General features: G+C 64.6%; 29 protein-coding genes. 18 read left to right on the top strand and 11 right to left on the bottom strand.

All coding sequences use genetic code 11. The features are described from left to right. The first annotated feature begins 656 nt into the window (after window positions 1-656). On the top strand, window positions 657-950 hold the full coding sequence (locus tag Q1W26_RS13700) for a DUF3579 domain-containing protein (RefSeq protein WP_300441160.1): 294 nt from the start codon (window positions 657-659) through the stop codon (window positions 948-950). Window positions 951-1053: 103 nt separating this feature from the next. Here the strand turns inward: Q1W26_RS13700 and Q1W26_RS13695 are convergent, their stop codons facing one another. Beyond that, a complete protein-coding gene (locus tag Q1W26_RS13695; RefSeq protein ID WP_300441157.1) occupies window positions 1054-2298 on the bottom strand; it encodes a pyridoxal-dependent decarboxylase, exosortase A system-associated in 1245 nt (414 codons plus the stop codon). Next, window positions 2295-3899, bottom strand: a complete 1605-nt coding sequence (locus Q1W26_RS13690) for an acyl-CoA ligase (AMP-forming), exosortase A system-associated (RefSeq protein WP_300441154.1) — start codon at window positions 3897-3899, stop codon at window positions 2295-2297. Before Q1W26_RS13690 ends, Q1W26_RS13695 begins: the two co-directional genes overlap by 4 nt. Before the next feature lie 400 nt (window positions 3900-4299). Between Q1W26_RS13690 and Q1W26_RS13685 the strand changes: the two genes are divergently transcribed. After that, complete coding sequence (locus Q1W26_RS13685; protein ID WP_300441151.1) at window positions 4300-4548, top strand: acyl carrier protein; 249 nt, start codon at window positions 4300-4302, stop codon at window positions 4546-4548. A 233-nt stretch (window positions 4549-4781) separates the two neighbouring features. Here Q1W26_RS13685 and Q1W26_RS13680 read toward each other — a convergent pair whose 3' ends face one another. The 3 genes from Q1W26_RS13680 to ybiB form a co-directional block, all read right to left on the bottom strand. Beyond that, complete coding sequence (locus Q1W26_RS13680; RefSeq protein ID WP_300441148.1) at window positions 4782-7514, bottom strand: nitrate reductase; 2733 nt, start codon at window positions 7512-7514, stop codon at window positions 4782-4784. Window positions 7515-7747: 233 nt separating this feature from the next. After that, window positions 7748-8545, bottom strand: a complete 798-nt coding sequence (locus tag Q1W26_RS13675) for a caspase family protein (protein WP_300441145.1) — start codon at window positions 8543-8545, stop codon at window positions 7748-7750. A gap of 177 nt (window positions 8546-8722) precedes the next feature. Next, a complete protein-coding gene (gene ybiB, locus Q1W26_RS13670; RefSeq protein WP_300441140.1) occupies window positions 8723-9649 on the bottom strand; it encodes a DNA-binding protein YbiB in 927 nt (308 codons plus the stop codon). A 190-nt stretch (window positions 9650-9839) separates the two neighbouring features. Here ybiB and Q1W26_RS13665 point away from each other — a divergent pair, with 190 nt between their 5' ends. The 6 genes from Q1W26_RS13665 to Q1W26_RS13640 all read left to right on the top strand — a co-directional run bounded on the left by Q1W26_RS13665 (window position 9840) and on the right by Q1W26_RS13640 (window position 14237). Continuing rightward, window positions 9840-10736, top strand: coding sequence for a hypothetical protein (locus Q1W26_RS13665; protein ID WP_300441137.1), 897 nt, complete (start codon window positions 9840-9842; stop codon window positions 10734-10736). A 111-nt stretch (window positions 10737-10847) separates the two neighbouring features. Then, entirely contained in the window at window positions 10848-11720 is an 873-nt protein-coding gene (locus tag Q1W26_RS13660) for an NAD(P)-dependent oxidoreductase (protein WP_300441134.1), read from the top strand. Window positions 11721-11722: 2 nt separating this feature from the next. Beyond that, a complete protein-coding gene (locus Q1W26_RS13655; protein ID WP_300441131.1) occupies window positions 11723-12601 on the top strand; it encodes an NAD(P)-dependent oxidoreductase in 879 nt (292 codons plus the stop codon). Further along, window positions 12598-13122 carry an LEA type 2 family protein gene (locus Q1W26_RS13650; RefSeq protein ID WP_300441128.1) on the top strand — a complete coding sequence of 175 codons (525 nt, stop codon included), beginning with the start codon at window positions 12598-12600 and terminating at the stop codon, window positions 13120-13122. Before Q1W26_RS13655 ends, Q1W26_RS13650 begins: the two co-directional genes overlap by 4 nt. 87 nt (window positions 13123-13209) lie before the next feature. Beyond that, window positions 13210-13917 carry an AzlC family ABC transporter permease gene (locus Q1W26_RS13645; protein ID WP_300441125.1) on the top strand — a complete coding sequence of 236 codons (708 nt, stop codon included), beginning with the start codon at window positions 13210-13212 and terminating at the stop codon, window positions 13915-13917. Further along, window positions 13914-14237: an AzlD domain-containing protein gene (locus Q1W26_RS13640; protein WP_300441122.1), complete on the top strand. Its 324-nt coding sequence runs from the start codon at window positions 13914-13916 to the stop codon at window positions 14235-14237. The genes Q1W26_RS13645 and Q1W26_RS13640 overlap by 4 nt, the downstream gene beginning before the upstream one ends. A 19-nt stretch (window positions 14238-14256) precedes the next feature. On the opposite strand, the gene Q1W26_RS13635 is transcribed toward Q1W26_RS13640, so the two are convergent. The 5 genes from Q1W26_RS13635 to mtnA form a co-directional block, all read right to left on the bottom strand. Continuing rightward, complete coding sequence (locus tag Q1W26_RS13635; protein ID WP_300441119.1) at window positions 14257-17037, bottom strand: EAL domain-containing protein; 2781 nt, start codon at window positions 17035-17037, stop codon at window positions 14257-14259. A 116-nt stretch (window positions 17038-17153) separates the two neighbouring features. Beyond that, complete coding sequence (locus Q1W26_RS13630) at window positions 17154-18305, bottom strand: two-component system response regulator (RefSeq protein ID WP_300441117.1); 1152 nt, start codon at window positions 18303-18305, stop codon at window positions 17154-17156. Continuing rightward, window positions 18305-22726, bottom strand: coding sequence for a response regulator (locus Q1W26_RS13625; protein WP_300441115.1), 4422 nt, complete (start codon window positions 22724-22726; stop codon window positions 18305-18307). Before Q1W26_RS13625 ends, Q1W26_RS13630 begins: the two co-directional genes overlap by 1 nt. Window positions 22727-22737: 11 nt before the next feature. Then, entirely contained in the window at window positions 22738-23421 is a 684-nt protein-coding gene (locus tag Q1W26_RS13620; protein WP_300441112.1) for a class II aldolase/adducin family protein, read from the bottom strand. A 12-nt stretch (window positions 23422-23433) separates the two neighbouring features. After that, window positions 23434-24495: an S-methyl-5-thioribose-1-phosphate isomerase gene (gene mtnA, locus Q1W26_RS13615; RefSeq protein ID WP_300441109.1), complete on the bottom strand. Its 1062-nt coding sequence runs from the start codon at window positions 24493-24495 to the stop codon at window positions 23434-23436. A gap of 119 nt (window positions 24496-24614) precedes the next feature. Between mtnA and Q1W26_RS13610 the strand changes: the two genes are divergently transcribed. From Q1W26_RS13610 to Q1W26_RS13595, 4 genes are read left to right on the top strand one after another with little or no spacing between them, the layout of a single operon-like run. Continuing rightward, complete coding sequence (locus Q1W26_RS13610) at window positions 24615-25775, top strand: pyridoxal phosphate-dependent aminotransferase (RefSeq protein WP_300441107.1); 1161 nt, start codon at window positions 24615-24617, stop codon at window positions 25773-25775. Window positions 25776-25805: 30 nt separating this feature from the next. Beyond that, entirely contained in the window at window positions 25806-26078 is a 273-nt protein-coding gene (locus tag Q1W26_RS13605; protein WP_300441104.1) for a PP0621 family protein, read from the top strand. Beyond that, complete coding sequence (locus tag Q1W26_RS13600; protein ID WP_300441102.1) at window positions 26075-27685, top strand: ATP-binding protein; 1611 nt, start codon at window positions 26075-26077, stop codon at window positions 27683-27685. The genes Q1W26_RS13605 and Q1W26_RS13600 overlap by 4 nt, the downstream gene beginning before the upstream one ends. Continuing rightward, a complete protein-coding gene (locus Q1W26_RS13595; protein WP_300441099.1) occupies window positions 27682-29055 on the top strand; it encodes a sigma-54 dependent transcriptional regulator in 1374 nt (457 codons plus the stop codon). Before Q1W26_RS13600 ends, Q1W26_RS13595 begins: the two co-directional genes overlap by 4 nt. Before the next feature lie 13 nt (window positions 29056-29068). On the opposite strand, the gene Q1W26_RS13590 is transcribed toward Q1W26_RS13595, so the two are convergent. Beyond that, entirely contained in the window at window positions 29069-32374 is a 3306-nt protein-coding gene (locus Q1W26_RS13590) for an EAL domain-containing protein (protein ID WP_300441096.1), read from the bottom strand. A gap of 311 nt (window positions 32375-32685) precedes the next feature. On the opposite strand from Q1W26_RS13590, the gene Q1W26_RS13585 reads away from it, so the two are divergent. From Q1W26_RS13585 to Q1W26_RS13560, 6 genes are all read left to right on the top strand, one after another. After that, window positions 32686-34581 carry a potassium transporter Kup gene (locus Q1W26_RS13585; protein WP_300441093.1) on the top strand — a complete coding sequence of 632 codons (1896 nt, stop codon included), beginning with the start codon at window positions 32686-32688 and terminating at the stop codon, window positions 34579-34581. A gap of 449 nt (window positions 34582-35030) precedes the next feature. Beyond that, on the top strand, window positions 35031-36416 hold the full coding sequence (locus tag Q1W26_RS13580; protein ID WP_300441090.1) for a TIGR03013 family XrtA/PEP-CTERM system glycosyltransferase: 1386 nt from the start codon (window positions 35031-35033) through the stop codon (window positions 36414-36416). 81 nt (window positions 36417-36497) lie between these two features. After that, entirely contained in the window at window positions 36498-38597 is a 2100-nt protein-coding gene (prsK, locus tag Q1W26_RS13575) for an XrtA/PEP-CTERM system histidine kinase PrsK (protein ID WP_300441087.1), read from the top strand. A 5-nt stretch (window positions 38598-38602) separates the two neighbouring features. Next, window positions 38603-39970, top strand: coding sequence for a PEP-CTERM-box response regulator transcription factor (gene prsR, locus Q1W26_RS13570; RefSeq protein ID WP_300441085.1), 1368 nt, complete (start codon window positions 38603-38605; stop codon window positions 39968-39970). A gap of 17 nt (window positions 39971-39987) precedes the next feature. Beyond that, window positions 39988-42771, top strand: coding sequence for an XrtA/PEP-CTERM system TPR-repeat protein PrsT (prsT, locus tag Q1W26_RS13565; protein ID WP_300441082.1), 2784 nt, complete (start codon window positions 39988-39990; stop codon window positions 42769-42771). A gap of 38 nt (window positions 42772-42809) precedes the next feature. Beyond that, window positions 42810-43449 (top strand): nucleotide sugar dehydrogenase (locus Q1W26_RS13560; protein ID WP_300441079.1); only part of this gene is annotated, 640 nt, incomplete at its 3' end.

The following is a 43449-nucleotide window of genomic DNA, read 5'->3' as shown; positions in this document are numbered from 1 at the left end:
TGGTCGGGATGCGCGGGCGACTGGTCAGCGACGAGAGGTCATGGCCACCGGGCAGACGGCGGAAGGCGGCGAATTGAATATTTCAGGACCGACTAGATAGTTGTCGCCTCGATGGCGTTGCAAACTTTAAGGCGATGATGAGAGAAAGACGTGCTGCGATACGGACAGGACTTCAAGGATTGGGAGATTGCTGCCGCTTTGGAGTGCGGCAGTGGGAACTGTTGCGTGTGAGATGGGGGGGGGCGTGGCGACGCTGGAGCGCTGGACAGCGGAGCCCGGTTTGAGGCGGTTCTCACCACGAAGGCACTGGATGAAGCGGGCATAAATGCCGGGTGCTGGAAGCAAGGCGTTTAGCCGCCGGATCTGGTCCAATGGCGTCAGGCTGCAACCCAGGCATTGGCGCCCTTGGAGGAGGCCTGTGCCAGTCCGCTTCGGGTTCGCCAGAACGGAGTTTCCAGAGTCGCCCACCCGGGATAGGCGAACCCCGCTCAGCTACCGCTTGCTTTGCGCTGGCCGTAGTTGCCTCGTGGCGGTGCAAGCTTTGGGGGTTCTTACTTGGTTTCCTGATAGAATTGAACTGCTGGCGCCATAAGTAAAGTTTTCAGGTGCTTCAGGTTCAAGTTGGTTGATCTGTTTCTTATTTCCCGTCATCGCACATGATTCAAAAAGTTCAAAACTTCGTGATTGTTGGGCGTACCAGTGATGGCCGGACTTTTCGGCCAAGTGACTGGGCTGATCGGTTATGTGGAGTAATGTCGGCCTTTGGCGCTGACAACAGAATGACTTATTCACCGCATGTGCGACCCGCATGTAACCTGAAGGGCGATAAGACGGTTTTGGTGGACGCACGGATTCACGACATCGAGCCTCTGGCCTACAATTTTCTAAAGAATTTCGCCAAAGACAATGACTTGCAAATTGAGTTGTTGCCGGACGACTATTTTTTCTGAAAATAATTGTATTGGCTTTTATGAGTGCTTTTCCAAGCGCCGATTAGGCATCCAGGCCTTTGACGCTTGAATGCCCGCAGGAAAGCTTCCTGCGAGCTGCTCGTCAGACGAGTACTTCCAACAGATCCGGTTGGCTCAGGAAGCCTCTTGGGCTTGCTGTTGCGCCATATGCGCCTGACTGGAAAATCACAACGAGGTTGCCGGGCTCTGCATTCGGTAGCTGCATTTTGTCAGCCAGTATGTCGAGGGGCGTGCACAGCGGCCCGACTACCGATACAGGTTCGCCCATTGGTTCGCCCATGCGATCCCCGATTGCGACAGGGTAATTCTTGCGAATCACCTGACCGAAGTTTCCCGACGCTGACAGGTGGTGATGGAGTCCGCCATCGGCGACAAGGAACGTGTGCCCACGGGATTCCTTTTTGTCGAGAATACTGCATACGTAAACGCCAGCTTCACCAACAAGGTAGCGACCGAGTTCAATGACGATTTCCGCTTCGGGTAGTCGATCACGTGCTTCCCCGGCGAGTATTTCCAGATTGGTAGCGATGCTGCTTAAATCAAGCCTGGATTCGCCCGGAAAATAGGGGATGCCGAATCCGCCTCCGAGGTTAAGGAATTTGACTGGCGATGGTGCAAATTCGGCAAGGCGCACGGCGAGATCGAAACATTTCCGTTGTGCTTCGACGATGGCTTCGGGACGGAGGTTCTGGGAGCCTGCGAAGAGGTGGAAACCTTCAAAGGACAGGCCCGCTTCGCCTATTTTTCCGAGCAGAGCCGGCACCTGTTCTGCGTCAACGCCGAACTGCTTTGGGCCGCCGCCCATCTTCATTCCGGAGCTCTTGAGTTCGAAGTCCGGATTGACCCGCACCGCTACGCGGACTGTCGATCCCGTCGTGCGGCGGATGGTGGCGAGTTCGGAGACTTCGCGGAATGATTCGATATTGATCAGGATGCCGGAGGCGACGGCCTGACGCAGTTCTTCCACCCGTTTTCCGGGGCCGGCGAAGCTGATTTCCTGAGGGTTTGCGCCGCTGTCCAGCGCGACCTTCAATTCGTTTGCCGATGCCACGTCGATCCCGTCGACCAGCTTTGCCATGTGGTCGACAACCGCGGGCATCGGGTTTGCCTTCATCGCGTAGTGGATTTTGATTCCTGCCGGAAGGCTGGCTCTCAGTTCGGCTACGCGGCGCGTCAGCAGGGCGCGGTCGTAGGCGTAAAAGGGTGTCTGGCCGACCCGGGCTGCAAGGCGTCGCAGGGGTATTCCGCCGACGAGCAATTCACCGGCTTCGGATCGGAACTGATCCATCGGTGCATGGGCCGGTTTTTGGCGCGTGACTTCGCTCATTGCTGTGCCTTGTTTGCGGTGTCGAATTCGGTGGACAGGGTCTTGCGGTCGATTTTGCCGTTTGGATTGCGGGGCAGGGGGCCTTCACGGACTTCGATCGCTGCCGGGATCATGTATGCGGGCATGCGTTGGCGGCATTCTGTCAGGAGGATGGCAGGGTCGAGCTGTGTTCCATCCTTGCCTGTTGCGATCACGCAGATTGCCTGTCCGAGGGTTGCATGAGGAATGCCAAAGGCCACGCATTCGCCGACTTTTCCGGTGGCGTAAAGGATCTCTTCCACTTCGGTCGGACTCACCCGGTAGCCGGATGTTTTCATCATTTCATCGCGACGTCCGATGAAATAAAGGTAGCCCTCTTCATCGCGGCGGACCGTATCGCCGGAGAAGACGGCGATTTCGGGCAGTACCAGGCCCGCCTGGCGGCCCGGGGCCGAGGCGGGAAGCGGCTTGAAGCGCTCAGCCGTTTTTTCCGGATCGTTCCAGTAGCCCATCGCGACGTGTGCGCCGCGCTGGACGAGTTCGCCAGGTTCGTTGGGGGCGCACTCGCTGCCGTCGTCACGCAAGACAAGCACTTCGGCGTCCGGAATGGCCTTGCCGATCGAGTCCGGGCGAATGTCGGCCTGCTCGGGGGGCAGGTAGGTGGCGCGGAAAGCTTCGGTGAGTCCGTACATCAGGAACGGCTTGGTCTGCGGCAACTGGGCGCGCAGGGTCTTGAGTGTTTCGAGCGGCATGCGCCCGCCGGTGTTCGCGAAATAGCGCAGGTGGCTGGTGGCGGTTTCAGGCCAGTTGAGCTGGGCAAGCTGAATGTAGAGCGGTGGCACGGCGGTCAGGCCGGTGATCTTTTCACGGACCACGGCCTTCAGCACGTCTTGCGGGAGAAGGTAGTTGAGCAGGACGACCCGTGCGCCGCTGTGAAATGCGGTGGTGAGCTGGGAGAAGCCCGCATCGAAGGACAGGGGCAGCGCGGCCAGTAGCGAATCATCCGGGTTGTTGCCCAGATAACTTGCGACGCTCTTTGCGCCCGCCACCATGTTGCGGTGAGACAGTACGACGCCTTTTGGACGACCGGTGCTGCCAGAAGTGTAGAGAATGGACAGCAGGTCGGTGTCGATGATCCGGTTGCCGGCACGGCGCGGGGTGGCCAGCAGGTCTGACCAGAGCGCGATGCTGACACCGGGCAGATTGACCGGCTTGGCGGACGGCGCGGTAAGAATCACGTGGCGAAGGTCGTGACAGTGCTCAAGGGCGCCTGTAATGAGGGGCAGTCGTTCCGGCGAGGTGATGAGCACTCGCGCATTGCAGTCACGCAGGATGTGGCCGATCTGCTCTGATTTCAGGATGGGGTTGACCGGTACGAAAGCGGCGCCTGCCCGCGCCGCGGCGAACGAGGCCACAACGGTTTCGATCCGTTTGTCGAGGAAGATGCCGACGCGCTCTCCGCGCTCGATGCCGAGTTCGATGAGCCCGCTTGCAAGGCCCGCCACTTGGTTGTCGAGTTCGTGGTAGCTCAGGGTGTCCCGGCCAGAGGTGAGTGCCGGCGAACTCGGCGCCCGTTCGGCCGATGCGCTGATGAGTTCGTGGAGGAGAGAGGTCTTGGGCATCGATCTTGAAACTGTTCGTTGATCCTGTTGGGACGCAGAGGGTTGATGCGTGGATGTTTAACGCGTTTTGGCTATGCATGAGTCTATCGCAGGTCCGTGACGTGCCACGCAAAAAAGCTCACGCCTGCAGCCCTGGAGTAGGCTGGAGGCCGGGGCAGACTGCAGGGTTGCCGGGGTTTTTTGAAGAAAGCCGGGCCAAGATGCAAAACAATGAAAAATGTTCTTTCCGCTCGATCCGGCTTGCTTCTGGGCCTGCAACTTAGATCACGGTGCCGAACGCGGCCTTGTCGCTTATAATGATGGAGGCGTGCCGTTTCGAGGCTTCACAGGGCAGGGAATGCGGCAGGGAATGCTGTTGCTTCCAGGTTTTTGTGTTTGGTTTTTCCGATTGGAGTGAGTTTTGGATACGAAGAAGGAAGTGCTGTCGATTCTCGACGAGGTTTTGAATCTGGATGGTGCTGCGGCCCAGTTCGATCTCGACACGCCCCTGTTGGGCGCCCTGCCAGATCTGGATTCGATGGCAGTCGTTGGTTTGATCAACATTTTCGAAGAGCGCTTCGGTTTTGTCATCGAAGATGACGAGATCGATGGTTCTACCTTCGCGTCCGTGGGCTCGCTGGTTGAATTCGTGAATGCAAAACTGGGCTGAAAGGCCCGTTTGAAAACCTCGGGGGGGCAGGTTTGTTCCTGCGGGGTTCTGGAGACTGGCAGTGCCTGCCGTCTCGTTTTGAAAGCCGGGTCTTTTAGGCCCGGCTTTTCTATTTGTGCGCCTGGCTTGGGGGCACGAATGCAAGACGCCCGATAGGGCTTATCGGGCGTCTTCTACCTTGTCAACCTGACCGGCGTAGCGGCAGGCCGGCGGATGTTTCCGCCGCCAGAGCTTCAGTGGTTCACACTTTGCCGAAGCCGCTTCAGCTCGGGGACGCAGGAGCCGCAGTTGGTGCCGCACCGGGTGCGGGCCTGCAGGCCGTCAAGGGATTCTCCTGCCCGGAATGCCTCGACAATCTCGTCCTCGGCCACGTCGAAGCAGTTGCAGATGACCTTGCCGCGTGCCGACTGGCCGGCTGGCGGCTGCGTGAGCGGTGCCAGCAGCCACGGCCGCACCGCGGTGGCAGAGTGACCCTGCACCATCAGGTCGGCCAGCCATTCGGCGGCCTTTGTTTCGCCTGCCAGGCGCACGGCCGAGAGCGAATCGCCGTCCACGCGCGCCCGTTTGGCGATGTCCCGTCGGCTGTCCTGGTAGGAAAGTACCTGGGTCGGGTCGTCGAGGGAGAGGTCGCGGTCGAGGGCTTCGATCAGCTCCGGGGCGAGATCGTCACCGCGGGCTTTCAGCACGACCACGGGTGCGCTGCGTCCGGCCAGGGTCAGGCTGGCGTAGGGGAAGCGGGGCAGCCATTGGCGTAGGCGAGCCATGACTTCATGCGGATTGGGCTGGAGTTTTCCATCGGCGTCGGCCTCGCTACGGCGCATGGCCACCAGCGATTTCCCGGCGCTGTATTTTTCAACCTGCACCGCTGCGTGCTTGAGCTCCGGCTGTTTTGAGTAGGGGTCGAAGTCGCCCGGCAGCAGCACGTTGATACCCAGCCCACCCATCGCGTTGCCGCCCCAGTGCATCGGCAGAAAGCATTGGCCCGGGCGCAGGCTGGTGGATTGCTGGGCTTTCACAACCACGCTGCCACGCTTGCTCTTCACCTTGACCAGGTCGCCGTCGCCAAGCTTGCGCCGCTCCATGTCGTCCTTGTGCATGTGAAGCAGGGGCTCGGCTTCGTGGCTGTAAAGGCGGGCCACGAGACCGGTGCGGCTCATGCCGTGCCACTGGTCGCGCAGGCGGCCGGTGTTGAGGTGGAGGGGGTAACGGGCGCTGGGGGATTCTGCGGTGATCCGGTGTTCGGTAACGACGAAGCGGGCGCGGCCCGATGGCGTCGGAAAGAGGCCGTCTTCGTAGAGCCTGACCTTGCCGTGGCCGGCTCCTTCCGGGAAGGGCCATTGTTGCGGGCCGGTGTTTTCGAGCAGGGCGTAGCTGAGGCCGGTGATGTCCAGGTCGCGGCCGCGTGTGGATTCCCGGTGTTCGTTCCAGATTTCCTCGGGGCTGGCGTAGGGAAACATCCGCGCGGCAAGCTCGCGTTTGCCGAGGTGGGCGCCCAGACGCCGGGCGAAGTCCACCACGATCGCCCAATCGTGGCGGGCTTCGCCCGGCGCGGGCACGGCTGAACGCACGCGGCTGATGGCGCGCTCCGAATTGGTGACGGTGCCGTCCTTTTCGCCCCAGGTGCTGGCGGGCAGGAGGAGGTCGGCGTAGCGGCAGGTTTCGGTGTGACCGAAGGCTTCCTGCACGATGACGAATTCAGCGGTTTTGAGGGCTTCGTCGATCAGGGTCTGGTCCGGCATCGACTGGGCCGGGTTGGTGCAGGCGATCCACACCGCCTTGACCTCGCCGGACTTGAGCGCCTGAAAAAGTTCGACGGCGCTCTTGCCGGGGGCTTCAGGCACGCTGTCGATGCCCCACAGGGCGGCGACTTCGGCGCGATGGGCCGGGTTGGCCATGTCCCGGTGGGCGGAGAGCAGGTTTGCGAGGCCACCCACTTCGCGGCCGCCCATGGCGTTGGGCTGGCCGGTAAGGGAGAAGGGGCCGGCACCAGGCTTGCCGATTTGGCCGGTGGCCAGGTGCAGGTTTATGAGTGCCGAGTTGTTGTGGGTGCCGAAGGAGAACTGGTTGAGCCCCTGGCAGTACATCGACATCGTTGCCGGTGAGGTGGCGAAGAGCTGTGCCGCCTGTTCGATGGCTTTTTTGTCGAGCCCGCAGATCGTGGCGGCCATGGCCGGCGAGTATTCGCGGACGATTTTCTTGAGCGCATCGAAGCCTTCGGTGTGAGCTTCGACGTAATCACGGTTGATCCAGCCTTCCCACAGCATCACGTGGAGCATCGCGTTGTAGAGGGCGATGTCGGTGCCGGGCAGGAGGGCGAGGTGGAGATCGGCGGCTTCGGCGGTGTCGGTGCGGCGGGGGTCGATGACCACCAGCTTCATGTCCGGGTTGGCCTTCCTGGCGTCCTCGACGCGGCGGAAGGCGATCGGGTGCGCGAAGGCAGTGTTGCTGCCGGTGATGAAAAGGGCTTTGGTGTGGGCGATGTCCTCGTAGCTGCACGGCGGGGCGTCGGCGCCCAGGCTGAGTTTGTAGCCGGCCACCGCGCTGGACATGCACAGACGCGAGTTGGTGTCGAGGTTGTTGCTGCCGATGAGGCCTTTCATCAGCTTGTTGAAGACGTAGTAATCCTCGGTGAGGAGCTGGCCGGCGCCGTAGATCGCGACGGCGTCCGGGCCGTGTTCCTTGATGATTGCGGCGAATTTTTCGGCGGCGGTATCGAGCGCCGTGTCCCAGCTCACGCGCTGGAGGGGCTCGTCGCGGCTGGCGCGCTGCTCGGGGTAAAGAGCGCGGGTGGCCAGGGTTTCGGGGGCGGCAGAAAGGTGCAGGGTGGCGCCCTTGGTGCAGAGGCGGCCGAAGTTGGCAGGGTGATCGGGATCGCCCTTCACGCTGGTGATGCGGCCTGCTTCGTGTTCGATCACAACACCGCAGCCAACGCCGCAGTAACAACAGGTGGATTTTGTTTCGGCCATGTCTGCTCCTTTGATGCCAGATTCAAGCAAAGGGCGTGCCATGTTGGAATGGGTGGCAATATTGTCTTTGGTGTCACCACGCTGGGGCATGACTGATCCAGCGCGGTGCGTTATTGCCTTTTTGATTATTGCTCCGCACCAGTTTTGGGCATGGCGGGCGCAAGCAAGAAGCGCTTCACCCGGCCTGCTGTTGTTTCAGCAGGCCGGGTGAAGCGGTGCTCGGGCGGGGGTGATCAGGCGAAGACTTTCCAGGCGCGGGCCGTGCGGCTGCCGAAGATTTGCGGGTTTTGCGGCAGCTGGTTGGTGGGCAGGAAGGTCGGGCTGATCTTCTTGAACCAGTCGGCGTAGCTGGCGGTGGCCGGCAGGGTGGCGAGGGCCTTGAGCGCGTAGTAGGTGAAGGCGCCGTTCGGCCGGCCCTTGAAGCTGGTGTCCCAGCTGTACTGGGTGTCGGTGCAGCCGGCCATCAGGAGGTCACCACCGCTGCGCGTCAGGCCGCTGATCAGCGGCAGCCGGGCTGTCTTGGGGGCGGGCACGTCCTCGGCTTTCATCCAGACGCTGGGGGGCAGGAAGCGGGCGCGCGGCATGCCGGGGTCGAGATCGCTGTCGTCGCCCCGGGTGACGCTGCCGGAGTGGCAGCTGTCGGAGATCAGCAGCACCCGCACGCCGGTGACGTGGTTGGCGAAGATCACGGCGATCTCGTCGTCGAGCAGCACCTTGCCGGAGCCGATATCCCACGGGCACAGGGCTTCGTCGCGGCCGTCGGGTTCGTCGCCGTTCTTGTCGGGCGCCCAGGTGCCGTGGCCGGAATACGTGATGATCACCGTATCGCCCTTGGCTGCGCCCGAGATGAGGCCGCTCATGGCGGCGACCATCGCAGCCTTGGTGGCCTGGGCGTCGATCAGCTTGGTGACGGCGAAGCCGCGCGCGGCGAGGGCTGCCGCCCAGTCGTTGGCGTCATTGACGCAGCCGGAGAGATCGTTCTGGGTGCCGGGGTAGTCGTTGATGCCGATGCACAGTGCCTTCTTGCTCATGATCCATCTCCCTCGTTGTGTTAGGGGCGGGCCGGGCATAACGGATGACCCGCTGCGAAATGACCTTTCAATGACAGTTAAGCAGAGCGCATTGAAAGGTCAACGGCTACCTGAGCAAGGCTTGAGGAGCACCGGGTACGTGACGGGCGATGCCGCGCGCCGCCCGCTGAAGGGTTTTCAGGCGCGCGGGGTGAGGCTGAGTTCGCGCAGGGCCTGGACCTGGTCGAGGATGGGCTGCGGAATGGCGGTGTTGCCGGCCAGCATGCTGCGGATGAGCTCGGCATTGCTGGACACTTCCGGATTGTCGGGCAGGCCCTCGACAGGCGGTGCGCCGCCTTCTTCGGCCGGGTAGGCCACGCGTGCCTCGCCATTGGCGAAGGCCTGCAGCTGGGGGCGGCGGCGCGGGTTGGCAAAGGCTTCGCCCTCGGTGCCGCGCAACAGCAGGGCCACGCCGCCCTGGGCGACGAGGTGGGTATGCAGGCGTTCGAGGTATTCGGGGTGGGTTACCGAAACGACCCGCACGCTGTGGCCGGGGGCCGGATCAAGGAGCTTGGCGAGGGTGTGGGCGCTGTTGCGCACGCCGAGCCGCGGGCGCAGGGCCAGAAGGGGATCGAGGCCGGGGGCGAGGGCGTCGAGGGGCAGGCAGGCCAGGTGGTGTTCGGCGAGCCGGGCTTCTGCGTCGGCAATGCTGGTGGCGGGCGTGATGCCGAGGGCTTCGAGGAGTTCGAAGGGGCTCACCCGGCTTTCAAAATCATGGCGACCCTGGATCAGCACCGGCACGCCCTCCCGCGCCAGCAGCAGGGCGAGGAGCGGCATCAGGTTGGCCTGGCGGCGGGCTCCGTTGTAGGTGGGCAGCACCACGAGGCGCGGGCCCGGCGGAACCGCGATGCGCGCGGTGCGGGTGTCGAGGGCGCGCTGAAAGCCAAGCAGCTCCTCGCGGGATTCGGCCTTGATGCGCATCGACAGGATGACGGCGCCAAGCTCCAGGTCGGGCACGCGGCCATCCATCATGTCGCCGAAAAGGGATTCGGCCTGTTCGACCGTGAGGGGCTTGGAGCCTTTCGGCCCGCGGCCGATTTCCTTGATGAAGGGAGCGTAGGACATGGCGGGGATCGATGCAGGATTGGAAACCCGCCGAGTGTAGCGGATGCGGCGACGGGGCGCGGGCCTTGCCTCGGGGCTTTGGCCCTGGGCGCCTGACGCGTCCCTTTGTCTTTCGCTGCTGCGCGAACTATGTTGGGTCAGGGGCCTTGCGTTCGCGGATGGCCATTGATCATCGACAAGGAGAACGACAATGCCGAAGAAAGCCCTTGCTACCGCCCAGGCGGGCGCCATTTACCTCGAACTGGGCGGGCAGCTGTTTCCGCTTGTCACGTGCACGCTGCCCGATATCGCCTGGGAGATCGTCGAGCAGCCGAGCGGGGCTGCTGGGGGGTTGGTCCGGCCGGGGGCGCTGAAGCTCGGGGATCTGGCCATCGGATTTGCGCCCGGCCAGATGCCGGCGCTGGCAGGCTGGGTCGACGAGATCATGGTCGGCAAGGTGATGCGGCTCGACATGAGCGTTGTCCGGACCGACATGAACGGCAAATCCAGGGAGCGCATCGAGCTGAAAGGGTGTTTTCCGGTCGAGCTGCGTTTTCCGCAGTGTGACGCGGCCGGCAAAAATGCCTACCTGGTCGAGGCGATATTCCGGCCGGAATCCATCGCGGGAGGCCCTGCGGGCGAGTCGGTCAAGCCGGGTGTGTCGGGCAAGCAGAAGAAAATGCTGGCGTCCAATTTTGTCGTCAGCGTCGGTGATCTTCCGACCGGCAGGGTCGTTCGCGTTGCCGCGTTTACCTTGCGGCGCAATCCGGGCAGCGAGGTGGCGGGCGAACTGCGCCGGCCGTCCATCGCGGGAGGCCTTGGCCGGTGCAGCCCCTTGAGCCTGGTCGTCGGCGGCGCCGATTATCAAGCGTGGCGTGATTTTGCGCTCCAGCAGGTGGCGCGTGGGCCCGTCGGCAAACAGATGGAAGGGCGCCTCGAATTGCGCGACACGAGCCTGAAAAAGGTGCTGGCGAGCTTCGATTTCCGGCTCGCGGGCCTTTCCGGGTTCCGCTTCGAGCCGATCGCTCAGGGTATTGAAGCGGCCATGGAGACCGCCACGGCGAGCTTCAGCGTCGATGCCGTGGCTTTGAAGCTGGCGGGGGGATAGCCCGCGGGTTCCGTTTTACGGGCACCTCGGGCGCCGGCCTTTGCGGCGTGCCACTTCCCACTTCTGCCGGCCCCCGCTAACCTCCGTGCTTTTGCACGCGGGGGGCTTCACATGAAAGTCGGTTTCATCGGTCTGGGCATCATGGGGCGCCCGATGGCGCTCAATCTGCTGAAGGGTGGTTTCGATCTCACCGTGTGGGCGCGGCGCGATGCGTCGATGGCGCCCCTGCTGGAAGCGGGCGCAAAGGGGGCTACCGGCCCGGCTGAGGTGGCTGCCGGGTGTGACGTGGTGTTCTCGATGGTTTCCGATGCGGCCGACGTGGAGCAGGTGGCGCTGGGCGCCGGCGGCGTGGCCGACGGCGCCAGGCCGGGGCTGATCTACGTGGACATGAGCACGATTGCGCCGGCGGCGGCCCAGGGCATCGCCGAGAGGCTCGCCGCGCGGGGGGTGACCATGCTCGACGCGCCGGTGTCCGGTGGCGAGGTGGGTGCGATCAACGCCGGGCTGACCATCATGGTGGGCGGCGACGAGGCGGCCTTCGGGAAGGTCAAGCCGATGTTCGCCAGCATGGGCAAGTCCGTCACGCTCATCGGCGGGTCCGGGGCCGGGCAGGTCACCAAGGCCTGTAACCAGATTCTGACCGGCGTCACCGTGGTGGCGGTGGCCGAGGCCTTCAACTTTGCGCGCAAGAGCGGCGTGGATGCGGGCAAGGTGCGCGAGGCGCTGCTGGGCGGTTTTGCCTACAGCCGGATCCTTGAAAACCACGGTCAGCGCATGCTGGACCGCAATTTCAAGCCGGGCTTCAAGGCCTGGATGCACCAGAAGGACATGAACATCGTGATGCAGGAGGCGCATCGCCTCGGGCTGATGCTGCCCAACAGCGCGGCCACGGCCCAGCTTTTCAACGCCATGGTTGGCAGCGGCCTGGGCGAGGAGGATTCCGTCGCCGCGCTCAAGCTCTTCGAACAGCTCTCGGGAGACTGACGGTGCGGGTCGGTTTTGTCGGGCTGGGTGTGATGGGCCTGCCGATGGCGGGTCACCTGCTGGCAGCGGGGCACGACGTGGCGGTGTGGGCGCGGCGGCCCGAATCGGCAGCGCCCATCGTGGCCGCCGGGGCGATGGCGTGCGGGAGTCCGGCCGAACTGGCGGCGCGCAGCGAAGTGGTGATTTCGATCGTCACCGCCAGCGCCGACGTGGAGCAGCTGGCCTTCGGGCCCGGCGGGCTCATCGAGGGTTTTGCGCCGGGCAGCATCCACGTGGATATGAGCACCATTGCGCCTGGCACGGCCCGCCGGCTGGCGGCGCGTTACGCCGGGCGCAGCATTGCCTGGCTGGATGCGCCGGTCTCGGGCGGCGGGCAGGGCGCCATCGACGTCACGCTGGCGCTGATGGTCGGTGGCCGCGCCGAGGTGCTGGAGCGGGTGCGTCCGCTGTTCGCCTGCCTGGGCAAAACGGTGGTCCACATGGGCGAGGCCGGCGCCGGTCAGGTGGCCAAGGCCTGCAACCAGATGATCATGGTCAGCGTTATACAGGCCGTGGCCGAGGCGATGCGCCTGGCCGGGGCCCATGGGCTCGACCTGGCCAAGGTGCTGGAAGCGCTGCAAGGCGGCTCGGCGGCCTCCCGGGTGCTCGACGTGATGGGCGGGCGCATGGTCCGGCGGGATTTCGTGGCGGGCATCCAGGCGCGCCTCCATCACAAGGATTTTGCGATCCTGATGGACGAAGCCCGGCAACGGGGGGCGCCGCTGCCGCTGGCGGCACAAACCTGGCAACAACTCAACGCGCTGATGGCCCTGGGCGGCGGGCGGCTGGATACCGCCAGCCTGCTGAAGGTGCTGGAAGCGCCGGTGGAGAAAATGCAGTGATCAAACTTGAAGGTCGTCGTCGATTTGTCTGGCTGGCCGCGGCCGGGCTGGGGCTCGGCATTGTGGGCGGGTGCGCCGGCCTGCAGTTCGGCATGAAGAAGCCGGAAGTCTCGGTGGTCAGCATCCGCCTCCTGGACGGCAACCTGCTGGAACAGCGCTTTTTGCTGACCCTGCGCGTGACCAACCCCAACACCAGCGATATTTCGGTCGAGGGGCTCAGCTTTACGCTGGACATCAACGGCCAGCATTTTGCCCGGGGCGTCGGGAACCAGCCGGTGGTGATTCCGCGCCTTGGCGAGGCGACCCTGGATGTGACCGCGACCACCGGCCTTGCCGGTTTCCTGCGCCAGTTCAAGGAGCTTATGAAGGGGCGCGACAAGCTGGAATACCGCATCAAGGGCCGTTTGGTGACCGGCAACTTCGGGGGTATCGACTTCGACCAGACCGGTGATGTCGGGATGCCCAAGGGCCCGGGCGAGCCGGCAGGCGGCAGCCGGACGCCGCCCACCGAGAAGTTCTAGCCGGGCCGGGCCCTGTCTGCCCGGTCACCGTCAAGCTCCACACTCAAACGCGTGAATGGCTCGCGGGCCATTCCGCCTCATTTTTCCATGCATCCCAAACTTGTTGAATTTCTGGCCGGCTGCCGCGATGAGGCACCGCTGCAGCTTGGCGTCGTGCCTTTCGGCATGCTTTACGGTATCGGGGCGATCCAGGCCGGCATGCCGGCATGGCTCGCCCAGCTGGCCTCGGCGGTGGTGTTTGCCGGCGCGGCGCAGCTGGTCATCGTGCAGATGCTGGCGGTGGGCGCGGGTGCGCTGCCGATCGGCCTGACATCCGGCCTGCTCAATCTGCGACACATGCTCTACAGCATGTCGATCGCCGAGCACGTGCGCCACCTGCCGCGGCGCTGGCGCCTGTTGCTGGCCTACCTGCTGACCGACGAGGCCTACGCGGTGGCGATCCTGCGCTATCAGGTAACGCCCCCGCCGGACGACCGCCCGGATCTGCGCCACTGGTATTTTCTGGGTTGCGGTTTCACGCTGTGGCTCACCTGGCAGCTGTCGACGGCGGCGGGGCTGCTGTTCGGGGCGAGCGTTCCGGCGGGCTGGGATATCGATTTCGCGGTGCCGCTCACCTTTATCGCGCTGCTGGCCATGCTGATGAAGGAGCGTGCCGGCCAGGCGGCGGCGCTGGTGGCCGCGCTTGCGGCACTGGCTTTTGCCGCGCTGCCCTACAAGCTGGGGCTGGTGGTGGCGATTGTGCTGGGGCTGGTGGCCGGGGTGTGGGCCTCAAGGCGCCGGGAGGTGGCGCGATGAGCACGGCAGCATTGCTGGCACTGCTCGTCGTCATCGGCCTCGTCACCTTTGTGTACCGCTACGCGATGATCGGGCTGTTTGCCAATCGCAGCCTGCCGGGCTGGCTGCATGCGCTGTGCCGTCACATCGCACCGGCCAGCTTTGCGGCGCTGACGGCTGGCGAGCTGTTCATTCACGGCGGAGAGGTGGTGCTGGCGCTGGCGGCGCCCAAGCCCTGGGCGGCGCTGGTGGCTGCGCTGGTGGCGTGGCGCACGGGCAATGTGCTGGCGACCATTGGTGCCGGCATGGCCGCGCTGTACGTGTTCAAGTGGCTGTTTTAGCCGTACGCGGGTGGCCGGCTCAAAGAGTGGCCAGTGAAACGGCCCGCGTGGCGCGCAGGGTGCGCAGCATGCGGGTCATGTCCACCGCCGAGAGCGGACGGCTGCACAGGTAGCCCTGGTAGGCGTCGCAGCGCCAGCGGCGCAGCAGCGCGAGCTGGGCTTCGGTTTCGACGCCTTCGGCGATCACTTCGAGGCGCAGGGTGTGAGCCATCGCGACGATGGTCTGGGCGATGGCGGCGTCGTCGGGCTCGGTGACGATATCGCTGATGAAGGAGCGGTCGATCTTGAGGCGGTCGATGGGGAAGCGCTTGAGGTTGGAGAGGCTGGAGTAGCCGGTGCCAAAGTCATCCACCGAGAGCTGCAGGCCGAGTTTCTTGCATTCGGCCAGCAGGCTGCGGGTGTGTTCGGGGTTGCGCATCACCAGGCTTTCGGTGAGTTCCAGATCCAGGTAGGCCGCCGGAAGGCCGCTCTCGAGAAGGGCCGACTGGATGGTGGCGAGCAGCCCCGCGTCGTCGAACTGGCGGGCCGACAGATTCACCCCCACGGGTACCCGGCAGATGCCTTCCTGTTGCCAGGCCTGGTTCTGGCGGCAGGCTTCGTGCAGCACCCAGGCGCCGATCTGCACGATGAGGCCGGATTCCTCGGCGATGGGGATGAACTTGTCGGGCGGCACCATGGTGCCGTCGGGATGGCGCCAGCGGATCAGGGCTTCCATGCCGATGAGTTCGCCCGACAGGGTGTCCACCTGGGGCTGGTAGAAGAGCGCGAGCTGGTTCTCGTCGAGGGCGTGGCGCAGGTGGTTTTCGAGTTCGAGACGTTCGCTGTAGCGCTCGGAGAGGCCGTGGTCGAAGAACTGGAAATTGTTCCGGCCGCGTTCCTTGGCGAGGTACATGGCGGCGTCGGCGTTCTTGATGAGCGCGGCGCCGTCGTGGCCGTCGTTGGGGTAGAGGGCGATGCCGATGCTGAGGGTGACGGTGAGCTGCCGGCCGCACAGTTCGAAGGGGCGGGCGAGGCTGGCGAGAATGCGCTCGGCCAGATCTTCGGGCACCGAGCCTTCGTCCAGGTTGCCAAGCACCACGACGAACTCGTCGCCGCCGGTGCGCGCCACGAGGTCGCCATCCCGCACGCAGGCGCGCAGGCGCTGGGCGACGGCGAGCAGGAGTTCGTCGCCGGCCTGGTGGCCCAGGGTGTCGTTGACGTACTTGAAACGGTCGAGATCGGTGAACAGCACGGCTACGCCGCGTTGGCGCGCGCGCGCGCCCTGGATGACTTCGAGCAGATGCTCGTTGAGCAGGGTGCGGTTGGGCAGCGAGGTGAGGCTGTCGTAGTGGGCGAGGTGGCGGATGCGGTGCTCGGCGTCGCGGCGCTGGGTGATGTCGGCGACGATGCCCAGGTAGCCACGCACCTGCCGCACTCCGTTGCGTACCACCGAAATGCTGATGGTGGCCGGAAAGCTGCTGCCGTCGTTGCGGCGCATGATGAGTTCGTGGGGTTCGGCGAGCCGGGTGCCGGCTTCTGCGGCGAGGGCGGCAAAGCCGCCGGACTTGTGGGCGAGGGTCCAGCCGGCGATGTCTTCGGCGGTGTGGAAGATCAGCGGAGTCTGATGGCCGATGAGTTCGTCGGCACGGTAGCCGAACATGCGCTCGGCGGCGGGGTTCATCACCCGGATGATGCCGCTGGCGTCGGTGTAGATGATGGCGTATTCGGCGCAGTCGAGGATGGCCCTTTGCAGCGTGGTGGTTTCGCGCAGCAGGTTTTCGGCGTGGGCGTGTTTTTCGACTTCGCTTTCGAGGAGCCGGTTGGTTTCGCCAAGGGCCTTTACGTACTGTTCGAGGGATGTGTTGGCCTCGCCGAGGGCGAGGGTCTTTTCATGCACCTGGCGGCGGATGGCGTCGGCGCGGGTTTGCAGCACGTAGAGGATGAAGGCGGCCAGCGCGCCGAGGGACAACCCGGAGAACAGCTGGGCGCCGGCGTCCGCGCTGGGCAGCTGCGGGTGCAGGCTGTTGCTTGCGGCGATGATGAGCCAGTGGCGGTCGGCGAAATCAAATCCATCGGCGTAAGAGCTTGCGCCAATGTGGAAGTCTGGCGTACGGGCGAGTGGGCGGCCGGGGATCACGGTGTCGATAAGCTCGAACTCGAAGCGCTGGCGTGTGTCGGTGCGCTCGCGCCAGGTGTCCGAACCGAGCGTCTCACGGAGCACTTCGTCGATGGAGATTTCGATGTAGAGCAGGTCACGGACGGGGGCCGCCGGGGTGTCGCTGCGGACGATGGGGCTGAGGGTCAGGACGGCGTTGCGGTGGCTGCCGTTGCCTGCCGGGAGTGGGTAGGGCGCGGTGGCGACGCTGGTGCTGGCGCCGATTGCCGCGCGGATTCCGTCCTGGATGGCGACGGTGTCGGCGGGGGTCGGCAGCGGGCTGCCTTGCGGGTTGCCGGCGCTGATGACGGGCCGGGCGTTTCCGTTTTCGACCCGGAGCAGGCCAAGGCGCAGGATTTCCGGGTGGCGCTGCAGGACGGGGGCGACGATTTCGGCGAAATGAGCCTGGGTTTCGGCCGGGGCAAAGGCCATCTGGCGGCGCAGGATGTCGGCCTGGCGGACGAGACCGTCGGTGCGGTCGCGCAGATGGGCAATCTGTTCCCGGGCGGTCGTCTGAAAACGGTTGCGGGCGGCGTCTTCTTCTTCGCGGATGGTGCTGCGATAGTTGTCGAGTGTCAGCAGAAAGATGACGACGAAGACAGTCAGGGGCACCCCGAAGCGGCGAAAAAAATCGACAACCGTTGAGGGTGTCGGGCTGCGGGTCATCAGGTCTCCTGTCGAACTGGAATCGGGTGTTGCCGGATCCTGTCCGACGGCCCATTAACGGATGCCGCTGGCTATTCTTGAGAGGGCGGGCTGGGCGGAGCCCTGCCCTGGGGGGCTCAGTAGCCGAAAACCTGGCGCATGCGCTCGGTTTCGCGCTCCTCGTCGATTTCGGCGTCGGCGAAGCGCTGGGCGATGGCCTGAAAATCGTTCTGGAGGGCGAGGAAGGCGTCGATGATGTCCGGGTCGAAATCGGTGCCCCGACCGGCACGCAGGATGTCGACGGCCTGGGTGTGGCTGTGGGCGGTTTTGTAGATTCGCCGGGTGATCAGTGAGTCGTACATGTCGGCGACGGCCATCAGGCGCGCGGCAACCGGAATGCGCTCGCCCGACAGGCCGAGAGGGTAGCCGGTGCCGTCCCATTTTTCCTGGTGGGAATAGGCGATTTCCTTGGCGAAGCGCAGGAAGCTGGAGACGCCGCCGAACAGGGCTTCGGCCCGGCTGATGGCCTCGCGTCCGAGGGTGGTGTGGGTTTTCATGATCTCGAACTCGGCGGGCGTGAGTTCGCCGGGCTTGAGCAGGATGCGGTCGGGGATGGCAACCTTGCCGATGTCGTGGAGCGGGGCCGACTTGTACATCAGGTCGATGTTCTCGTCGGTGAGTTCGGCGGCGAAGCGCGGGTGCGACTGCAGGTGCCGGGCGAGGGCGCGCAGGTACATCTGGGTGCGGCGGATGTGGTTGCCGGTTTCGTTGTCGCGGGTTTCGGCGAGGGACGCCATGGCGACGATGGTGGCGTTCTGGATCAGCGAGAGTTCGCGGGTGCGGCGCCGGACTTCCTGTTCGAGGTAACTGTTGCGGTCACGCAGGAAATCGCTGGCGGCCTTCAGGTTGAGGTGGTTGCGGATGCGGGTCAGGACAAGGGGCGGACTGATCGGCTTGGTGATGTAGTCGATGGCGCCGGCGTCGAAGCCGAGCTGCTCGTCCAGCTCTTCGTTGCGGATGGTCAGGAAAATCACCGGGATGCCGGCGGTGACCGGGTTGTTCATGAGCTGCCGGCAGACTTCGTAGCCGTCCATGTCGGGCATGGTGACGTCGAGCAGGATGAGGTCGGGCACGGGCGTGCTGGCGGCGAGCCGCAGTGCGCGTTCGCCGCGGGTGGCGATGCGGGTGCGGAAGTCCGCCTGGTGCAGGCAGGTGACGATGGGCTCGATGGAGTCGGGTGCGTCATCGACGACGAGGATGAGCGGGCGGTGGCTGTCGATCGATTGCATCAGGCGTTGTCTCCGGTGTTCGCTGGGTGCCCGGGATCGAGGGCCGCATGCAGGCAGTCTAGCGCGTGATCATAATCGTAGCGCTGCAGGGATTCGGCGATGCGTGCGGTTTTTCCGGTGCCGATGCGCGCGGCGAGGTCGGGGCGGAGCTGGAGGAAAAGCGCCGGTGCAGCGCCGTCGGAAATCTGCATGAGCTGGAGGAGGGTGGTGACGGCGGCGTCGAATTCGGCCTGGCCAAGAACCGCCGGGCCTTCGTCAACGGCCGGTGGGGCGGGGGGGAGTGCGCCTTCGAGCATCGTGATGAGCGCGGCCAGTTCGGCGCCGAGCCGGGTGGCCAGAGGCTGAGCCGCCGTCGGGGTAGCGCCCTGGCGTAGCGTGGTTTCGAGCGCGCACGCCGCGTCGCGCAGGGCATCGGCGCCGAGATTGGCGGCCGTTCCGCGCAGCGTGTGGGCAAGCCGTTCGGCCTCCTTGAGCTGGCCGGCGGCGAGGGCGGTGTCGATGTGCCCGGCGCAGTCGGCATGGGAGGCGACGAAACGGCGGAGCAGCGAGAGGTAGGTGTCGGGCTTGTCGTTCATGCGGCGCAGCGCGCTGGCAACGTCGAGTCCGGGCAGATCGGGCAGGGCGTCGGCGGGGCTGGCGGCGGGTTTGCGCCGTGTGTGGCGGAGGATGGCATAGAAAAGGACTTCGGGGACGATGGGCTTGGCCACGTGGTCGTTCATGCCGGACTCGATGCATTGCCGGCGCTGCTCGGGGAGGGCGTGGGCGGTCATGGCGATGATGGGCAGCGCGGCGAAGCGCGGATCCTGGCGGATCTGGAGGGTGGCTTCGAGGCCGTCCATTTCGGGCATCTGGAGATCCATCAGCACGGCGTCGAAGGCTTCGGGCCCGGCCCGCTGCAGCGCTTCGACGCCGAGGCGGCCGTTTTCGGCCATGCTGACGATGGCGCCGCGTTTTTCGAGGAGGCTGCGGGCGATCTGGCGATTGATGTCATTGTCTTCGACGACGAGGATGCGGAGGCCCTGTAGCGGGCGGGTGGCGCTGGGCGGGGCCGGCTGCGGGCTCGCGGCCGGGCCGAAGGCTCCGACGATGGCATCCAGAAGGGTGGAGGCGGTGGCGGGTTTGTGGAGGTAGCCGGCCTGCCCGGCGGTGTGCTCGTCGCCGTAGGCGGTCAGCAGGATGACCACCGGCGGGTTTGCGAGACCGCTCGCCTCCTTGAGCTTGCGGGTGGCTTCGATGTCGTCATCGTCCGGCGTGCGCAGGTCCATCAGCACGAGCCGGAAGGGGGCGGTGCTGTCGGCCTGCTGCACAGCGTTGAAGGCTTCGGTGGCCGAGCCGACCGCTTCGCTCCGGCAGGGGAAGCTGCCGAGCAGGCCAAGCAGGGCCTCGCGGGCGGCGGGGTGGTCGTCGACCACCAGCACGCGCAGGCCTTTGAGCATGTCGGGAAAGACCCGCGGCGTGGCGGCGGTGGCCAGCTTGAAGGGGGCGCTGAACCCGAAGCGGCTGCCGGAGCCGGGGCTGCTGTCCACCTTGATGGGACTGCCGCCCATCAGCCCGACCAGGTGGCGGGCGATGGACAGGCCGAGGCCGGTGCCGCCGAAGCGGCGCGTCATGGAGCTGTCGGCCTGGGAAAAGGCTTCGAAAAGACCTTCGATCTGGCCGCTGCTGAGGCCGATGCCGGTGTCGCTGACCTCGAAGCGCAGGGTGACACGCCGGGGGCCGGAGCCGGCCGCCGTGATCCTTAGCCGGATGTCGCCCCGGGGGGTGAATTTGACGGCGTTGCCAAGCAGATTGGTGAGCACCTGGCCGAGACGCAGCGGATCGCCGATGAGGTTCTGGGGAACGTCCGGCCCGATGTCGACGAGCAGTTCGAGGCCTTTTTCGTGGGCCTTCTGGGCGACGAAGGTGATGACGTTGCCGAGCACCCGGTCGAGGGTGAAGGGGGTTTGCTCGAGTTCGAACTTGCCGGACTCGATTTTCGAGAAATCGAGGATGTCGTTCACGACGCTCAGCAGGGTGGCGCCGGCAGCCTTGATCTTTGCCACGTAGTCGTGCTGCCGGGCTTCGAGGCCGGTGGCCAGGCACAGGTCGGCAAGGCCGATGATGGCGTTCAGCGGGGTGCGGATTTCGTGGCTCATGTTGGCCATGAAACGGGTCTTGGATTCGGTGGCTTCCTCGGCGAGGCGCTTGGTGTCGCGCAGGGTCTGGAGTGCCTGGCGATGCATGGAGAGGTCTTCGAGCACCCAGATGCAGTGGGTGATCTCGTTGCTGTGCCCGCCCTGGTTTTCGGCCAGGCCGCTGACCGAGATGCCGATCCACAGCGGGTCGCCGTGCCGGCGCCGGAGCTGGCATTCGCGTCGCCATACGCTGGCTGCGTTGTCGGCCAGCCATTCGCCGATGTGGAATTCGAAGGGCTCGCCGGCGGCATCGAGGAGATCGGGCCGGGTGCCGGCGAGCTCGGCCGCATTGAGGCCGGTTTCCTGGCAGAAGCGCGGGTTGGCGTACTGGATTGCGCCGTCGGGAAGGGTGATGACGAGCATCGAAGGGCTTTGCTCGACGGCCAGCGAGAGCTTGCGCAGCTCCTGCTCGGCCACCTTGCGGCGGGTGATGTCGTAGATCCAGCCGATCAGCGCCGGGCTGCCGAGAAACTCGATGGGCTCGAGGGTGACGAGGGTCCACAGGCTGCTGCCGTCCACCGGCCGGAATTCGATTTCCTGGTCGCGCACCGGACAGCCGCTGGCCACCTGGGCGACGATGGACTCGGCCACCTCGCGTTTGCTGAACCAGTTTGTGGCGGGTTGCTGCATGAAGGTGGCGATGTCGGTGCCGGCCAGTTCGGGCGCGCGGCTGTTGACGAACAGCGGCGGGCCGCCGGGCCGGTTGATGACGACGGCGATGGGGCTGGATTCGAGGATGCGATGGATCCATTCCTCGGCGGCCCGGGCTTCCCGTTCGGCTTGCTTCTGGGGGGTGATGTCCACCAGGACGCCGAGCAGGCCGCCCGGCTCGCCGCTGGCAACGCGAAAGCTGTTGATCCAGAAAAGGGCGTCGTGCTCCTTGCCGTCCGCGAAGGTGACGCGGATTTCCTGGTGCAGCTTGCCCCCGCCGGCAAGGATTTTCTGATCGGTATCCTGGTACGCGCTGCGGATGGCGGGCGGCAGGTGGGGCAGTTCGAGCACCGTCTTGCCGATCAGATCTTCCCGTTTGGTGCCGAAGGCTTCTTCGTAGGCGCGGTTGCAGCCGAGGAAGCAGGCATCCGGCCCCTTGTAGAAAACCGGGTTGGGCAGCACGTCGAGGAGTTGATGAACGAACAGCAACTGGTCGGCGAGGGCGCGGCTTTTTTCGGCCAGCGGGTCGGTACGCCGGTTGAGCTGTTCTTCGAGTTCGGTCTGGCTGCGGGCCGGGGCTGCTTCGAGGCGCCGTGTGAGGCCGACCGCGGCGGCAGCGGCCAGGGCCGCGATGAGGGCCAGTGCCCAGGCAATATTCTGCAGGTGGGCCGGGGTGAAGTCGGCGGCGCGGGCAAAGCCGCCAACCCACCAGCGCTGCTGGCCGAGCTGCAGCGGAACGAAGCGGGTCAGCCAGTCTTCGCCGGCGTTGTCGAAGGGAAGGGTTTCGCCACTTTTGCGGCCGGTTTCAAGCCAGCGGGCGTAGCCGTGGCCAATAAAGCCGGCATTGATGTGTGCCAGCGGTTCAAGCCGCGCGGCGTCGTGCCCTTCCGGGCTTGGCAGGCCGACGATCTGGCCGCCATCCGTGAGCAGGATGCCGCTGCCGGCCTGGCCGATCGGGTTGTTCCGGCTGAGGCGCGAGAGGGTGGCGAGGGGGATGTCGAAGGCAAGGATGCGCAATTTGCCATCGGCGCCGGTCCAGCGGGTGAACACGCTGAGGCCGTCGTCGCCGGTGGCGGGCAGGCGGTAGGGCGGTGTCCAGCCGATGATGGCGTCGCTACCGGGCGTTTGCCGCGCGGCGTCGAACCAGGGGTGCCCGGCATCGGCGGTGTTGCCGGGTTGCGGGCTGGCGCTGGCCCGGTCTTGCGAAGGCTTGTCACTTCCGTGCTGCAGGGTGAGCTGCCGGCCGTCGGCGTCGGCGAGGTGGATGGCCGCGATGGGCGTGTCGCCGTCGATGAATGGCGCGAACAGGGCCCGGAAGCCGTCTGCATCGTCCAGCTTGAGGCGCCCGGCGAGGCTGCGGGCGCTGTGGAGGCGGGTTTCGATGTCCCGGAAGTGCTGCTCGGCGCCGCTCTGGATGCGCGTGGTGGCGAGTTCGAGCTGGAGGTGGCCGAGGGCCTGGGTGGCCGGGGCCACGATGAGAAACTGGATGGCGCAAGCACAAATCAGCAGGCTGGCCAGGAAAACCGCGCCGATGCGCCACAGCAGGCTGCGGACAAGGCGTGGCGCTTGCCGTTCGGCACTTGTCCCGCAATGCATATGGGGGGCTCCTAGCCGGCTTCGGGCGTGCTTGCGCTGCCGCTGGCCGGGGTCGGCCGGGGTTTGCCGTAGGTTTCGAAGAGGGTGATGACCTCTGCCATTTCAGTGGCCGAGAGAATGCTGGGTTCGCCAAGCTGGCAGGCCCGCCAGTAGTGTTCGCAGAGGGTTTCGAATTCGACGGCGAGGGACAGGGTGCGGCGCAGGTCGCTGCCGAACACCAGCATGCCGTGGTTGGCAAGCAGGCAGGCGCTGCGGTTTTCGAGGGCCGCAAGGGCGCTGTCGGAAAGGGCCTGGGTGCCGAAGGTGGCGTAGGGCGCGCAGCGGATGTCGTCGCCGCCGAAGCGGGCAATCATGTAGTGAAAGGCGGGAATGGCGCGGCGGTGGCAGGCGAGGGCGGTGGCGAAGGGCGAATGGGCATGCAGCACGGCGCCGGCCTCGGGGTGGGCCTGGAGTACGTCGCGGTGCATGCGCCATTCGGACGACGGGGCGAAGGGCCCCTGCCAGCTGCCGTCCATGGCGACGAGGGCCATGTCGTCGGCGCTGCAGTCTTCGTAGCTGCGGCCGCTCGGGGTGATCAGGAACCCCCGCGCGCAGCGCACGCTGGCGTTGCCGGCCGTGCCGGTGTTGAGCCCGCTGCTGGCCATCGCCTTTGCGGTGGAGAGCAGGCCTTCGCGCAGGACGTTCTCATTCATCATCGCAGCTCCTGTTCAGGCTTGGCGCCCGGCGATCGCGGCGAGTCCGTCCGCGGGAAAAACGCCGAACTCGCAGATTATGCCAGCCACCAGTCCGGCCGGCGTGACGTCGAAGGCCGGGTTGCAGGCGGCCGTGGTGGGCCCGGCAAGGCGGATGCCGGCAGGCAGGCCGGCCGCATCAAGGCCCTGGATGATGCGCACTTCGTCGGCGCTGCGCTCCTCGATGGGAATCGCGCGGCCGTGGGGGCAGTTGAAGTCGACGGTGGAGCGGGGCGCGGCAATATAAAAAGGGATGTCGTGGGCGCGGGCGGCGAGGGCTTTGAGGTAGGTGCCGACCTTGTTGGCGGTGTCGCCGTTGGCGGCGATGCGGTCGGCGCCGGTGATCACCGCGTCGACCCGCCCTTCGGCCATCAGCCAGCCGGCCGCATTGTCGGCGATGAGGGTGTGGGGCACTCCGGCGCGGGCCAGCTCCCAGGCGGTGAGCAGACCCTGGTTGCGCGGGCGGGTTTCGCTGACCCAGACGTGCACTTCGATGCCGGCGGCGTGGGCAGCGTAGATCGGAGCGAGGGCGGTGCCGTGGCCGCAGGTGGCAAGCCAGCCTGCGTTGCAGTGGGTCATTACGTGGAGCGGCTGGTTTTGGTTGGCGGCCAGTGCCTGCAGCAGGCCCAGGCCGTGGTGGCCGATGGCGGCGTTGGCGGCCGCGTCGCCGCTCTGGATTGCTTCGGCGGCGGCCCAGGCTGCGGCGCTGCGCTCCGCGGCGGGCAGCGGACGCAGTGCGGCCTGCATGCGGTCGAGTGCCCAGTGCAGGTTGACCGCGGTGGGACGGGTGGCACGCAGGCAGGCGTCGGCGGCCTGCAGTGCGGCGTCGGATGCGTTGTTCCGCAGGGCGAGGGCGATGCCGAAGGCGGCCGTGGCGCCGATCAGCGGGGCGCCGCGCACCTGCATGTCGCGAATGGCGGTGGCCGCATCGTCGAGGGTGTCGAGGCACACGAAAACCTCCTGCCAGGGCAGGCGGGTCTGGTCGAGGATGATGACCTGGTCGCCATTCCGGCGCAGGGTGGGGCAGTGGTCGGACACGGGTTTCCTTCAGCTCGAAAGTCGTCGGGGAGGCGATTGTAGCGGCGCACCGCCTGGCGTGGCTGGCCGCAGCGGGCTGCATCTGCCAGAATCGCCCGGCCTGTTCCGGAGTGAGTGCCATGCCCAGTTTTCCTGCCGCTGTCGTTTCCCGCCTGCCCACGGTTGGCACGACCATCTTTACCACGATGTCCCGCCTGGCCCAGGAGTGCGGGGCGATCAACCTGTCCCAGGGGTTTCCCGACTTCAACGCCGGGGATGTGCTCTTCGAACGCGTGGCCCACTGGATGCGTGCCGGCCACAACCAGTACGCGCCAATGGCCGGCGTGCCGGCCCTGCGGGGGGCGATCGCCGCCAAGGTGCGGGCGCTGTATGGTGCCGATTACGACCCGGAGCTGGAGATCACGGTAACGGCCGGGGCAACCCAGGCGCTCTTCACCGCAGTGGCGGCGCTGGTGCATCCGGGCGACGAGGTGATCGTTTTCGAGCCGGTTTACGATTCCTACGTGCCGGCCATCGAGCTGGCTGGCGGTGTGGTGCGCCGGGCCCGGCTGGCGGCGCCGGATTACCGCCCCGACTGGGCCGCGGTGCGCGCACTGGTGTCGCCCAGAACACGCATGATCATGATCAACACGCCCCACAACCCGAGCGGCACGGTGTGGCTGGCCGACGATCTGCGCGAGCTGGCGGCCATTACCGCCGGCACCGGCATCATCGTGGTGGCGGACGAGGTCTATGAGCACATCGTTTTTGACGGCCTGCGTCACGAGAGCGTTGCCCGCTACCCCGATCTGGCCCAGCGCAGCGTGGTGGTATCGAGCTTTGGCAAGACTTACCACGTGACCGGCTGGAAGGTCGGCTACGTGCTGGCCCCGCGCGAACTGATGGCCGAGTTTCGCAAGGTGCATCAGTTCAATGTGTTCACGGTGAATACGCCGGTACAACTGGCGCTGGCCGATTACATGGCCGACTCCTCGCGTTATCTCGAGCTGGCTGCCTTCTACCAGGCCAAGCGCGATACGTTCCGGGCCGGGCTGGCCCGCACCGGTTTCGAGCTGCTGCCCTGCACCGGCACCTACTTCCAGACGGCCCGCTACGGCGCAATCTCGGATGCGCCGGATACCCGATTCGTCGACTGGCTGACCCGCGAGGTGGGTGTGGCGGCGATTCCCTTGTCGGCATTTTTTGGCGACGGGCACGACGAGAAGGTCATCCGCTTCTGCTTTGCCAAGCGGGACGAGACGCTGGCGGCGGCCTTCGAGCGGCTGGAACGCTTCTGCTAAACTGGGTCGGATATTTCTGGAGCCTCGCTCGTGCGCAATCTTCTTCTGTTTGTTCTTTTTCTGATCGGTCTTTTTTATGCGCGGCGCGCCTTGCGTGGCAAGGGCGGCAAGGCCGGCAAGGCCGCCGGCGAAGGGCCGGACGCGGCAGGTGGCGGCCGGCAGCGTGAGGCTGAACACCCGGAGATCGAGCAGATGGTGGCCTGCGCCCATTGCGGCCTGCATGTGCCCGAAAGCGAAAGCGTCCGTGGGGCGGGTGAGTTCTTCTGCTCGGACGAGCATCGCCGTCTTGGCGTGCGCCGGTGAAAGGCGCGCAGCTCAATCTTGATTCGCCGGACTTCGCAGATGAAGCCGGCCGCGCGGAGCCGCTGCGCTACCTCAATCTTTTCCGTCTGATCCTGTCCGGCCTGTTTCTGGTGGCCGGGAGAGCCCTCCAGCTCGGAGGGGATTCACCGACGATCTTCTTCGGATCCTCTTTCGCCTACCTGGCGGCGGTGCTGATCCTCGGTTTTCCGGATGCCGCCCGGGTGCTGGGCCGAAGCCGGCTGATCACCCTGCAGGTGCTCGTCGACATCACCCTGCTGACGCTCATCATGTGGGCCAGTGGCGGCTACCGCAGCGGCATTCCCATCCTCATCCTGATTGCCCTGGCGGGCGCCGGGCTGGTGGGGCAGGGGCGCATGGTGCTGTTCTACGCGGCCTATGCAACGCTGGCGGTGCTGCTTGAAAACATGTTCCGCCTGCTCTCCGGGCGGGATACGGTGGATTTTTTTACCGTCGGCGTCACCTGCATCGGCTTTTTTGCCATCGCCCAGGTGGCACGCCTGCTGGCCTTGCGGGCCCTTGCCAACGAAAACCTGGCGCGTCAGCGGGGGGCCGATCTGGCCAGCCAGTTGCGCTTGAACCAGCAGATCATCCAGGACATGCAGGACGGCGTGCTGGTGCTCGGGGAGGGCGGCGTGGTGCGCCAGTTCAACCCCCAGGCGGTGGCGCTGCTGGGTGCCAGCCTGCGCGAAGGCCTCGTTCTTGGCGCGTGCGCGCCGGCCCTCGAGCGCGAGTTGAAGCGTCGCGCGGAGCAGGGTGATTCGGCCCACAGCTTCCGCGCCGACGGCAGCGGAAAGATGCTGCTGGCGCGTTTTCTGGCCGCGGGTGAGGCCAACGAAACCCTGGTTTATCTTGAAGACTTCGACCGCATCCACCGCCAGATCCAGCAGGTCAAGCTGGCGGCGCTGGGGCGGCTCACCGCCAGTATCGCCCACGAGATCCGCAATCCGCTGGCCTCCGTCTATCAGGCGGCCGAGTTGCTGCTGGACGAAAAGCGCAGCGAGATGCAGGCCCGGCTGATCCGCATCATCGGCAACAACGCCCAGCGCATCGACCGTCTGGTGGCCGATGTGCTGGCCCTTGGCCGGCGCGACGAAGCGCTGCCGGAAGCCCTGCCGCTGGCGGATTTTGTGGCCGAATTCCTGGACGAGTTTGCGCTGACCGAAGGCGCCGCCGGGCAGGGCGTGGTTGTGAGTACCGTGCCGCCCGGCATCGAGATGGCGATGGATCGCACCCATCTGCGGCAAATCCTCTGGAATCTGGTCGGAAACGCACGCCGGCATTGCAGTGGCGGGCCCGCTGCGGTAAAAATCGATGCTGCGCTGCGAGATGACGGTCGCGTAGCGCTGGATGTCTGCGACGACGGGCCGGGTATTCCGGAGCCCTTGCGGGCACAGGTTTTTGAACCGTTTTTCACCACCCATTCGAAAGGGACAGGTCTTGGGCTTTACATTTCCCGGGAGCTGGCCGAAGCCAACGGTGCGGTGCTCGAACTGTGCGTGAACGTGCCGCCGGCGCGCTTCAGCCCGCCTGATCCGGCTCCGTTGTCCGGAGCCCATTTCCGCATCATCGGACGCGTCAAACCATGACCCAGATTGAAAGACGAGCACGCTCCAGTGGCCCGGACGTGCTCATCGTCGACGACGAGGACGACATCCGCGAACTGCTCGAACTGACCATGCTGCGCCTTGGCCTGGCCAGCGACGGTGCGGCAAGCCTCGCCGAGGCCCGTCGCCTGCTCGGCGAGAAGCGCTACCGCCTGTGCCTGACCGACATGCGCCTGCCTGACGGCGATGGCCTCGAGCTGGTGCGCTACATCTCGGAAAACCTGCGCGACCTGCCGGTGGCGGTGATCACCGCTTTTGGCAGCATGGACAACGCGGTGACGGCGCTCAAGGCCGGTGCCTTCGACTACCTCTCCAAGCCGGTTTCCATCGACCAACTGCGGGCGCTGGTGAAATCGGTGTTTTCGCTCTCGTCGAAGACCGATGAAGGCGAGCGCAAGGACAGCTCCAGCCTGACCGGTGAATCGCCGGCGATGGTCCAGGTTCGCTCGCTGATCGACAAGCTTGCCCGCAGCCAGGCGCCGGTTTTCATTTCCGGCGAATCGGGCAGCGGCAAGGAGCGCGCGGCGCGGATGATCCACGATCTCGGGCCGCGGGCCGCGGCGCCGTTTGTCGCGGTGAACTGTGGCGCGATTCCCGAGAACCTCATGGAGAGCGAATTCTTCGGGGCTAAGAAGGGCGCTTTCACCGGCGCCGACAGTGACCGCGAAGGTTTCTTCCAGGCTGCGCACGGGGGCACGTTGTTCCTCGACGAGGTGGCCGACCTGCCGCTGCCGATGCAGGTCAAGCTGCTCAGGGCGATCCAGGAGAAGAAGTTCCGCCGTCTGGGTGACACCGTCGAAACCAGCGTGGACGTGCGTATTCTCAGCGCCACCCACCAGAACCTGAAGGCGATGGTCGATGCCGCCCGCTTCCGTCAGGATCTGTTTTATCGCCTTAATGTCATTGAGCTGCGCATGCCGGCCCTGCGGGAGCGCAGCGAGGACATTCCGCAGCTGGCCGAAACCCTGCTGGCACGCCTGTCGGAATCGTCGGGGCTGCCCACGGCGAGGCTCACGGCCGACGCGTTTGCGGCGCTGAAGGCCTACGCCTTTCCGGGCAACGTACGTGAGCTGGAAAACATTCTCGAGCGGGCGCTGGCGCTGTCGAGCGGCGAGCTGATCAAGGCCGACGATCTGATGCTTGATCCGGCCGACCAGGGCGAGGCGAGCCCGGCAGCACAGGCAACGCCCGGCGGGGCCGACCTTCAGGACTATCTCGACCTGGTGGAGCGCCAGGTGATCGAGGAGGCCCTCGACAAATCCGGCGGCAACCGCACCGCGGCCGCGCGGGCGCTGGGGGTGACGTTCCGCTCGCTGCGCTACCGCCTGGAGCGCCTGGGCATCAAGGAGTAGCGGGGCGCGGGTTTCAGGCCCGGGTGCTGGCCGAGGCTTCGGCTTCGAGCAGGCGGGTGATGTCTGCCGCTGGCTGTGGCCGGGCGAACAGGAAGCCTTGCATGATCCGGCACTGGCGCTCGAGCAGAAAATCCCGCTGGGCTTCGGTTTCGACGCCTTCAGCCACCACTTCGAGCCCGAGGTCGCGGGCGATGGACAGGGTGGCCGTGGCAATGGCGGCGTCTTCCGTGTCGCCGGGCAGGTCGCGAATGAAGGAGCGGTCGATCTTGAGGTGCGTGAGCGGCAGCCGCTTGAGGTAGGACAGGCTTGAGTAGCCGGTGCCGAAATCATCGAGGGCGAGGCCGAGGCCCATGCCGCGCAGCGTGGCGAGCTGGGTTTCGGTTTCGGGGGTCGGCTGCATCAGCGCGCTTTCGGTGAGTTCCAGCTCCAGGAAGCGCGGCTCGGCGCCGCTGTTCTGGATGATCTCGCGCACTCTGTCGACAAACCCCTGTTTGCGAAACTGCAGTGCGGAGATGTTGATTGCCACGGTGATTGGCGGCAGCCCGGCGGCCTGCCAGGCCGCTTGCTGGCGGCACGCTTCGCGCAGCACCCAGTCGCCGATGGCGTGGATGATGCCGCTATCTTCGGCGACCGGAATGAATTCGTTGGGCGAAATCCGCCCGTTTTCGGGATTGTCCCAGCGTATCAGCGCTTCGACGCCGATCAGGCGCCGGGCTGGCATTTCCCATTGGGGCTGGTATTCGAGCAGCAATTCGTCGCGCTCGATCGCCCGGCGCAGGGCGTTTTCGAGCTTGAGGCGGGCGAAGGCGCGGCTGTTCATGTCCGGTGTGAAGAAACGGAAATCGTTGCGACCCCCGTTCTTGGCGTCGTACATGGCGGTGTCGGCGTGCTTCAGCAGCGCAGCCATGTCCGCGCCGTTGCCGGGGTAAAGGGCAATGCCGATGCTGGTGGTGATGATCAGGTCGTGGTTTTCGATCTGGAAGGGCGCGGTCAGACTGGCGATGAGCTTCTGGGCCACGATGGCGGCGTCGTCGGGCCGGTTCAGGTGGGGCAGCAGAATGACGAATTCGTCGCCGCCGAGACGGGCCAGGACGTCCTCGTCGCGCAGGCAGTCCGACAGGCGTCCGGCGACACCCGACAGCAGGCGGTCACCGGTCGGGTGGCCGAGGGTGTCGTTGATGGTCTTGAAGTTGTCCAGGTCGAGAAACAGCACGCCCAGCCGCAGCTGGTGCCGGCGTGCAATGGCGAGGGCCTGCTCGGCGCGGTGGGCCCAGAGGGTGCGGTTGGGCAGCCCGGTCAGGGTGTCGTAGTGGGCCAGGTACTGGATGTGCGCTTCGGTGGCGCGGATGGCGGTGACGTCCTGGACGGTTCCGCGCAGCATTGCCGTGCCGCCGGGGCCGGGGGCGGCTTCGATGGAGAAGTGAAGGATGGGGCTGTTGTTGCCGGCCTTCGGCAGGCGCACATCGAAGCTTGTGGCGGACTGCCGCTCTTCGGCTTCCCGCAGGGCCTTTTGCAGCGTGGCGCGGTCGTCCGGATGGATCGCGGCAACCAGTGCGGCGAGGCTGCCGTCCCCGTTCTGCTCCAGCCCCAGGATTCGGTACAGCTCGGCAGACCAGTGACCTTCGCCGGTGCCCGGCCTGGCTTCCCAGCTGCCAAGCCGGGCGATCCGCTCGGCATGGGTGAGGATGGCCTGCTGGGCATGCAGGCGCTGGCCGGCCTCGGCCAGCTCGGCGGTGCGCCGGGTGACAAGTTCTTCGACGCGGCGGGCGTGGCCCGTTGTTGAGAGCAGAAAGGCGCCGAGCATGCCGGTCGAGACAAGTCCGATAGCCATCAGTGTCCAGGTTTCCCAGCCGCGGTGGAGGGGGGTGTAGCCGGGTTCGGGGGCGAAACTCAACTTCCAGGTCTGCCCGCCGAAATCGAAGATTTCCTGCCACGGGGTGAGACCGCCCGCGCCGGGCTGGCCTGCCACCGGGCAGTTTGCCTGCCCGGCCAGCCGCCTGCCGGTGGGGTATTCCGGCGTGATCTCGGCCAGGCAGTAGCCGATGCCGGATATGTGATTCGGACCGAGAATGCCTTCGAGGGCATCTTCGATGCGCAGGGCGACGAAGACCACTCCGTCAGCGGGCAAGGCTGCGTGTGTGCCGGCTTGCCGCGTTTTCTGGTAGATCACGATGCCTAACTTGCGCTCGGTTTCCTGGGTGAGTTCGAAGGTGCGGGTGGCGGCCGCCTTGCCGTCCAGCAGGGTTCGGCTGATCGCCTCGGCCGCGTGGGGGATTGACAGCACATTCACGCCAAGAGCCCGGCGATTGCCCTCGAGCGGGGCGACATGGCGGATGACGTAGTACTCGGCCCGGCGCGCCAGGGGTGCCAACTGGTTGTTGCCACTGCGGTCGACCGCCCGGAAATCGTGGGTGGCCGGCACGGCGCGGGCACTTCGCTCCAGTGCGCCAAGCCTTTCATGGGGCGTGCGGGGAATCCAGCCGATGCCCTGTAACCCGCCGATGCGCGACAGCCAGGTGGCGGCAAAGTGTTCGAAGTGTTCCTGATCCAGCCCGGGGGCCGCGACCATGACTCTTTCGGTGGACTGGAGGACGTCCAGGTAATCGGAGAAACGCGTTACCACCAGGCTGGCCAGGTGGCTGGCATCCCGCTCGAAGCGGGACTGGAGGCGCTGGTGTTCCCATTTGGCGACCTGTATTTCGAGACCGGTCAGGAGGATCAGTGCAACCGTGAGGGGCAGGGCGATGGCCATCCGGCGTGGTGCCCAGTCGCGCCGCGGGGTGCCGATAAAGACAAACGTCAAGGGTGTGGCGATGAGGATGCCGATGGCGTCGCCCGCCCACCAGTTCCACCAGCTGAAGCCGGCCTCGTTGAGCGGCAGGAGGTCGAGCATGACCAGGGCGCCTACGCCAAAGCTGGCACTGACAAGGCAGCTGAGCGGCGCGGCAATGAAGAGCAGACGCAGGATCGCGCCCGCGGTGTCGAGCGTGTTGGGAAATCCCACCCAGCGGCGCGCCAGTGCGGCGCCGACGAAGGCCTGCAGCACGGCACCGGTGGCCACGCACAGGGGAACGATCCAGCCCCAGTTGTCAAAGCCGCTGCGCATGACCGCTTCGGCGTTGGTCACCAGCGAACCGAGCAGAATGGCCGGCCAGATGCGCGGGCCGTAAATCAGCATGCCGGCCAGGGCGATTCCGGCCGCGGGAAAGAGGGGGGCAACGTAGCCGGGAGGAATCGCGATATGCAGGGCGATCAGGCCGCAAACGGCGTAGGCAAGTGCGATTCCGGCAAGCGGACTGATGCGATGGGAATGAAACATCGGATGGGATGAAAAGGGGGCAGGCGGAGCGCCAATGTCTGGATTGTAATAATTGTATCGCGGCGTGGTTGACGGGCGGGCAGGACGATTCGGCCGGCATGACCATGATCCATGATCCATGGGCAGTGGCATCCGGTCATGCGCTTTTGCTGCAATGCGGTAACATCCGTGATCCAATGTCGGGCGCGACACGTTCGTGCTGACGCACAGCCTCTGCCAGGGCATGGCGGGGGAGTACGGCTCATAGCCGATTTTGCGGTATTTCAGATTCGGGCCGAGCGGCCTGGTTCGAGTTGTATCAGGAGAGCTGAATGTCCCAAGTGCTTGCAGAAGGGCAGAGCCGACAATCTCGGTTGCAGGTCTTGCCGGTTTCGCTTGCAGCGATGGGCGTGGTTTTCGGTGATATCGGTACAAGTCCTCTGTACACGATGAAAGAGGTCTTCAACGGGCCCCATGCTGTTCCGGTCACGCCGGACAACGTGCTCGGAATCCTGTCGCTGGTGTTCTGGGCGCTGACCATCGTTGTTTCGCTGAAATACGTCGTGTACATCATGCGGGCCGACAACCGTGGCGAAGGGGGGATCATGGCCCTGACCTCCCTGGCCATGCGAACCAACAAGTCACCGCGCCTGGGGTCGCTCATGGCGATGCTGGGTTTGTTCGGTGCGGCCCTGTTCTACGGGGACGGCATGATCACTCCGGCCATTTCGGTGCTCTCCGCGGTCGAAGGGCTGGAGATCGCGACGCCCGCCTTTCGCCCTTACGTGCTGCCGATTTCGCTGGTCGTGCTGACCGGCCTGTTCGTCATCCAGAGCAAGGGCACGGCGCGGGTCGGGGCGGTTTTCGGTCCGGTCATGCTGTTCTGGTTCACCACGCTGGGTGTGCTTGGCGCCATCAACGTGGTCCGTCACCCGGATGTCCTGCAGGCGATCAATCCGGCTTACGCCCTTGCCTTTTTCGCCGACAATCACTGGCCGGGTTTCCTGGCGCTCGGTGCCGTGGTGCTGGCCATCACGGGGGGCGAGGCACTTTATGCGGACATGGGCCATTTTGGACGCCGGCCCATCAAGGTGGCCTGGTTCGGCTATGTTTTCCCGGCGCTCTACCTCAACTACCTGGGGCAGGGCGCGCTGATCATCGACGATCCTTCTGCCGTCAAGAATCCCTTTTACCTGCTGGTGCCGGAGCCCTTGCTCATTCCGATGGTCGGTCTGTCGACGCTGGCGACGATCATCGCCTCGCAGGCCGTCATTTCAGGGGCGTTCTCGTTGACCAAGCAGGCGGTGCAGCTGGGCTACTCGCCGCGAATGCACGTGGTGCACACCTCGGACAAGGAGGTCGGCCAGATTTACGTGCCGAACGTGAACTGGATGTCGCTCGGTGCGGTGATTGCGCTGGTGCTCGGCTTCCGGTCCTCGAGTGCGCTGGCGTCGGCCTACGGTATCGCCGTCACGCTGACGATGATGATCGACACCGTCCTGGCCTTTTTCGTCGTACGTGCCTTGTGGCATTGGGGGTGGGCGCGGGCCGTGGGCTTTGTGGCGCTGTTCTTCACCGTGGATTTCGCCTTCTTCAGTGCCAACAGCGTCAAGGTTCTCGACGGCGGCTGGTTTCCGCTGGCCATGGGGCTGGCGGTGTACACCCTGCTGATGACATGGAAGAAGGGCCGCGAAGCGCTTGCCGAAAGAATGCGCCAGGACACGATGCCGCTGGAAATGTTCATCTGTTCGATGTTCCACGATCCTCCGCTGCGGGTGCCGGGCACTGGCGTCTTCATGACCACCGCGCCGGATGGCGTGCCGCGGGCGCTGCTTCACAACCTTTTGCACAACAAGGTGCTGCACGCCCGCGTGGTGCTGGTGAACGTCATCACCGAGGACATTCCCTATGTGGCAGAGGTCGATCGGGTGAGGGTCGAGGAGCTGGACTTCGGCTTCTACCGGGTTTTTGTCCGCTACGGGTTCAAGGATGATCCGGACATTCCCGCGGCGCTGGCGCTCTGCGAAAGCCAGGGGCTGCCGTTCGAACTGATGGAATCGTCTTTTTTCCTTGGTCGCGAGACCCTGATTCCGCGCACAGGATCGTCGATGGCGCTGTGGCGGGAGCGCCTCTTCATCGTGATGTTCCGCAATGCCCACAGCGCAGCCGATTTCTTCTGCATTCCGGCCAACCGGGTGGTGGAGTTCGGTACCCAGGTTGAACTATGAAACTTTGTCTCTGCCGCCAAAGTGCTCATTTTGAGCGATACGACAATATAATATCCGGCTGCGTCAGCCTTCAAGGCCTTTGAAACAGGGCTTGCGCCGGGCCAGAAGAGCCTGCTGGCCCGGTCGGCTGGAGTTGTCGGCCCCACATTTTCTGTAAAAATTGGGGTCCAGCATGTTGCCGTTCGTCGGATCGTGCCGATGGATTGGCGATGTAATTTTTTTTCTCGTGACGGGCATCACAGGTGCCCGGAGTCATTGGCGCTATCGTTCGTCTGCACGCATTTTCACGCATTTGGCAAATCTGCGTGGCGTAATCGGCGTCTGCCGGCAGCCCGACTCGAAGGGGAACGGCAAATCGTTTTTTTGTGGGGTGTGCGGTCGGTTTCGCGCCTCGTTGGCTGATCTCATCTGCATGGGCGGTCGTCTTTAAAGGGTGACCGAAGGTCGGAATGCTCAAATTATTCAATCATTACGTACCGTCTAGCACAATCCTTCAGCTGATTTTCGATGCCATGCTGCTGTTCGTGGCGGTTGTCGTGGTTTTTGTGCTGCAGGCGCGGGTGGACGGAATGCTTGTTGCTGCAGTCGTGCCCTCGGCCTTTGCCTTTGCTGTGGCAATGATGATCCTGAACGGTGCGCTCGGCCTCTATCGGCCAGGCTTCGGCGCGGATTTCCGTCAGACATTGATGCGGATCGGGATGTCCATCGCGCTGAGTGTTCCGGTGGCTTACGGTATATTCCAGGTTCTGCCATGGGGCGAGTTCGCTCATGAGGCGCTTGAGCTGAATGTGATTGCCCTCCTGGGTTTCGTGGTTGCAGTGCGCGGTTTTACGGCCCGGCGCACGGGTGCAGGGGTTTTTGTGAAACGTATCATGGTAATCGGGACGGGTTCGGATGCAGCAGCGGTCGAGCATGCACTTACCCATCCCGCGAGTTCCAGTCTTCAGGTCGTGGGCTTCTATCCCGCCGCTTCCGGAGACGAGGTTCGGGTCAATCCCAAGCAGATCATCCATTTCGATGGCAGCCTGCTGGCCGCCGCGAATCATCTTCGCGTCACCGAAATCATCGTCGCGCTCAAGGAGCGCAGGGGCGGCGCCATTCCGCTGCGCGAACTGCTCGACTGCAAGATGGCCGGCATCAAGGTGCTCGACCTGTCGAGCTTTTTCGAGCGGGTGCGTGGTCAGGTGCGTATCGATTCCCTGCGGGCGAGCTGGCTGATCTACGGCGAAGGCTTCCGTCAGGGCTGGGGCCGGACGCTGGTCAAGCGCGTTTTCGACATCTTCGTTTCGCTGCTTCTGCTGGTGCTTGCCGCGCCTGTCATGGTGCTTGCCGCACTGCTGATCGTGCTGGAGGATGGCGCACCGGTGTTCTATCGCCAGGAGCGCGTTGGTCTGGGCGGACGGCTGTTCAAGGTCACCAAGTTTCGCAGCATGCGCCGGGATGCCGAGCGGGACGGCAAGCCGCGCTGGGCAACCGCCAACGACGATCGCGTGACGCGGGTCGGGCGTTTCATCCGCCGGGTTCGCATCGACGAACTGCCGCAATTGTTCAATGTTCTCAAGGGCGACATGAGCCTCGTCGGGCCGCGTCCCGAACGCCCTTTCTTCGTCGATCAGCTGACCCGCGATATCCCCTTCTATGCAGTACGTCACTGCGTCAAGCCGGGTGTCACGGGCTGGGCCCAGGTCCGGTACCAGTACGGATCATCGGTGGATGACGCGATCAACAAGCTGCAGTACGATCTCTATTACGTCAAGAACCACACGCTGTTCCTCGATACGGTGGTGTTGTTCGAAACCGTCAGGGTTGTGCTTACCGGTGAGGGGGCGCATTAAGCCCGGCCGGTATTCTCCCGCAACGCAATGTTGTCCAGACGCTCCCCTGCCAGGGAGCGTTTGTTTTTCTGCTGAGGCTTGATGGATTCCATCCTTTCCCAATTTTCGGCGTGGAGCTACGCATTTGCCGCGCTGCTCCACGGTCTCTTCGGGCTTTACCTTGGTGTGGCCTGGCGCAAGGGCCGGCAGGGGATCTTTCTTATCGCCGCAGTCGTGACCAGCGGACTGTGGGCGGCGGCAAACTGGGCGTTTGCCGCATCGGGCTGGGTCTGGATGTTCCAGTTGGGAAATCTGCTCGATGTGCTGCGGATGGCCGCGTGGTTCGGTTTTCTGGTGGCGATGCTTTCCCAGCCTGCTGCCGGTGGATCGGACGGCGCGCTTCCGGGCTGGCCCCGGCCGGGCGTGCTGGCCGTCGTGACGCTCGGCGCGGTGGGTGTGGCCTGTTTTACGCTGGGTCTGCCTGCCTACGGCACGCCTTTGCGCACCTGGGCGGCAACTTCGCTGCTCACCTCCGTTTTCGGGCTTGTGCTCCTCGAACTGTTCTATCGCTCGGTGACGGAGCGCTCCCGCTGGGGGGTCAAGCCGCTGGTGCTGGCGCTGGGCGGGCTCTTTGCGTTCGACGTCTATCTGTATTCCGAGATGTTGCTGTTCAGCCGTATCCATCCGGTGATCTGGGGCGTGCGGGGGTTTGCGCATGCGCTGGCGCTGCCTTTGGTTGCCGTGTCGGCGTCCCGCAATCCCGAGTGGACCTTCCGTGTTTCGGTGTCCCGCCACGTGGTCTTTCATTCGACGGCGCTGGCCGGGTCGGGCCTGTACCTGCTCATCATCGCCGCGGCCGGCTACTACATGCGCTACTTCGGCGGCGAGTGGGGCGAGGCGCTGCAGCTGGCGCTGCTGTTTGGCGGCGTGCTGTTTCTAGGCGTGATCTTCGTTTCGGGCGCATCCCGGGCCCGTCTCAAGGTTTTTCTGGCCAAGCATTTCTTCGCCTATCGTTATGACTACCGGACGGAATGGCTGGGCGTAACACAGGCCCTGTCCGTTGCCGGCGACGGACTCAGCCTCGGCGAGTCCGTCGTCAAGGCTCTGGCTGATCTCGTCGAAAGCCCCGGAGGCGGTGTCTGGCTGCGCGATGCGAATGGCTGCTACAGTCAGCAGGCGCGACTGAACATGCCGCACTATGGCATCCAGGAACGTGAGGGCTCCGAGTTCACCGCCTTCATGCTTGAACGTGAATGGGTCGTGAACCTGCAGGAGTTGCGCAGCGGCGTTTCGGCCGGAATCAAGCAGGCCCAGCTGCCTGAATGGGCGTCCGATCTGTCGGATATCTGGCTGATCGTGCCGCTGATTTCGTCCGGTGTGCTGGTGGGCTTCGTGGTGCTTCTTACGCCGCGTACGCCTATCGACGTGAATTGGGAGGTTCTCGACCTGCTGAAGATGGCTGGCCGGCAGGCTGCAAGCTACTTTGCCCGGATGCAGGTGACCGATGCGCTGCTGGAGGCCCGCAAGTTCGATGCCTTCAACCGCATGTCGGCCTTTGTGGTTCATGACCTCAAGAATCTCGTCGCCCAGATGTCGCTGATGCTGAGGAACGCCGAGCGCCACAAGGATAATCCGGAGTTCCAGGCCGACATGCTCGATACGGTCCGGCACGTCGAGGAGCGGATGCGCGGCCTGATGACCCAGCTGATGGAAAAAACGCCGATCAACCAGAGGAAGCCGGTGCCGCTCAACGCCTTGCTGGCGCATATCGTCCAGTCAAAACGAATGTTCCAGCCCTGTCCGCGATTCGTCGAAGGAGCGCCCGAACTGTCCGTTATTGCCCATTCCGAACGACTTGAACGCATCCTTGGGCATATCGTGCAAAATGCCCTAGACGCTACTTCCGAGCATGGTAGTGTGTCAGTGGAGCTATCCCAGCAGCGTAATCAGGCATGCATCACGGTTCGTGATACCGGATCGGGCATGTCTGCTGCATTCATTCGGGAGCAGCTTTTCAAGCCTTTTCAGACAACAAAGGCGAGCGGTATGGGGATAGGCGCCTACGAGGCGCAACAGTATGTCCAGGAGCTGGGAGGCAACCTTGCCGTGCATAGCGAAGTGGGTGTCGGAACCCGCTTCGACATCTGTCTTCCCCTTGCCGAGAACGTCCAGAACGCCGGTAACACAACGGTCGCAAACTAAGGGATATGACTGATAAACGCAGGACCTTGTTGATCGTCGAAGACGATCCGGCGCTGCAAAAGCAGATGCGCTGGGCTTTTGACCAGTTCGAAACGGTGGTTGCGAGCAACCGCGAAGAAGCCATCGCGCAATTGCGGCGTCACGAGCCGGCCATTGTCACGATGGATCTCGGCCTGCCGCCGGCCCCCGATGACGTAACCGAAGGCTTTCGGCTGCTGGGCGAGATTCTGGCCCTTGCACCGGATACCAAGGTCGTTGTCCTGACCGGCCAGCACGATCGCGAAAACGCCGTGCGTGCCGTGGGCATGGGAGCCTACGATTTCTTTGCCAAGCCTTTCGAGCCCGAACTTCTGGCGCTGACCCTCGACCGCGCCCTGCGCCTTTACGATCTGCAGCAGGATAACCGGCGCCTGAAAGTCCAGCAGGGCAGTGCGCTGTCCGGCGTCATCACCCGCGATGCAGGAATGCTGAAGGTTTGCCGGCTCATCGAAAAGGTCTCCTCGGCAAACGTGACCGTCATGCTCCTGGGCGAGAGCGGTACCGGCAAGGAGGTGCTGGCACGTGGCCTGCATGAATTGTCGCCGCGCCGGAACGAGCGTTTCGTCGCCATCAACTGCGCCGCCATTCCCGAAAACCTCCTTGAAAGCGAACTTTTCGGTTACGAAAAAGGCGCTTTCACCGGTGCCGTCAAGCAAACCCTCGGCAAGATCGAGGTGGCCAACAAGGGCACTCTGTTTCTCGACGAAATCGGCGATCTCCCGATGCCGTTGCAGGCCAAGCTGCTGCGTTTTCTGCAGGAGCGGGTCATCGAGCGGATCGGCGGCCGTGAAGAGATCCCGGTGGATGTGCGCATCGTCTGTGCCACGCACCAGGACGTCAAGGGGCTGATCCAGGCCGGACGTTTCCGGGAAGACCTCTACTACCGCCTTGCCGAGATCATTGTCGACATTCCCGCCCTGCGTGATCGCGACGGCGATGCAGTACTGCTCGCCCACGCCTTTGTACAGCGCTTCGCCGGCGATCATGGTCGCGGCTCCATGAGCCTGACCGATGACGCGGTGCAAAGCATTGAATCCCACCGCTGGCCGGGCAACATCCGCGAGCTGGAAAACGCAATCAAGCGTGCGGTCATCATGGCCGATGGAAACTGCATTTCAGCCGACGATGTCGGCCTCGACGTGAATACCGATGAGGCGCTCGAGGCGCTGAATCTGCGTGTTGTGCGCGAAGAGGCCGAACGGCGGGCCGTCGTCCGGGTGATTGCCAGGGTGAACGGCAACGTGGCCCGCGCGGCCGAGGTGCTCGGCATCAGCCGGCCCACGCTCTACGATTTGATGAACCGCTTCGGAATCAAGAAAGAGACTTCAACGTGATTCAAGGAACCCTGCAGATGCGTGCCCAAACCAAGCGCAGCAAAGTCCGGAATGTCGCCGTAAGCACGCTGTGCGCCTTGCTTCTCGCCGCATGCGGCGCCAGCCCGGAGTCGATGGTTACTTCCGCCAAGGAATACATCGCCAAGAATGATCGCAATGCGGCCACGATCCAGCTCAAGAATGCGCTGCAGAAAAACCCGGATATCGGCGAGGCCCGCTATCTGCTCGGCAAGCTTTATTTCGAACAGGCCGATTATCCCGGCGCTGAAAAGGAACTGACCCGCGCGCTGGACGCCGGCTATTCCGCCGATGAAGTTGTTCCGATTCTGGCCAAGGCCCTGCTGGCATCCGGCCAGGGCGACAAGATCGACAGCCTGCTGACCAGTCGTCAGCTCAAGCAGCCCGAGGCGCGCGCCGCCCTGCTGACGACCCAGGGTCTCGACCTGTTGGGACGGGGCAAGCGTGAAGAGGGCTCGGCAGCCTTGAATGCGGCATTGAAGGAATCCCCCGGCTATGCCCTGGCCCGGGTCGGACTCGCACGCACGCGCGCTCTCGGTCGTGACCTCGAAGGTGCGCTTGCCGACGTGGATGGCGTCCTGAAGGAATCGCCGAAGCTCGCCGAGGCCAACTCGCTGCGTGGCGACCTGCTGCTTGCACTCAACCGGTTCGACGAAGCCGTGTCTGCTTACGAGGCGGTCATCGCCGAGAAGCCGACGGATGTCGCCGCCCACCAGAATCTGATCTCCGTGCTTTTGCGCCAGAACAAGCTGGAAGCGGCCCAGGCCAAGGTCACCGATATGCGCAAGGCGCTGGGCGGACACCCCCTGGCGGTGTACCTGCAGTCCTACGTCAACGTTCGTAACGGCAAGACCAACGAGGCTTACGAGGGCATCCAGCAGGTACTGCGAAGTGCCCCCGACTACGTGCCGGCGCAACTGCTGGCGGCTACCCTCCAGTTGCAGCGCCAGGACTTCGTCCAGGCCCAGGAAAATCTCAACAAGGTCATTGCGCGGCAGCCCAATCTTCTGCTGGCGCGGCGGCTGCTTGTTTCCACCTACGTCGGCATGCGCGAGCCGGGCCGGGCGCTCGAAGCCCTGCAGCCGCTGCTCAAGGATCGTAGCGACGATGTGGGCTTGCTGAACCTGGCGGGTCAGGTGTACGCGATGAACGGTGACTTCACCCGCTCCGAGGAGTATTTCGGCCGTGCTACCGCCGCCGATCCCAAGAATGCCCAGTACCGTACTCGCCTGGGTGTGTCGAGGCTGGCCGGCGGGGAAACCGAACAGGCCTTCCATGATCTCGAGGCCGCCTCTGCACTGGATTCGGACAGCATCCAGGCCGACATCACGCTGATCATGGCCCACCTTCGCCGCAATGAGATCCCCAAGGCGATGGCTGCGGTACAGGTGCTCGAAAAGAAAAAGCCGGACGATCCTGTCACCCACAACATGAAGGGGGGCGTGTTGCTTGCCAGCCGGGATGCGGCAGGTGCGCGCAAGGCATTCACCCGGGCGCTCGAACTCAAGCCTGATTTCCTCCCCGCCGTCGCCAATCTGGCCCGCCTCGACATCGCTGACAAGCAGGTCGATGCGGCCCGCAAGCGCTACGACGACTTCATCGCGAAAAACCCCAAGTCGTCCCAGGCCTATCTCCAGTACGCAGAATTCCTTGCCACGACCGGTTCCCAGGTCAAGGATGTGCAGGCTCTGCTGGACAAGGGGCTCGCGGCTGTGCCGACAGCGCTGCCGATCCGCGCGGCGCTGGTGCGCCTGCTGGTGCAGAGCGGGGATTCGAAGCGGGCATTGCTGCTGGCCCAGGAAGCATCGGTCGCTGCGCCGGACGATCCGAGCGTGCTTGAACTGCTCGGTCGCGCCCAGGTTGCCGCCGGTGAAATGCAGCAAGCATTGAGTACTTACACCAAACTCAGTTCGCGCGTGCCCGGGTCGCCGGCACCGCTGGTTGCACTGGCCGACCTTCAGGCTGCTTCCAAGGATTTGGCGGGTGCAGAGCAGAGCCTGCGCAAGGCGCTGGCTATCAAGCCGGATGCGGTTGAGGCTCAGCAGCGCCTGATCGCACTTTTGCTCAACAGCAAGCGCGGTGATGCCGCGATTGCCATTGCCAAGGACATCCAGAAACAGCGGAAGGATGCGGCTGTCGGGTTCGTTCTTGAAGGCGAATTGCTGGCGGCAACGGGCAAAAAGGCTGAAGCGGTTGACGCCCATATCGAGGCATACAAGCGCGACAAGAGCCCGCAGTCCTTCGTCCGGCTCCACTCGGCCCGGATCGCTGCCGGCCAGGCGAGCGAGGCGGCCAAGCAGGCGACCGAATGGGTCAAGGCCAATCCGAAGGATCTGGTCGTTCGAACCTACCTTGCCGAACGCAGTCTTGCCGAGCAGAAGTACGATCTTGCTGTGCAGCAGTATCGCCAGATGCTCGAACTTGCACCCAAGAATCCGATGATTCTCAACAACCTGGCCTGGGCGCTGGGCAAGGTGAACGACAAGAGTGCGATCAGTATTGCCGAGCAGGCGGTTGCCCTGGCGCCGAACAGCCCGGTCGTGCTTGATACGCTGGGTATTCTGTACCTTGAAAGCGGTGATGCCGCCAAGGCAACCGAGCTTCTCAGGAAGGCTGTCAGCCTCGGACCGAAGTTGCCGCAGTTGCGTGTCAGCCTTGCCCGGGCGCTCGTCAAGAGCGGTGACAAGGACGGTGCGCGCAAGGAACTCGACGAAGCGCAAAAGGGCGCAACCGACAATTCCCCGCTCCGTGCCGAGATCGACAAGCTTCGCGCGACCCTCTGACCAGATAAATTTTTAGTACTGAAATCAGGAACGAGTAAATGACCACCATCGCAGTAATCGGCCTCGGCTACGTTGGCCTGCCCCTCGCCGTCGAGTTCGGCAAAAAAGTGAAGACCGTCGGCTTTGACCTCCACCAGGAGAAAGTCGACGCCTACGCCCGTCACGTGGATCCGACCGGCGAAGTGAGCACCGCAGACCTCAAGGCCGCCGTGCACCTCACCTGCAGCACCGACCCGAAGATCATCGGCGAAGCCGACTTCATCATCGTTGCCGTGCCCACCCCGGTGGACGAAGCCCACCAGCCGGACTTCACCCCGCTGGTCAAATCGTCCGAGAGCGTCGGCAAGCACCTCAAGCGCGGCGCCATCGTCGTGTACGAATCCACCGTGTATCCCGGTGCCACCGAAGAAATCTGCATTCCCATCCTCGAGAAATTCTCGGGCCTCAAGTGGAAGCAGGACTTCAACGTCGGCTACTCCCCCGAGCGCATCAACCCGGGCGACAAGGAACGCACCGTCACCAAGATCATGAAGGTCGTCTCCGGCGACACCCCGGAAACCCTCAAGAAGGTTGAAGAGGTTTACGGCTCCGTGATCACCGCCGGCGTCTACCCGGCCAGCTCGATCAAGGTGGCCGAAGCCGCCAAGGTCATCGAAAACACCCAGCGCGACCTCAACA

Origin of the sequence: Zoogloea sp. (assembly GCF_030157465.1) — a bacterium.
In the GTDB taxonomy this organism is placed as follows: domain Bacteria; phylum Pseudomonadota; class Gammaproteobacteria; order Burkholderiales; family Rhodocyclaceae; genus Zoogloea.
The sequence above is the reverse complement of the archived record's forward strand: the minus strand, read 5'-3'. Positions and strand labels throughout refer to the sequence as shown.

What these genes read in the sequence shown, in the direction of transcription:
- Q1W26_RS13675 (WP_300441145.1), bottom strand. Translation starts at nt 8,545, where the DNA reads ATGAGCAAGAAGGCACTGTGCATCGGCATCAACGACTACCCCGGCACC.
- Q1W26_RS13580 (WP_300441090.1), top strand. Translation starts at nt 35,031, where the DNA reads ATGCTCAAATTATTCAATCATTACGTACCGTCTAGCACAATCCTTCAG.
- Q1W26_RS13660 (WP_300441134.1), top strand. Translation starts at nt 10,848, where the DNA reads ATGAAAGTCGGTTTCATCGGTCTGGGCATCATGGGGCGCCCGATGGCG.
- Q1W26_RS13700 (WP_300441160.1), top strand. Translation starts at nt 657, where the DNA reads ATGATTCAAAAAGTTCAAAACTTCGTGATTGTTGGGCGTACCAGTGAT.
- prsK (WP_300441087.1), top strand. Translation starts at nt 36,498, where the DNA reads ATGGATTCCATCCTTTCCCAATTTTCGGCGTGGAGCTACGCATTTGCC.
- Q1W26_RS13645 (WP_300441125.1), top strand. Translation starts at nt 13,210, where the DNA reads ATGCATCCCAAACTTGTTGAATTTCTGGCCGGCTGCCGCGATGAGGCA.
- Q1W26_RS13590 (WP_300441096.1), bottom strand. Translation starts at nt 32,374, where the DNA reads ATGTTTCATTCCCATCGCATCAGTCCGCTTGCCGGAATCGCACTTGCC.
- Q1W26_RS13665 (WP_300441137.1), top strand. Translation starts at nt 9,840, where the DNA reads ATGCCGAAGAAAGCCCTTGCTACCGCCCAGGCGGGCGCCATTTACCTC.
- Q1W26_RS13630 (WP_300441117.1), bottom strand. Translation starts at nt 18,305, where the DNA reads ATGCAATCGATCGACAGCCACCGCCCGCTCATCCTCGTCGTCGATGAC.
- Q1W26_RS13690 (WP_300441154.1), bottom strand. Translation starts at nt 3,899, where the DNA reads ATGCCCAAGACCTCTCTCCTCCACGAACTCATCAGCGCATCGGCCGAA.
- prsT (WP_300441082.1), top strand. Translation starts at nt 39,988, where the DNA reads ATGCGTGCCCAAACCAAGCGCAGCAAAGTCCGGAATGTCGCCGTAAGC.
- Q1W26_RS13620 (WP_300441112.1), bottom strand. Translation starts at nt 23,421, where the DNA reads ATGATGAATGAGAACGTCCTGCGCGAAGGCCTGCTCTCCACCGCAAAG.
- Q1W26_RS13695 (WP_300441157.1), bottom strand. Translation starts at nt 2,298, where the DNA reads ATGAGCGAAGTCACGCGCCAAAAACCGGCCCATGCACCGATGGATCAG.
- Q1W26_RS13595 (WP_300441099.1), top strand. Translation starts at nt 27,682, where the DNA reads ATGACCCAGATTGAAAGACGAGCACGCTCCAGTGGCCCGGACGTGCTC.
- Q1W26_RS13640 (WP_300441122.1), top strand. Translation starts at nt 13,914, where the DNA reads ATGAGCACGGCAGCATTGCTGGCACTGCTCGTCGTCATCGGCCTCGTC.
- prsR (WP_300441085.1), top strand. Translation starts at nt 38,603, where the DNA reads ATGACTGATAAACGCAGGACCTTGTTGATCGTCGAAGACGATCCGGCG.
- Q1W26_RS13680 (WP_300441148.1), bottom strand. Translation starts at nt 7,514, where the DNA reads ATGGCCGAAACAAAATCCACCTGTTGTTACTGCGGCGTTGGCTGCGGT.
- Q1W26_RS13625 (WP_300441115.1), bottom strand. Translation starts at nt 22,726, where the DNA reads ATGCATTGCGGGACAAGTGCCGAACGGCAAGCGCCACGCCTTGTCCGC.
- Q1W26_RS13610 (WP_300441107.1), top strand. Translation starts at nt 24,615, where the DNA reads ATGCCCAGTTTTCCTGCCGCTGTCGTTTCCCGCCTGCCCACGGTTGGC.
- Q1W26_RS13585 (WP_300441093.1), top strand. Translation starts at nt 32,686, where the DNA reads ATGTCCCAAGTGCTTGCAGAAGGGCAGAGCCGACAATCTCGGTTGCAG.
- Q1W26_RS13635 (WP_300441119.1), bottom strand. Translation starts at nt 17,037, where the DNA reads ATGACCCGCAGCCCGACACCCTCAACGGTTGTCGATTTTTTTCGCCGC.
- ybiB (WP_300441140.1), bottom strand. Translation starts at nt 9,649, where the DNA reads ATGTCCTACGCTCCCTTCATCAAGGAAATCGGCCGCGGGCCGAAAGGC.